This is a genomic window from Microbacterium stercoris (assembly GCF_017592545.1).
In the GTDB taxonomy this organism is placed as follows: domain Bacteria; phylum Actinomycetota; class Actinomycetes; order Actinomycetales; family Microbacteriaceae; genus Microbacterium; species Microbacterium stercoris.
The window spans coordinates 224,990-271,162 of the sequence record NZ_JAGFOA010000005.1 but is presented as its reverse complement, the minus strand read 5'-3'; the positions used below and the strand labels follow the sequence as shown (position 1 = coordinate 271,162).

General features: G+C 69.1%; 43 protein-coding genes, 6 tRNA genes and 1 pseudogene (1 of these 50 running past the window's edge). 19 read left to right on the top strand and 31 right to left on the bottom strand.

Going from position 1 to position 46,173, the window contains the following annotated elements; translation table 11 throughout:
* Positions 1-102: 102 nt before the first annotated feature.
* Positions 103-663 (top strand): type IV toxin-antitoxin system AbiEi family antitoxin, encoded by a 561-nt coding sequence (locus J5V96_RS13690; protein ID WP_208504146.1) that lies wholly within the window; start codon positions 103-105, stop codon positions 661-663.
* Here the strand turns inward: J5V96_RS13690 and J5V96_RS13685 are convergent.
* The 9 genes from J5V96_RS13685 to J5V96_RS13645 all read right to left on the bottom strand — a co-directional run bounded on the left by J5V96_RS13685 (position 642) and on the right by J5V96_RS13645 (position 10,167).
* Positions 642-2,891 (bottom strand): RelA/SpoT family protein, encoded by a 2,250-nt coding sequence (locus tag J5V96_RS13685; RefSeq protein WP_208504148.1) that lies wholly within the window; start codon positions 2,889-2,891, stop codon positions 642-644. The two genes, J5V96_RS13690 and J5V96_RS13685, sit on opposite strands and share 22 nt — an antisense overlap.
* Positions 2,892-3,006: 115 nt before the next feature.
* Entirely contained in the window at positions 3,007-3,984 is a 978-nt protein-coding gene (gene secF / locus J5V96_RS13680; protein WP_208504150.1) for a protein translocase subunit SecF, read from the bottom strand.
* Positions 3,984-5,702: a protein translocase subunit SecD gene (gene secD / locus J5V96_RS13675; RefSeq protein ID WP_208504153.1), complete on the bottom strand. Its 1,719-nt coding sequence runs from the start codon at positions 5,700-5,702 to the stop codon at positions 3,984-3,986. Before secD ends, secF begins: the two co-directional genes overlap by 1 nt.
* 44 nt (positions 5,703-5,746) lie before the next feature.
* Positions 5,747-6,220 carry a preprotein translocase subunit YajC gene (locus J5V96_RS13670; protein ID WP_208504155.1) on the bottom strand — a complete coding sequence of 158 codons (474 nt, stop codon included), beginning with the start codon at positions 6,218-6,220 and terminating at the stop codon, positions 5,747-5,749.
* Between the two features lie 89 nt (positions 6,221-6,309).
* Positions 6,310-7,335: a Holliday junction branch migration DNA helicase RuvB gene (ruvB, locus tag J5V96_RS13665; RefSeq protein WP_208504156.1), complete on the bottom strand. Its 1,026-nt coding sequence runs from the start codon at positions 7,333-7,335 to the stop codon at positions 6,310-6,312.
* Complete coding sequence (gene ruvA, locus J5V96_RS13660) at positions 7,328-7,939, bottom strand: Holliday junction branch migration protein RuvA (protein WP_208504158.1); 612 nt, start codon at positions 7,937-7,939, stop codon at positions 7,328-7,330. Before ruvA ends, ruvB begins: the two co-directional genes overlap by 8 nt.
* 27 nt (positions 7,940-7,966) lie before the next feature.
* Positions 7,967-8,551, bottom strand: coding sequence for a crossover junction endodeoxyribonuclease RuvC (gene ruvC, locus J5V96_RS13655; protein ID WP_307793625.1), 585 nt, complete (start codon positions 8,549-8,551; stop codon positions 7,967-7,969).
* A 49-nt stretch (positions 8,552-8,600) separates the two neighbouring features.
* Positions 8,601-9,332, bottom strand: a complete 732-nt coding sequence (locus J5V96_RS13650; protein WP_208504161.1) for a phosphotransferase — start codon at positions 9,330-9,332, stop codon at positions 8,601-8,603.
* 73 nt (positions 9,333-9,405) lie between these two features.
* Positions 9,406-10,167, bottom strand: a complete 762-nt coding sequence (locus tag J5V96_RS13645) for a YebC/PmpR family DNA-binding transcriptional regulator (protein ID WP_208504163.1) — start codon at positions 10,165-10,167, stop codon at positions 9,406-9,408.
* A gap of 180 nt (positions 10,168-10,347) precedes the next feature.
* Here J5V96_RS13645 and pdxY point away from each other — a divergent pair, with 180 nt between their 5' ends.
* A complete protein-coding gene (pdxY, locus tag J5V96_RS13640) occupies positions 10,348-11,199 on the top strand; it encodes a pyridoxal kinase PdxY (RefSeq protein WP_208504164.1) in 852 nt (283 codons plus the stop codon).
* Between the two features lie 74 nt (positions 11,200-11,273).
* Here pdxY and pdxT read toward each other — a convergent pair whose 3' ends face one another.
* Entirely contained in the window at positions 11,274-11,879 is a 606-nt protein-coding gene (pdxT, locus tag J5V96_RS13635) for a pyridoxal 5'-phosphate synthase glutaminase subunit PdxT (RefSeq protein WP_208504167.1), read from the bottom strand.
* Positions 11,879-12,790 (bottom strand): pyridoxal 5'-phosphate synthase lyase subunit PdxS, encoded by a 912-nt coding sequence (gene pdxS, locus J5V96_RS13630; RefSeq protein ID WP_208504169.1) that lies wholly within the window; start codon positions 12,788-12,790, stop codon positions 11,879-11,881. The genes pdxT and pdxS overlap by 1 nt, the downstream gene beginning before the upstream one ends.
* Positions 12,791-12,891: 101 nt before the next feature.
* On the opposite strand from pdxS, the gene J5V96_RS13625 reads away from it, so the two are divergent.
* A complete protein-coding gene (locus J5V96_RS13625) occupies positions 12,892-14,226 on the top strand; it encodes an aminotransferase class I/II-fold pyridoxal phosphate-dependent enzyme (protein WP_208504171.1) in 1,335 nt (444 codons plus the stop codon).
* A gap of 49 nt (positions 14,227-14,275) precedes the next feature.
* On the opposite strand, the gene J5V96_RS13620 is transcribed toward J5V96_RS13625, so the two are convergent.
* The 12 genes from J5V96_RS13620 to zapE all read right to left on the bottom strand — a co-directional run bounded on the left by J5V96_RS13620 (position 14,276) and on the right by zapE (position 21,215).
* Positions 14,276-14,815, bottom strand: coding sequence for an HIT family protein (locus J5V96_RS13620; protein WP_208504173.1), 540 nt, complete (start codon positions 14,813-14,815; stop codon positions 14,276-14,278).
* Positions 14,815-16,764: a threonine--tRNA ligase gene (gene thrS, locus J5V96_RS13615; RefSeq protein WP_236014819.1), complete on the bottom strand. Its 1,950-nt coding sequence runs from the start codon at positions 16,762-16,764 to the stop codon at positions 14,815-14,817. The genes J5V96_RS13620 and thrS overlap by 1 nt, the downstream gene beginning before the upstream one ends.
* 86 nt (positions 16,765-16,850) lie before the next feature.
* Positions 16,851-17,207: an ankyrin repeat domain-containing protein gene (locus J5V96_RS13610; RefSeq protein ID WP_208504177.1), complete on the bottom strand. Its 357-nt coding sequence runs from the start codon at positions 17,205-17,207 to the stop codon at positions 16,851-16,853.
* A 78-nt stretch (positions 17,208-17,285) separates the two neighbouring features.
* Positions 17,286-17,357, bottom strand: a tRNA-Val gene (locus J5V96_RS13605).
* 58 nt (positions 17,358-17,415) lie between these two features.
* Positions 17,416-17,488, bottom strand: a tRNA-Gly gene (locus tag J5V96_RS13600).
* 29 nt (positions 17,489-17,517) lie between these two features.
* Positions 17,518-17,589 (bottom strand) — tRNA-Val (locus tag J5V96_RS13595).
* Between the two features lie 28 nt (positions 17,590-17,617).
* Positions 17,618-17,688: transfer RNA gene (locus J5V96_RS13590), tRNA-Cys, on the bottom strand.
* A gap of 49 nt (positions 17,689-17,737) precedes the next feature.
* Positions 17,738-17,810, bottom strand: a tRNA-Gly gene (locus J5V96_RS13585).
* A 101-nt stretch (positions 17,811-17,911) separates the two neighbouring features.
* Positions 17,912-17,984: transfer RNA gene (locus J5V96_RS13580), tRNA-Val, on the bottom strand.
* A gap of 96 nt (positions 17,985-18,080) precedes the next feature.
* Positions 18,081-18,689, bottom strand: a complete 609-nt coding sequence (locus J5V96_RS13575; RefSeq protein WP_208504179.1) for a type II toxin-antitoxin system PemK/MazF family toxin — start codon at positions 18,687-18,689, stop codon at positions 18,081-18,083.
* Positions 18,690-18,776: 87 nt separating this feature from the next.
* Positions 18,777-20,036 carry an ammonium transporter gene (locus J5V96_RS13570; RefSeq protein WP_208504181.1) on the bottom strand — a complete coding sequence of 420 codons (1,260 nt, stop codon included), beginning with the start codon at positions 20,034-20,036 and terminating at the stop codon, positions 18,777-18,779.
* A gap of 159 nt (positions 20,037-20,195) precedes the next feature.
* Positions 20,196-21,215: a cell division protein ZapE gene (gene zapE / locus J5V96_RS13565; protein WP_208504183.1), complete on the bottom strand. Its 1,020-nt coding sequence runs from the start codon at positions 21,213-21,215 to the stop codon at positions 20,196-20,198.
* A gap of 144 nt (positions 21,216-21,359) precedes the next feature.
* Between zapE and J5V96_RS13560 the strand changes: the two are divergent.
* Both J5V96_RS13560 and J5V96_RS13555 read left to right on the top strand, forming a co-directional pair.
* A pseudogene (locus J5V96_RS13560) lies at positions 21,360-22,236 on the top strand (sulfurtransferase).
* A 34-nt stretch (positions 22,237-22,270) separates the two neighbouring features.
* A complete protein-coding gene (locus J5V96_RS13555) occupies positions 22,271-22,723 on the top strand; it encodes a SufE family protein (protein ID WP_208500199.1) in 453 nt (150 codons plus the stop codon).
* Between the two features lie 38 nt (positions 22,724-22,761).
* Here the strand turns inward: J5V96_RS13555 and J5V96_RS13550 are convergent, their stop codons facing one another.
* Entirely contained in the window at positions 22,762-23,982 is a 1,221-nt protein-coding gene (locus tag J5V96_RS13550; RefSeq protein WP_208500198.1) for an alpha/beta hydrolase, read from the bottom strand.
* Positions 23,983-24,007: 25 nt separating this feature from the next.
* Here J5V96_RS13550 and J5V96_RS13545 point away from each other — a divergent pair, with 25 nt between their 5' ends.
* The 12 genes from J5V96_RS13545 (at position 24,008) to fdxA (ending at position 37,084) form a co-directional block, all read left to right on the top strand.
* Entirely contained in the window at positions 24,008-24,589 is a 582-nt protein-coding gene (locus J5V96_RS13545) for a DUF3000 domain-containing protein (protein WP_208500197.1), read from the top strand.
* Positions 24,582-25,784, top strand: a complete 1,203-nt coding sequence (locus J5V96_RS13540) for an HRDC domain-containing protein (RefSeq protein WP_208500196.1) — start codon at positions 24,582-24,584, stop codon at positions 25,782-25,784. Before J5V96_RS13545 ends, J5V96_RS13540 begins: the two co-directional genes overlap by 8 nt.
* A gap of 74 nt (positions 25,785-25,858) precedes the next feature.
* Positions 25,859-27,064: a thiolase family protein gene (locus tag J5V96_RS13535; RefSeq protein ID WP_208500195.1), complete on the top strand. Its 1,206-nt coding sequence runs from the start codon at positions 25,859-25,861 to the stop codon at positions 27,062-27,064.
* Positions 27,065-27,072: 8 nt separating this feature from the next.
* A complete protein-coding gene (locus tag J5V96_RS13530) occupies positions 27,073-29,214 on the top strand; it encodes a 3-hydroxyacyl-CoA dehydrogenase NAD-binding domain-containing protein (RefSeq protein WP_208500677.1) in 2,142 nt (713 codons plus the stop codon).
* Between the two features lie 76 nt (positions 29,215-29,290).
* Entirely contained in the window at positions 29,291-29,773 is a 483-nt protein-coding gene (locus J5V96_RS13525) for an RrF2 family transcriptional regulator (RefSeq protein WP_208500194.1), read from the top strand.
* A gap of 142 nt (positions 29,774-29,915) precedes the next feature.
* Positions 29,916-31,625: a nitrite/sulfite reductase gene (locus tag J5V96_RS13520; RefSeq protein WP_208500193.1), complete on the top strand. Its 1,710-nt coding sequence runs from the start codon at positions 29,916-29,918 to the stop codon at positions 31,623-31,625.
* A complete protein-coding gene (locus J5V96_RS13515; RefSeq protein ID WP_208500192.1) occupies positions 31,622-32,365 on the top strand; it encodes a phosphoadenylyl-sulfate reductase in 744 nt (247 codons plus the stop codon). The genes J5V96_RS13520 and J5V96_RS13515 overlap by 4 nt, the downstream gene beginning before the upstream one ends.
* A complete protein-coding gene (gene cysD, locus J5V96_RS13510) occupies positions 32,362-33,294 on the top strand; it encodes a sulfate adenylyltransferase subunit CysD (protein WP_208500191.1) in 933 nt (310 codons plus the stop codon). Before J5V96_RS13515 ends, cysD begins: the two co-directional genes overlap by 4 nt.
* The gene (locus J5V96_RS13505; RefSeq protein ID WP_208500190.1) at positions 33,294-34,610 is read left to right on the top strand and encodes a sulfate adenylyltransferase subunit 1; all 1,317 of its coding nucleotides are present in this window, start codon (positions 33,294-33,296) and stop codon (positions 34,608-34,610) included. The genes cysD and J5V96_RS13505 overlap by 1 nt, the downstream gene beginning before the upstream one ends.
* Complete coding sequence (gene cobA, locus J5V96_RS13500; RefSeq protein ID WP_208500189.1) at positions 34,603-35,376, top strand: uroporphyrinogen-III C-methyltransferase; 774 nt, start codon at positions 34,603-34,605, stop codon at positions 35,374-35,376. The genes J5V96_RS13505 and cobA overlap by 8 nt, the downstream gene beginning before the upstream one ends.
* 23 nt (positions 35,377-35,399) lie before the next feature.
* Positions 35,400-36,761 (top strand): FAD-dependent oxidoreductase, encoded by a 1,362-nt coding sequence (locus J5V96_RS13495; protein WP_208500188.1) that lies wholly within the window; start codon positions 35,400-35,402, stop codon positions 36,759-36,761.
* Positions 36,758-37,084, top strand: a complete 327-nt coding sequence (fdxA, locus tag J5V96_RS13490) for a ferredoxin (protein ID WP_208500187.1) — start codon at positions 36,758-36,760, stop codon at positions 37,082-37,084. Before J5V96_RS13495 ends, fdxA begins: the two co-directional genes overlap by 4 nt.
* A 64-nt stretch (positions 37,085-37,148) precedes the next feature.
* On the opposite strand, the gene J5V96_RS13485 is transcribed toward fdxA, so the two are convergent.
* The 6 genes from J5V96_RS13485 to dut form a co-directional block, all read right to left on the bottom strand.
* Positions 37,149-38,081, bottom strand: a complete 933-nt coding sequence (locus J5V96_RS13485; RefSeq protein WP_208500186.1) for a sulfite exporter TauE/SafE family protein — start codon at positions 38,079-38,081, stop codon at positions 37,149-37,151.
* 104 nt (positions 38,082-38,185) lie between these two features.
* Positions 38,186-40,144 carry a 1-deoxy-D-xylulose-5-phosphate synthase gene (gene dxs / locus J5V96_RS13480; protein WP_208500185.1) on the bottom strand — a complete coding sequence of 653 codons (1,959 nt, stop codon included), beginning with the start codon at positions 40,142-40,144 and terminating at the stop codon, positions 38,186-38,188.
* A 97-nt stretch (positions 40,145-40,241) separates the two neighbouring features.
* Positions 40,242-43,079, bottom strand: coding sequence for an aconitate hydratase (locus J5V96_RS13475; RefSeq protein ID WP_208500184.1), 2,838 nt, complete (start codon positions 43,077-43,079; stop codon positions 40,242-40,244).
* Positions 43,080-43,243: 164 nt separating this feature from the next.
* Positions 43,244-43,990, bottom strand: coding sequence for a DUF3159 domain-containing protein (locus J5V96_RS13470; RefSeq protein ID WP_208500183.1), 747 nt, complete (start codon positions 43,988-43,990; stop codon positions 43,244-43,246).
* A gap of 8 nt (positions 43,991-43,998) precedes the next feature.
* Positions 43,999-44,583, bottom strand: a complete 585-nt coding sequence (locus tag J5V96_RS13465; protein ID WP_208500182.1) for a DUF3710 domain-containing protein — start codon at positions 44,581-44,583, stop codon at positions 43,999-44,001.
* Entirely contained in the window at positions 44,580-45,032 is a 453-nt protein-coding gene (gene dut / locus J5V96_RS13460; protein WP_208500181.1) for a dUTP diphosphatase, read from the bottom strand. The genes J5V96_RS13465 and dut overlap by 4 nt, the downstream gene beginning before the upstream one ends.
* Positions 45,033-45,044: 12 nt before the next feature.
* On the opposite strand from dut, the gene J5V96_RS13455 reads away from it, so the two are divergent.
* The gene (locus J5V96_RS13455) at positions 45,045-45,548 is read left to right on the top strand and encodes a DUF3093 domain-containing protein (protein WP_208500180.1); all 504 of its coding nucleotides are present in this window, start codon (positions 45,045-45,047) and stop codon (positions 45,546-45,548) included.
* Between the two features lie 23 nt (positions 45,549-45,571).
* Here J5V96_RS13455 and J5V96_RS13450 read toward each other — a convergent pair whose 3' ends face one another.
* The gene (locus J5V96_RS13450; RefSeq protein WP_208500179.1) at positions 45,572-45,868 is read right to left on the bottom strand and encodes a DUF4193 domain-containing protein; all 297 of its coding nucleotides are present in this window, start codon (positions 45,866-45,868) and stop codon (positions 45,572-45,574) included.
* A 255-nt stretch (positions 45,869-46,123) separates the two neighbouring features.
* On the opposite strand from J5V96_RS13450, the gene sepH reads away from it, so the two are divergent.
* Positions 46,124-46,173: the start of a septation protein SepH gene (gene sepH / locus J5V96_RS13445; RefSeq protein ID WP_208500178.1), read on the top strand. It continues 1,018 nt past the right edge of the window; 50 of the gene's 1,068 nt are visible here — the first part of the coding sequence; it begins with the start codon at positions 46,124-46,126; its stop codon lies beyond the right edge, outside the window.

Below are 46,173 nucleotides of genomic sequence, written 5' to 3'. Positions count from 1 at the left end.
CTGAAGGCCATCGGCGGCTGACGCGCCGAGCCCGAGGGGCGCGCGGATCCGGTTATCCACACCGGACCGCGCGCCCCTCTTCTTTGCGTGCACGCTGGAGTCATGCCCCTTGTGCACTTCCCGCATGAGCTCTTCTCCCCCGCCGAGCTCTCTGCCGCGCGCCTCGACGGCGAGCTGACGCTCGTGGGCGAGGCCTATGCCTCCACCGCCGGCCTCGAGACGTCGGAGATCCGCGCGGCGAGCATGCGTCTCATCCTCGGCGAACGACTCGCCGCGATCGGGATGAGTGCGGCGTGGGTGCACGGCGCCGTCGGTCTTCCGCCTGCCGTCCACCACGTGCAGCGCGGCCGTGCGGGAGTCGCGCGTCCCGTCCGACACGACGTGCGTTTCCGAGACACCCCGCTCGCCGATGAGGACACGGTGGTGATCGGCGGTGTGCGCGTGGCGTCGCCAGCGCGGACGCTCGTGGAGCTCGCGAGGGAGGCCTCCGATCCGGAGATCGCGACGGTGGCGGCGCGCCTGGCGACTTCCGGTCTGATCGATGATGCGCTGCGCTGGCTGCGCGCGCACCGGCGGTTCCCGGGCCGCCAGCCCGCCATGGCCTATCTCGCCGGCTTGCGGTCAGCGGCGCGCGCGCCGGGTCAGGACGAGGTCACACGATAGACGTCGTAGACCCCGTCGATGCGGCGCACGGCGTTCAGCACACGATCGAGATGCACGGCGTCGCCCATCTCGAACACGAAACGACTGAGCGCCAGGCGCTCCTTGGTGGTCGAGACCGTGGCGGAGAGGATGTTCACGTGATGCTCGCTGAGCACGCGCGTCACATCGGAGAGCAGACCGGATCGATCCAGCGCCTCGACCTGGATCTGCACCAGGAAGACGCTCTTCGCCGTGGGCGCCCACGACACCTCGATCATGCGCTCCGGATCGTTCTTGAGCTGCGCGACATTGGTGCAGTCGGAGCGATGGACGGACACGCCGCTGCCGCGCGTGATGAAGCCGACGATGGTGTCGCCCGGCACCGGGGTGCAGCACTTCGCGAGCTTCACGAGGATGTCGTCGGCGCCGCGCACGAGCACCCCCGCATCGCCGCTGCGCGGAGCACGCTGGCTCACGGTCGGAGGAAGCTCCACCTGAGCGGTCGTGGGCTCCTCGGTGGCGTGAATGACCGCCGTGACCTTCTCGAGCACGTGCTGCGACGAGATGTGTCCCTCGCCCACCGCGGCGTACAGCGCCGACACGTCCTCGTAGTGCATGAGGTCGGCGACCTCCTGCAGGTTGTCCTTCAGACGCTGGATCGGAAGGTGGTGCCGGCGCATGGCGCGGACAATGGCGTCCTTGCCCTGCTCGATCGCCTCCTCGCGCCGCTCCTTCGTGAACCAGCCGCGGATCTTGTTTCGGGCGCGCGTGCTCTTGACGAAGGTCAGCCAATCCTGACTGGGGCTCGCGTCGGGGTTCTTCGATGTGAAGACCTCGACGACATCGCCCGAGTTCAGACGCGTCTCCAGGGGCACGAGGCGACCATTGACCTTGGCACCCATCGTGCGGTGACCGATCTCCGTGTGCACCGCGTAGGCGAAGTCGACGGGGGTCGCCCCCGAGGGCAGCCCGATGACGCGCCCCTTGGGAGTGAAGACGTACACGTCCTTCGCGCCGATCTCGAAACGCAGCGAGTCGAGGAACTCGCCCGGATCCTTCGTCTCCGACTCCCAGTCGGAGATGCGCGCCAGCCACGCCATGTCGGTGTCGATGGACTTCGGGTCATCGACCGGCTTCCCGCCGGCCATGCGCTCCTTGTACTTCCAGTGCGCCGCGACACCGAACTCCGCCTGCTGGTGCATCTCCTGCGTGCGGATCTGGATCTCGACGGTGCGCCCGCCGGGGCCGATCACGGTCGTGTGCAGCGAGCGGTAGAGATTGAACTTCGGCGTGGCGATGTAGTCCTTGAACCGGCCCGGCAGCGGACGCCAGCGAGCGTGGATCGAACCGAGCACCGCGTAGCAGTCGCGCACGGTGCCGACGATCACGCGGATGCCGATCAGATCGTAGATGTCGTCGAACTCCTTACCGCGGACGATCATCTTCTGGTACACGGAGTACAGCTGCTTCGGGCGACCGGCCACCGAGCCGCGGATGCGCAGTTCGTGGAGGTCGCGATTCACGTCGTCGATGACGGAGTGCACGTACTGCTCACGCTGGGGCGTGCGCTGCTTCACGAGGCTGTCGATCTCGTTGTAGATCTTCGGATGCAGCACGGCGAACGACAGATCCTCGAGCTCGGACTTGATCGCCTGGATACCGAGGCGGTGCGCGAGCGGCGCGTAGATCTCGAGGGTCTCGGTCGCCTTCTTCGCCGCCTTCTCGCTCGGCACGAAGCCCCACGTACGGGCGTTGTGCAGGCGGTCGGCGAGCTTGATGACGAGGACACGGACGTCCTTCGACATCGCGACGATCATCTTGCGGACCGTCTCGGCCTGCGCACTCTCGCCGTACTTGACCTTGTCGAGCTTCGTGACGCCGTCCACGAGCAGCGCTACCTCATCGCCGAACTCGGCACGCAGCTCGTCGAGCGGATAGCCGGTGTCCTCGACCGTGTCGTGCAGCAGCGCCGCCGCGATGGCGCGAGGGCCGAGGCCGAGATCCGCGAGGATCTGCGCCACGGCCAGCGGGTGCGTGATGTACGGCTCGCCGCTCTGGCGCTTCTGACCGCGGTGCTTTTCATCGGCGACCGCGTAGGCCTTCTCGATGATGGCCATGTCGCCGCGCGGGTGATTGGCGCGCACCGTGTTGATCAGGCGCGTGAGGTCGGCGTGGCGGGAGGCGCGCGAGAAGATGCGAGGCACCAGCCGGCGAAGGCTGGGTGCCTGGGACGTCACCGAATCGGCCATGTCCTGACCCCTCCCACGATCTCGCCCCCGTGAGGAGGGCAATGCGATTCTACGCCGCGGCGCGGGACCCCCAGGTCAGCGGCCGCCGCGCCGCGACTGCTCATCAGGTAGCCGTTCAGGCGGCTGCACGCGCGGAGAGCACACGCTCGTCCGCCAGCCGGATGGCCGGCTCGTTCTCGCGGAAGAGCGAGTAGAGCGGTGCCGCCACGAACAGCGTGGAATACGTCGCCACGATGATGCCGACGAAGATCGACAGCGAGATGTCCGACAGCGTCTCGGCGCCCAGCACGAAGGATCCGATGAAGAGGATCGCCGCGACCGGAAGGGCGGCCACGATCGACGTGTTGATGGAGCGCACAAGCGTCTGGTTCACCGCGAGGTTGACCGACTCGCCGAACGTGCGACTCGTCACCTCGGCATCCTCGGAGGTGTTCTCCCGGATCTTGTCGAACACGACGGTCGTGTCGTAGAGCGAGTAGGCGAGGATCGTGAGGAATCCGATCACCGCCGCCGGCGAGATCTCGAAGCCGCAGAGGGCGTAGATGCCCACCGTCACCACCAGCACGTCCAGCAGGCCGATGATGGCAGCGGCCGACATCTTCCACGTGCGGAAGTAGATCGCGAGGATCAGGAATGTCAGCGCCAGGAAGATCGCAAGACCCCACAGCGACTGGCGCGTGACGTCCTGACCCCAGGTGGGTCCGATGAACGAGGCGGTGATCTCCTCGTCCGCGACGTCGTAGGCCTCGGCCAGCGCCCGCGTGACGTCGTGCGTCTGCGCGTCATCCAGCTGCGACGTCTGAACGCGAATGTCGCGCTCGCTGATGGTCGTCACCTTGGCGGTCGTGCCCGGCACGGCCTCCTCGACGGCCCGCGTCGCAAGCGCCTGGTCGGTCGACGCCGGTGCGGAGACCAGGAACTGCGAGCCTCCGGTGAACTCGATCGAGAACTCGACGCCGCGCAGCAGCGGCGCGATCGCCGAGAGCACCACGAGCACGATCGCGACGATGAACCAGCTGCGACGCCGGCCGACGAACGGGAAGGAGGCCTTGCCCGTGTAGAGGTCGTTGCCGAACTCGGTCATGGAGCGCATCAGGCGTTCTCCTCCTCGGCGCGCGAGGCGCCCTTGTCCGACGCGTTCTGCGCGGCCGCCTCGGCGGCCTTCCGCTCGGCGATGGTCTGTCGGCGCTCGGCCTCGCCACGCGAACGCTGAGCGCGGCCGCCCGAAGCGACGGGCGTGCGGAACGACGAGCGAGCCGTGTACACCGAGCCCAGCGCCTTCGGGTCGAGGCCCGACAGCGGGTGGCCGTTGCCGAAGAACGGAGTGCGCACCAGCAGCTGCATTACGGGGTGGGTGAAGATCACGAAGATCAGCACGTCCAGCACGGTCGTGAGCCCCAGCGTGAACGCGAAGCCCTTCACGGTGGCGTCGGCGAGGATGTACAGCACGACGGCGGCCAGGATGTTGATCGACTTCGAGATGTAGATCGTGCGCTTCGCGCGACTCCAGCCGTCCTCAACGGCGGCGATGATGCCCTTGCCGTCGCGCAGCTCATCTCGGATGCGTTCGAAGTACACGATGAACGAATCCGCAGTGAAGCCGATCGTGACGATCAGGCCCGCGACGCCAGCCAGCGACAGGCGGTAGCCGAGTCGCCAGGACAGCAGGCAGAGCAGGATGTAGGTCAGCACGCCCATCACGACGAGCGACGCGATGATCACGAAGCCGAGCGCTCGGTACGAGATGAGGACGACGTAGAGCGCGACCAGTGCGAGGCCGATGAGACCGGCGATCAGACCGCTCTGCAGCTGCTGCGAGCCGAGCGTGGCCGAGATGGTGTCGGACGAGACGACCTCGAAGCTGAGGGGAAGGGCGCCGAACTTGAGCTGATCGGCGAGCAGCTTCGACGTCTCCTGGTCGATGCCCTGGCCGGAGATCGAGGGACGACCGTCGGTGATGATCGCGTCCATCGACGGGGCCGAGATGATCTTGCCGTCCAGGACGAACGCGAACTGGTTCATCGGCGACTGCGCGCCGTAGAGCCGCTGCGAGATCTCGCCGAACGTCTTCGTGCCCTCCGCGTCGAAGCGGAGGTTGACGCTCCAGGTGCCGCGCTGGGGGTCCATGCCGTTGGTGGCGTCGTCGACCGAGGAGCCGTCCATCTCCACGGGGCCCAGGATGTACTTCGCGCTGTTGTCGACGTCGCACGTGATCAGCGGCTGATCGGCCGGCGCCGACGAGGGGTCATTCGCCTCGTCGTCGCAGTTATAGGCGTTGAACTGCGCCCAGAGCTTGTCGGTCACCCACGCCGGGTCGGAGCCGTTGGAGGGCTCGGCCGTCGGCACGGCGTTCAGCGACTCCTCCGGCGTCGGGTACGGCGTCTCCTCGCCGTCCTCGCCGACGAACGTGTTGGTCGGCGCCGAGGCGTAGATCACCGCTCGGAGCTCGAGCTGCGCGCTGCGCTGGATGCGCTCGCGAGTGGCCTCGTCGGCGTTTCCGGGGATCTGGACGACGATGTTCTTGCCGCCCTGCGTCGAGATCTCCGACTCGCCGACGCCGGAGGCGTCGACGCGCTGCCGGATGATCGCCACGGCCTGAGTCATCTGCTCCGCTGACGGCTCGCCGTTGTCGGTCTGCGCCTCGAGGATGATCTGGGTGCCGCCCTGAAGGTCGAGCGCGAGCTCGGGAACCCAGGTGCCGCCCTTGACGACGTGCACGCCGAGCGCGTTCACGCCGAACAGCACAGCGGTGAGGACCAGCAGGCCGGTCAGAACGCGCCAGGCACGGCGCGCAGGAGTCGATGTCGCCACGGGCGGCTCAGCTTTCTGCTGCGGGAGACGGAGGGACGGAAGGCTCAGGCCTTCTTGTCGTCGCCCTTGTCGTCGCCGAGGTCGATCTCGGGAAGCTTGTACTCGGGGACGCCGTACGCCTCGGGCTTGCCGTCGGCGGCGACGGCGGGAGCCTCCGCAGCCTCCTCGGAGGCCTTGGCGGCCTCGACCTCGGTGACGGGCTCCTCATCGACGTCGTCCGCTTCGGCAGCGTCATCCTCGACCACGGTGTCCGGCGCGATGTCGACGACCTGCGAGTGCAGCTCGATGACGACGCCCGGAGCGATCTCGACCTTGGCCGGCTTCGAGAGGTCGTCCTTGTCGAACTCGACGAGCGTGCCGAACAGACCGCTGCGCGTCATCACGCGGGCGCCGGGCACCATCTGCTGGGCCTTCAGCTCCGCGGCCTCCTTCTGCTTCGCACGCGTGCGGCGGGAGTTGAAGAACATCCAGCCGATGAGCACGACGAAGACGACGAGAAGAAGGAGATTCGGATCCATGGGGCTGTGAGCCTTTCGAGGGCGCGCGCCGGCGTCGGCGCGAAGCGGGGTTTTTCGGCGGATACCGCCAGACCTTCAGTGAGTATAGGTCATCGGAAATCGAGCGCCCCGTCAGCCAGCGGCACGCCGAGGTGGGCGTACGCCTCCGGCGTGGCGACACGTCCACGCGGCGTCCTTGCCATGAATCCGATGCGCACCAGGTAGGGCTCCACAACGCTCTCGACGGTGTCGGGCTCCTCACCCACCGTCACCGCGAGGGTGGACAGGCCGACCGGGCCGCCGCGGAAGCGCTTGACCAGAGCGTCGAGCACGGCGCGGTCGAGCCGATCGAGGCCGATGCCGTCGACGTCGTACAGCTCCAGTGCCGCCCGCACCTCGGCGATGTCGGCGGCGGCACCGCCCGCATGGACGAGCGCGTAGTCACGCACCCGTCGCAGCAGCCGGTTGGCGATGCGGGGTGTGCCACGCGAGCGACGCGCGATCTCCGCTTTCTGCTGATCCCCCAGCGCGACTCCGAGCACCGACGCCGAGCGCCCGACAACGCGTTCGAGCTCCGCGGGCTCGTAGTACTCGAGATGCGCCGTGAATCCGAAGCGATCCCGCAGCGGGTTCGGCAGCATGCCGGATCGCGTCGTGGCTCCCACGAGCGTGAAGGGCGCGAGATCGAGAGGGATACTGGTCGCCCCGGCGCCCTTGCCGACCATGATGTCGATGCGGAAGTCCTCCATCGCGAGATAGAGCATCTCCTCGGCGGAGCGCGCCATCCGATGGATCTCGTCGATGAACAGCACCTCGCCCGGCGTCAGGCTCGATAGGAGCGCCGCGAGATCACCCGCATGCTGAATCGCGGGACCGCTCGACATACGCAGGGGGCGCTCGCTCTCGTGCGCCACGATCATCGCGAGTGTCGTCTTGCCCAGACCAGGAGGGCCCGCGAGCAGGATGTGGTCGGCCGGACGCTGCTGGATGCGCGCCGCGTCGAGCAGCAGCTGCAACTGGCCGCGCACCTTCTGCTGACCGACGAACTCCGCAAGCGACACGGGGCGCAGGGCGCCCTCGATCGCGAGCTCGGCATCATCCACCGGCCGCGGCGTGGTGATCTCGTCCTCAGCCACGCGCTGCCTGCTTCGCGGGGCCGAGCAGCGCGAGCGTCAGACGCAGCAGGGCCTGGACCGACGCGCGGTCGGCGTCGGAAGCCGCCTCCGCGGCCTGTGCGACCGCCTCGCCGGCGACGCGCTCGGGCCAGCCGAGACCGGCCACCGCCTGCACCACACTCGCCGCCACATCGGGCGCCGCCTTCGTGGCGACCGCCGGGGCGGGCGGGGCGAGCTTGCCCTGCAGCTGCAGCACGATGAGCTTGGCCGTCTTGGGTCCGATGCCCGACACCTTGCGGAAGGGCGCGTCGTCCTCTTCGGCGACCGCGGCGGCGATCTGATCGACCGTCAGGCCCGACAGCACGCCGAGCGCCGACTTGGGTCCCACCCCTGAGACCCCAAGAAGCACGATGAACACCTCGAGTTCCTCGCGCTCGAGGAAACCGAACAGCGACAGCGCGTCCTCGCGGACGATGAGATTCGTGTGCAGCGCGAGGGTCTCGCCGGGCCGCGCGGTGCGCGCGACGTCGGGGGGCACCGCCACGGAGAAGCCGACTCCCCCGACCTCGACGACGACGCTGTCAGCTGCGGCATGCAGCACGGTGCCGCGCAGGGAGGAGATCATGCCCACAGCCTACGCGGCGGTTCGCACCTATGTTCGAGCGACACGCTTCGTCCGCGAGCGCTTCTCCGCCTCGGCCCACGCGCGCTGAGCGGGGGTGAGCGAGGTGTCCGCCACGTGCGCCTGGGCGGAGACTCCCCCGCCCCAGGCGTGGCACAGCGCCAACGCGAGTGCGTCCGCGGCGTCGGCGGGCTGAGGGAGAGCATCGAGGCGCAGCACGCGCTGGATCATGGTCTGCACCTGCAGCTTGTCGGCCGCGCCATAGCCGGTGACCGCGGCTTTGACCTCGCTCGGCGTGTGGGTCGCCGCCGGGATCCCACGCTCTGCCGCGAGCATCAGCGCGACGCCGCTGGCCTGCGCCGTGCCGGTGACCGAATGCAGGTTGTGCTGAGCGAACACCCGCTCGACCGCCACGACGTGCGGCTGCGTGAGGTCGAGCACCTCCCGGATCCCACGTGCGATCGTGGCGAGTCGCTCGGCGATCGGCGAGTCCGCCGCCGAGCGCACCACGCCCACATGCACCAGGGTCGCCGTGCGGTTGCGCGCGACATCGACCACCCCGACGCCGCACCGGGTCAGACCGGGGTCGATGCCGAGGACGCGCAGAGTGCTCACTTCGCCAGCGTAGGCGCACCTCACGCGAGCGGGCGGCAGCCCCGCCGGCTCATGCGATCGCCTGGCGCATCCGGGCGGCATCACGCCGGTACATCGCCGCGTGCGCGGTGAAGTCGGCGCGTCCCGTGGCCGCAGCACGGTCCTCCGTGAAGGCGGCCAGCTCCTCCACCCGGTCGGCCGCGGCGGTCCGCACCTCGTCGACCGACCACTCGGCCCCGTACGCCGCGATCAACGCGCGCACCCGCTCTTCCGGCGAGCCGTGGCGATCCGGATCCGCGCCCGTGGCGTCGCCCACCCAGGGGGCGATCCGGTACGCCAGATAGGCGAGGTCGCGGATCCGCGGCCCCGGTGAGGCGAAGTCGAAGTCGATCGCAGCGACGGATCCGTCCGGGGCGAGCACGAGGTTGTACGTCGCGAAGTCGTTGTGGCAGATCACCTCAGCGGGCTCGCTCCGCGGCGCTCGCCACTCGAGCTCGAGGTCGACGAGGGTGACGCTCGCGTCGTGGATCCGCCGCAGCAGGGCGGCGGCATCGCGCATCACCCGCCGATCCCACAGCGCATCCGTGCCGACGAGCACCTCCCCGGGTAGGAAGCTCAGGATCTCGCGCCCGATCGAGTCGAGGCCGAGCACACGAGGCACGCCATCGACGCCCGCGGCCTCACACGCGCGCAGCAGTTCATGCACCGCCGGCGTCCATCGCCCGCTCTCACGACGGACGGTGTCTCCGATCCGGACCACCGGCGTCACGTTGCCGCCCGCAAGCACCTCTTCGTCCTGCACGCGACCACGGTACCGGGAATGCGACGGCGCCCCACCCGGAGACCGGATGGGGCGCCGCGAGGCGTGAGTCGACTTACTCGTCGTCGGCCTCGAGCTCGGCCCGCACCTCGGGCGTCAGGTCGATGTTCGTGAAGACGTTCTGCACGTCATCGCTGTCCTCGAGGGCATCGATCAGCTTGAATACCTTGCGCGCGGTGTCGGCGTCGGCGGGGACCTTCACATTCGCGACGAACTCGGCATCGGCGGACTCGTACTCGATGCCGGCGTCCTTGAGAGCGGAACGCACCGCGACCAGGTCGCTCGCCGGGGTGACGATCTCGAAGCCCTGCGGGTGCGGCTCCACCTCGTCGGCTCCGGCCTCGAGGGCGGCCATCATCACGTCGTCTTCGTCGACGCCCTCGCCCGACACGACGATGACGCCCTTGCGCTCGAAGTTGAACGAGACCGACCCCGGGTCTGCCATGTTGCCGCCGTTGCGGGTGACCGCCGTGCGCACTTCGGCGGCCGCACGGTTCTTGTTGTCGGTCAGACACTCGATGAGCATGGCGACGCCGCCGGGCGCGTAGCACTCGTACATGATCGTCGTGTAATCGACGGCCTCGCCGCCGATGCCGGCGCCGCGCTTGATGGCGCGGTCGATGTTGTCCTTGGGAACCGAGGTCTTCTTCGCCTTGAGAACGGCGTCGAACAGTGTCGGGTTGCCCGCCTCATCCGGACCGCCGATGCGCGCCGCAACCTCGATGTTCTTGATCAGCTTCGCCCACGACTTGGCACGACGGGCGTCGATGACCGCCTTCTTGTGCTTGGTCGTCGCCCACTTGGAATGACCTGACATGACTCTCCCGCTCCGATATCCGTGGTCCCTGCGCGCTTCCGCACGGTCGAGGACCTCGAACCAGTCTAAGAGGATCACCGCGATCCGCGCCGCAGGGCCCGTGGCGCATCGCGGCGCCCGGTTGCGTCGAGGAGACGATCCCTGCGGGAGCACGGCCCCCGGGAGTGGGAGGATCAGAGCATGAAGATCCTCTCGATCCAGTCGGCGGTCGCGTACGGACACGTCGGCAACTCGGCGGCGGTGTTCCCGCTGCAGCGCATCGGCGTCGAGGTGCTGCCCGTGTACACGGTCAACTTCTCGAACCACACGGGCTACGGCGCCTGGCGCGGCCCCCTCATCGCCCCCGACGATGTGCGCGAGGTCCTCACCGGCATCGAGGAGCGGGGCGCGTTCCCGCAGATCGATGCAGTGCTCTCCGGTTATCAGGGCGGCGTCGGCATCGCGGACGTCATCGTCGATGCCGTCGCGCGGGTGAAGGCCGCGAACCCCAACGCGCTGTACGCGTGCGATCCGGTGATGGGCAACGCCAAGTCGGGCTGCTTCGTCGCCCCGGAGATCCCCGTGCTGCTGCGAGACAAGGTCGTGCCGGTGGCGGACATCATCACTCCCAACCAGTTCGAGCTCGGCTACCTGACGGACACCGAGCCCGGCGACCTCCCCTCGACGCTGGCGTCGGTGGACCGCGCGCACGAGATGGGTCCGCGCACGGTGCTCGTCACGAGCGTCGAGCGTCCGGACAACGCCGACGGCACGCTCGAGATGCTCGCCGCGGACGACAAAGGCGCCTGGCTCATCGCCACACCCCGTCTGCCCTTCAAGGCCAACGGTTCGGGCGACGTCACCGCCGCGCTGTTCACCGCGCACTACACCGCGACGGGCTCGGCCGCCGAGGCCCTCGCGCGCACGGCGTCGAGCGTCTTCGGTCTGCTCGAGCAGACTCTCGCCTCGGGTGAGCGCGAGCTGCAGCTGGTCGAGTCGCAGCAGCACTACGCACACCCGCGGATGGAGTTCGAGGTGCGCCAGGTTCGCTGACCGGATCCTCCAGAAGGTATGAGAAACGGCGACTCTGAGTGATCAGAGCCGCCGTTTCTCATACCTCTGCGCGTCTATGCCGCCCGCGTCGTGGCGCGGGCGGAGATCCGGTCCAGCAGCATCCGGTGGAAGCGCAGCTCCCCCGTGACCTCCGGATGGAACGCGGTGCCGATCAGATTGCCCTGTGCGACCGCGACCACCCGGCCGTCGGGCAGCGCCGCGAGCACCCGGGCCAGCGGGCCGACCTCCTCGACGAGCGGTGCCCGGATGAACGCGGCGTGCACCGGCGCGCCCTCGAGCTCCGCAGAGACGAGGTCGGTCTCGAAGGACTCCACCTGACCGCCGAACGCGTTGCGGCGCACGGTGACGTCAAGTCCCCCGAACGTCTCCTGGCCGTCGATCGCGCCGATGATCCGATCCGCGAGCAGGATCAGTCCCGCGCACGTTCCATAGACCGGAAGCCCGGCGGCGATCGCCTCACGGATCGGAACCTGCATCCCGAAGGCGCGAGAGAGCTTGTCGATCACGCTGGACTCGCCGCCCGGGATCACGAGACCGTCGACGGACGAGAGCTCTTCCGGGCGACGGACAAGCACCGCCTCGGCACCGAGCTCCCGGAGCGCGTTCACGTGCTCGCGCACGTCACCTTGCAGCGCGAGAACGCCGACGCGGGGGCTCATCACCAGCCGCGCTCCGCGAGACGGTGCGGCGCCGGGAGGTCGGAGACGTTGATGCCGACCATCGCCTCGCCGAGCCCGCGCGACACCTCGGCGATGACCTTCGCGTCGTCGTGGAAGGTGGTGGCCTTCACGATGGCGGCCGCCCGCTTGGCCGGGTCGCCCGACTTGAAGATGCCCGAGCCGACGAACACACCATCGGCCCCCAGCTGCATCATCATCGCCGCATCGGCAGGTGTGGCCACGCCGCCCGCGGTGAAAAGCACCACCGGCAGCTTGCCCGTCTCGGCGATCTCCGCGACGAGGTCGTACGGCGCCTGCAGCTCCTTGGCCGCCACGTAGAGCTCGTCTCGGGTCATCGAGCGCAGCAGGTTGATCTCCGAGGTGATCTTGCGGATGTGCTTCGTGGCCTCCGAGACGTCACCTGTGCCCGCCTCGCCCTTCGAGCGGATCATCGCGGCCCCCTCGTTGATGCGGCGCAGGGCCTCACCGAGGTTCGTGGCGCCGCAGACGAAGGGCACGGTGAACTTCTGCTTGTCGATGTGGTTGACGTAGTCGGCGGGCGAGAGCACCTCGGACTCGTCGATGTAGTCGACGCCGAGCTCCTGCAGAACCTGCGCCTCGACGAAGTGGCCAATGCGCGCCTTCGCCATGACGGGGATGGAGACGGCCTGGATGATGCCGTCGATCATGTCAGGGTCGCTCATCCGCGAGACGCCACCCTCGGCGCGGATGTCGGCGGGCACACGCTCGAGGGCCATGACCGCGACGGCGCCGGCGTCTTCGGCGATCCGCGCCTGCTCGGGAGTGACGACGTCCATGATCACCCCGCCCTTCATCATGTCGGCGAGTCCGCGCTTGATGCGGCTCCCCCCGAAGGCGGCGTCGGTCGTCGAGGTGGTGGCGTCGGTCACGCGATGCTCCTGAGGTCTGGCCCGTCTGGGCGGGCTTTTGGCATAGGTCGAAGTTCGACCTATGCCAAAAAGTATCACGGTGCGCCAGTAGGCTCGACACGATGGACGACGTCGTGAGCAGCATCGAAGGTCGCACCGCCGCCGAGATCGCCGGCAGCGTGCGCGCGCTGCTCGAGCGCGGCGCGCTGCAGCCCGGCGACTCCCTTCCGCCCGTGCGCGCGCTCGCCGAGCGCCTCGGCGTCAACCGCAACACCGCCGTCGCGGCGTACGGTCTCCTCAGTCGCTCCGGCCTCGTCGTCGCGGGAGGCCGGGCGGGCACCCGCATCGCGCATCCCGAGCCGGTCGCGCAGGAGGGCTTCAGTCACGCGGATCCGGATCCGTCGCGCCGGCTGCGAGATGTCGGCGCGGGCAATCCGGATCCCGCCTGGATCCCGGATCCTTCTGCCTACCTCGGTGCGCTCGCAGGTCGTCCGGTGCTCTACGGGGAGCCCGTGATCGATCCGGATCTCGAGGCCGACGCCCTCGCGTGGATGCGCGCAGATGCCGCGCCTGCCGAACTGCGCCTCACGCTCACCAGCGGCGCCGTCGACGCCGTCGAGCGCCTTCTCGCCCAGGCGCTGACCCGCGACGACGCCATCGCTCTCGAAGACCCCTGCTGGCTGGCCAACATCCACACCGTCCGGCTCGCCGGCTACCGCGCCGTTCCGGTGCCCGTCGACGCCGAGGGCATGACCGTGGACGGCCTGCGAGCGGCCCTCGCGCAGGGCGTGCGCGCCGTGATCTGCACACCCCGCGCACAGAACCCCACCGGCCATGGCCTGTCGGATACCCGTGCCGCCCAGCTGCGCGCCGTGCTCGCCGATCATCCGTACGTGCTCGTCATCGAGGACGACCACTTCTCGCTGCTCTCTCAGCAGCCGTTCCGCTCGATCGTCGGGCCGGACCACCGACGCTGGGCGCTCGTGCGGTCGGTGTCGAAGTTCCTCGGTCCCGACATGTGCCTCGCCGTCACCGCATCGGATCCGCACACCGCCGAGCGTCTCGCACTTCGCCTGAGCTCGGGCACCACCTGGGTCAGCCACCTGCTGCAGCGCCTCGCGCACGCGATCCTCGCGGATCCGAACGCGCAGGACCTCATCAGCCGCGCCGGCGCGCACTACGCCGCCCGCAACGCGGCCTTCGCCGAGCTGCTCTCGGCGCACGACATCTCCACGCGAGTGGCCGATGGGCTCAGCGTGTGGGTTCCCGTCGAGGCGCCCGCCCCCCTCGTCGCGGCCGAGCTGCGCCGACGCGGGTGGCTCGTGCGCACGGGCGACGAGTTCTATCTCGACTCCCCCGCCGAACCGCACCTGCGGCTCACGGTCCACGACCTCACGGACGCGGAGTCCGTGACCCTCGTCACCGACCTCGCCGCATCGATCGCCGCGGCTCGCTGACGCGAGCGGATTCGTCGTGCGTCGGGTCCGCCCCGTCAAGCCCGTGTGATCAGGCGGGCCAGGCGTCCGCGATCGCCCGGCGCACATCACCGAGCAGCTGAGGCAGCGCCTTCGTCTTCGCGATGATCGGGAAGAAGTTCGCATCGCTCGCCCAGCGCGGCACGATGTGCTGGTGCAGGTGCTCTTCGACGCCGGCCCCGGCCACGTGGCCCTGGTTCATGCCGATATTGAAGCCGTCGCAGCGTGAGACCTCACGCAGCACGCGCATCGCGGTCTGCGTGAGCGCGGTGATCTCCCCGGCCTCCTCCGCCGTCGCCTCGTCGTACATGCCGACGTGGCGGTAAGGGCACACCAGCAGGTGTCCGGAGTTGTATGGGAAGAGGTTGAGCAGCACAAACGCGGTCTTGCCGCGATGCACGATCAGCGCCGACTCGTCATCCCGGCCCGGCGCGGCGCAGAAGGGACAGCCTGCCCCCCGGTTCACGTCGGCGCCGGCGGTGATGTACGCCATGCGGTGCGGCGTCCACAGTCGCTGGAACTCGTCGGGGACGGCGGCGAACTCCGCCGCCCCTTCGAGTTCGGCGGACATCAGGCGAGGTCCTCGGAGGTCTGGATCAGGGCCTTCGACGACACCGCGCCGGTCAGCAGCTCGATCGCCTCGGCGATGGGCACGCCGTTGCGCTGCGAGCCGTCGCGGAAGCGGAACGACACGGTTCCCGCGGATCGATCCTGGTCACCGGCGATGAGGATGACAGGCACCTTCGACGTGGTGTGCGTGCGGATCTTCTTCTGCATGCGGTCGTCGGAGCGATCGAGCTCGGCGCGCACGTCGGCCTGACGCAGCTGCTCGATGACGCCGTCGAGGTAGTCGGCGAACTCATCGGCCACGGGCACGCCGACGACCTGCACGGGCGCGAGCCACAGCGGGAAGTCACCCGCGTAGTGCTCGAGCAGGATCGCGAAGAAGCGCTCGATGGATCCGAACAGCGCGCGGTGGATCATGATCGGACGCTGCTTCGAGCCGTCGCGGTCGGTGAACTCAAGTTCGAAGCGCTCGGGCAGGTTGAAGTCGAGCTGCACCGTCGAGAGCTGCCACGAGCGGCCGATCGCATCGGTGACCTTGAGGTCGATCTTCGGACCGTAGAACGCGGCCTCTCCGGGCTCCTCGATCAGCTCGAGGCCCGTCGCGAGCGCCACACGACGCAGCGCATCGGTCGCCGTCGCCCAGACCTCCTCCTCGCCGATCCACTTCGACTTCTCGTCGTCGCGCATCGAGAGCTCGAGACGGAAGTCGGTGAGGCCGAAGTCCTTCAGCAGCGACAGCACGAACTCGAGCACCTTGGTCGTCTCGGCCTCGAGCTGGTCGGGCGTGACGAACAGGTGGGCGTCGTCCTGCGTGAAGCCGCGCACACGGGTGAGGCCATGCAGCGCACCCGAGAGCTCGTTGCGATAGACGGTGCCGTTCTCCGCGAGGCGCAGCGGTAGGTCTCGGTAGCTGCGGGCGCGCTCCTTGTAGATCAGGATGTGCATCGGGCAGTTCATCGGCTTCAGGTAGTAGTCGACACCCTGCTTGGTGACGTTGCCCTCGTCGTCGCGCTCCTCGTCCATGCGGATCGGCGGCCAGATGCCGTCGGCGTAGGTGACGAGGTGGTTCGAGGTCACGAAGAGATCCTTCTTCGTGATGTGCGGCGTGTAGACGTAGCTGTACCCGGCCTGGATGTGGCGCTTGCGGTGGTGCTGCTCCATCTCACCACGGACGATGCCGCCCTTGGGGTGCCATACCGAGAGACCGGATCCTATCTCCTCGGGGAACGAGAACAGGTCGAGCTCGCGGCCGAGCTTGCGGTGATCGCGGCGCGCGGCCTCGGCGAGGCGCTCCTGGTAGGCGCGCAGCTCGTCCTTGGTCGGCCAGGCGGTGCCGTAGATGCGCTGCAGCTGCGGATTCTTCTCGCTGCCGCGCCAGTAGGCGCCGGCGACGCGGACGATGTCCCAGCCGTTGCCGACCATGCGCGTCGAGGGCACGTGGGGGCCGCGGCAGAGGTCCTTCCACGCGGTCTCACCGGTGCGGCCATCGATGTTGTCGTAGATCGTCAGCTCGCCCTCGCCGACCTCGACGCCGGCACCCTCGGCGGCTTCCTTCTTGCCGCCCTTGAGGCCGATGAGCTCGAGCTTGAACGGCTCGTCCGCGAGCTCGACGCGCGCCTCGTCGTCGGTGACGACACGGCGACGGAAGCGCTGCGCGTCCTTGACGATGCGCTGCATCTCCTTCTTGATCGCCTTCAGGTCATCCGGCGTGAAGGGATCGTCGACGCCGAAGTCGTAATAGAAGCCGTCGGTGATGAAGGGACCGATGCCGAGCTTCGCCGAGGGACGCAGCTTCTGCACGGCCTGCGCCAGCACGTGCGCCGTGGAGTGGCGCAGGATGTTGAGGCCGTCCTGGCTGTCGATGGTGACCGGCTCCGTCGTCTGCACCGGGGTCCCGTTCGAATCCGTCGTGACCTCCGCTGCGAGGTCCTTCAGCTCACCGTCGACGCGCATGGCGACGACGTTCTTCTCGGGGTACAGGTCAAAACCGGTGGTCACCCGATCAGTCTAGTTCGGCGGATCGGGCGTCGCCGTCCGCGTCAGGCCTCCGGCAGCGGGCGACCGAACATCTCGGCGGTGGCGCGTGCAGAGGGGTTGCCGGCCTCGGCATCCGCGCCGGCGGCGAGAAGAGCGCTGATCACCGCGTCATGCTGCTTGAAGACGGCACCCGCGAGCGGCGACTGACCGCGCCCGCTCAGGCGGTTCACGTCGGCTCCGCGCTCGGCCAGCCCGGCCACCAGCTCGGCGTGCCCGTGGTACGCGGCGAGCATCAGGAGGGTGCTCCCCTGCTGGTCGGCGAGATCCGGATCCGTCCCCGCGTCGACGGCCTCGAGAAGTGCGGCGGTCTCACCCAGGCGGGCGAAGTCGAACAGCTGGTCTGCGGTGGGCTCGATCATGGGACCAGTCAAGCATCATCGGGGCTCGCGGGCGCAGACGACGAAGGCCCGGCAACCGCCGGGGCCTTCGTGATCCTGTGCGCGATACTGGGATCGAACCAGTGACCTCTTCCGTGTCAGGGAAGCGCGCTACCGCTGCGCCAATCGCGCTCATGTCGAGCAGGGGGTGAACGACGAAGCCCGGCCGGAGCCGGGCTTCGATCTTCGGAGCGGATGACGAGACTCGAACTCGCGACCCTAACCTTGGCAAGGTTATGCGCTACCAACTGCGCTACATCCGCATGAGACGTCTCCCGGAGGATCCATCTCGTGCGCGATACTGGGATCGAACCAGTGACCTCTTCCGTGTCAGGGAAGCGCGCTACCGCTGCGCCAATCGCGCTCATCTCGAGCTGTGTTCAGTTTTCGCGAGGTGGCGACGGGATTCGAACCCGTGTAAACGGCTTTGCAGGCCGGTGCCTAGCCACTCGGCCACGCCACCACGGGGTTGGGACCCGCATGCCGAGAGCCTGACGGCTGCTCAACACTCGAGCGGATGACGAGACTCGAACTCGCGACCCTAACCTTGGCAAGGTTATGCGCTACCAACTGCGCTACATCCGCGTGTCCTGGATCGCTCCAGGCACTTGTTACACATTAGCCGACTTCGTCGACCCTTCCAAACCCCCACGCCCATTCGGGCGTGTCCGATCTGGACTGTGCAGTGGGCGATGCCGGACTCGAACCGACGACCTCTTCCGTGTGAAGGAAGCGCGCTACCAACTGCGCCAATCGCCCAAGCTGTTCACTTTTCAGACCCTTGCGGGCCGAGATACAACACTACCCGACTCGGCACGGCACGGCGAACCGGACGACCACACCGGGCGTGGCGCGTCACCGGCCCGCGGTCCACCCGTAGCGGCGCTGCAGGGCGGAGGCCACGCGGGCGAAGCGATCGAGATCCAGCGAGGCTGCCTCGCGGCGCATCCCGTCGGCATGCACGCTGTACAGCTGGTCGAGGTCGACCCACGACTCGCGGCCCGCGCTGTCCCAGTCCCCGCGGCCGATCGACAGGTACTCGCGGTCGCCGTCATGCGACCTGCTGGTCAGCTTGACGGCATAGAGGCGTCGCCCGCTCTGCCTCGCCACGATCAGCACAGGACGGTCCTTGCCCCGCCCGTCGTTCTCGGCGTAGGGCACCCACGTCCAGACGATCTCGCCGGCATCGGGATCGCCGTCCATCGACGGGGCGTACTCGAGGCGCAGATCACGGACGTCATCCGGCCGCACCTCCACGGTCAGGATGCTCTCCGGAACCGGGGCACGCGAAGCATCGTCATCGCGGTTCGCCGGACGAGGCGACGGCGTCGATCCCCTACCGCCGCGCGAGCCGCTCGATCCGGTGCCGCCGGGCCTCGCCTGCCCCGAAGGACGGCGCGTGGCGGTCTCCACCGCACCGAGCACGAGCTTCGCGAACGCGCCGAGGATTCCCTTCCCTGCCATGCCCCCGAGCCTAGGGGAACGCGCCAGAGGGCACCCCGGGCGGGATGCGCGGGGTGCCCTCTGAGCTGTCTGCGGTGCGCGACGGCGTCAGTCGGCCAGGGTGTAGCCGACCTCGCCGTGCAGCACGGTGTCGATTCCGGCGAGCTCGTCCTCGTTCTTCACGCGGAAGCCGATGGTCTTCTCGACCGCGAATCCGATCACGAGCGCCAGGACGAAGGAGTACACCAGCACCGAGACCGCGGCGATCGCCTGCACGATCAGCTGTGCGAAGCCGCCGCCCATGAACAGGCCCGTGCCGTTGGCGAAGAAGCCGAGGTACAGCGTTCCGATCAGACCGCCGACGAGGTGGATGCCGACCACGTCGAGCGAGTCGTCGAAGCCGAGCTTCCACTTCAGTTCGATCGCGAAGGCGCAGACGATGCCGGCGATGAACCCGAGCAGAAGCGCCCAGACCGGGTGGAGCGAGGCGCAGGCGGGGGTGATGGCGACGAGGCCCGCGACGGCGCCCGAGGCGGCGCCCACCGAGGTCGCCTTGCCATCCTTGAACTTCTCGACGATCAGCCAGCCGAGCAGGGCCGCAGCGGGAGCGCCGATCGTGTTGACGAAGGCGAGCGCTGCCGTGTTGTCGGCGGCGAGCTCCGAGCCGGCGTTGAAGCCGAACCAGCCGAACCAGAGCAGGCCGGCGCCGAGCAGGACGAACGGCGGGTTGTGCGGGACGTGCACGCCCTTCTGGAAGCCGACGCGCTTGCCGAGCACCAGCGCGAGGGCCAGGGCGGCGGCACCGGCGTTGATGTGCACCGCCGTGCCACCGGCGAAGTCGATGGCGCCGACGCCGAAGACATCCTGCAGACCATGCGTGATCCAGCCGCCGTAGGCGAACGATCCGTCCTCGGCGAGGCCGAAGTTGAAGACCCAGCTCGCGACCGGGAAGTAGACGATCGTGGCCCACAGACCGGCGAAGACGAGCCACGCGCCGAACTTGGCGCGATCCGCGATGGCGCCCGAGATCAGGGCGACGGTGAGGATCGCGAACGTGGCCTGGAACGCGACGAAGGCCAGCGGCGGGAACGCTGCACCCTCAGGCGCCTCGAGCAGGCTGGTCAGGCCGAGCGCCGAGAAGTCGATCGCGAACGGTGCGATCGTGCCCTCGGCGGCCGGGAACGCGACGGCGTAGCCGTACAGCACCCAGAGGACGCCGATGAGGCCCATCGCGCCGAAGCTGAGCATCATCATCGAGATGACGCTCTTCGCCTTGACGAGACCGCCGTAGAAGAACGCCAGGCCAGGCGTCATGAGCAGCACGAGTGCTGCTGCGATGAGCATGAATGCTGTGTTGCCTTGATCCATGATCGCGGGAACCTCTCTGCTGGGACGCAGGTGGAGCGTCGGGTGAGCCCCAGTGTTCTCGCGATCCGTTTCACAGACGGTTCAGAGGATGTTTCCCCTCGGTTACGCATCGGCCGGTGTGTGAACATCCCGTTTCCGGATGCTCACAACCGAACCGGATCACGCGTGGGTGGATGCGACCAGGCGCGAGATCGCGCGCAGGTACTTCTTGCGATAGCCCCCCGCGAGCATCTGCTCGCTGAACACCTGGTCGAGGGCGAATCCGGTCGCTCGGATCGGCAGCTGCGCGTCGTAAACGCGGTCGACGAACGCCACGAAGCGCAGCGCCTCCGACTGGTCCGTCAGCTGGCGCACATCGCGCAGTCCGATCGCGTCGATGCCGTCGATGAGACGGATGTAGCGCGACGGGTGCACGTGCGCCAGGTGGGCGATGAGGCCGTCGAACGTGTCGTCGCTGGCGGTGCCGAGGCCCGCGAGCTCCCGCTCGTACTCGGCCGGATCCAGCACGGGAGCGTGACCGTCGAACGAGCGCTGACGGAAATCGACGCCGTCGATCCGGATCGTCTCGAACGAGTCGGCCATCGCGTGGATCTCGCGCAGGAAGTCCTGGGCCGCGAAGCGCCCCTCTCCCAGCGCGTTGGGCGGCGTGTTGCTGGTGGCGGCCAGCCGGGTGCCCGACGCGACCAGCTCGCCGAGCAGTCGCGTCATCACCATGGTGTCGCCCGGGTCGTCCAGCTCGAACTCGTCGATGCAGAGCAGCGCGGATCCGCGCAGCAGGTCGACCGTCTGCTTGTAGCCGAGCGCGCCGACCAGCGCGGTGTACTCGATGAAGGAGCCGAAGTACTTCCGGCGAGCGGGGACCGCGTGGAAGATCGCCGCGAGCAGGTGCGTCTTGCCGACGCCGAAGCCGCCGTCGAGGTACACACCCGGCTTCATCTCGGGCTCCTTCGGCCGCCGCGAGAAGAACCCGCCGCGCTTGGCCGGCGGCGCCCCGACCGCGAACGTGACGAGCTGCTGCTTGGCCTCCTCCTGCGACGGGAAGTCCGGGTCCGAGCGGTAGGACTCGAAGGTGGCCTCGTCGAACTGCGGCGGCGGCACAAGACTCGCGAGCATCTGCTCGCCGCTGAGCTGCGGCTGACGCTCGGTGAGATGGACGATGCCGGCCGGGGCGGAGGTCATGGACGCAGGTTTCCGATCGTTACGCGTGAAGCGGATCCCCGGAGCCGAGCCGCGCAGACGCGCCTACGCTCGATCCGGGAGGCATCAAGCCTAATTGCGCCCAGCTGGGCGTGCCCGCCATCACCCGATCGCCAGGAGGAACCCGTGAGCGTCGATCTCGATCCGTCTCCCGAATTCGCCGACTTCGCTGAACCCGGCCGTCTTGTCTCGACCGCCTGGGTGGAGCAGCACCTCGGTGCCCCGGGCCTCGTGATCGTCGAGTCCGACGAGGACGTGCTGCTCTACGAGACCGGCCACATCCCCGGCGCCGTGAAGGTCGACTGGCACACCGAGCTCAACGACCCGGTCGTGCGCGACTACGTCGACGGCGAGGGCTTTGCGAAGCTCATGAGCGCCAAGGGCATCTCGCGCGACGACACGGTCGTGATCTACGGCGACAAGAACAACTGGTGGGCCGCCTATGCGCTGTGGGTGTTCTCGCTGTTCGGCCACGAGGACGTGCGTCTGATCGACGGCGGGCGCGATCGGTGGATCTCGGAGGGACGAGCGCTCACGACCGACCCCGCCGGGGGGGGGGCCCGCCCCGAACCCCCCGGCGGGGGCCCCGGGAGGGGGGTGGGCCCCCCCCCCCACCCCGCTCAGGGCGGGGCGCGGGCGGGTGTCGTCCGCGGCCCCCCCCACCTCCGCCCCCGCGTACCCCGAGGAGGGCGCCCTGCGGGCCGGGCACATCCCCACCGCCCACAGCGTTCCGTGGGCCCGCGCCGTCGGCGAGAACGGCGGGTTCAAGTCGCGCGCCGAGCTCGAGACGATCTACCGCGACGAGGTCGGGCTGCAGGATGGCGACGACATCGTGGCCTACTGCCGCATCGGCGAGCGCTCGGCGCACACGTGGTTCGTGCTGAAGCACCTGCTCGGCTTCGAGAACGTGCGCAACTACGACGGGTCCTGGACCGAGTGGGGCTCTGCCGTGCGCGTGCCGATCGTCACCGGCGCCGAGCCGGGTGAGGTCCCCGCCCGCTGACCCGCCGTTCGCAGCGTGGTGGGAGGATGGACAGATGACCGCTGACGTCCTCCCCGCCGCGCTCGCGGAGATCCGCGAGGAGTTCCTCGAGCTCGACGAACCCGAGCGCCTGCAGCTGCTGCTCGAGTTCTCGCGCGAGCTGCCGGAGATCCCGTCCGCGTACGCCGATCACCCCGAACTGACCGAGCGCGTCGCCGAGTGCCAGTCGCCCGTCTTCATCGTGCTCGAGGTGGACGGCGCATCCGCCGACAGCATCGTCACGATGCACGCCACGGCCCCGGCCGAGGCACCCACCACCCGCGGCTTCGCCAGCATCCTCGCTCAGGGGATCTCCGGCCTCACGGCGCGGGAGGTCCTCGCGATCCCCGCGGACTTCCCGCAGTCGCTGGGACTCACGCGTGCGGTGTCGCCTCTGCGCATCGCCGGCATGACCGGCATGCTCATGCGCGCGAAGCGCCAGGTGCAGGCGCGCATCGACGCGCGCTGATCGACGCGCGTTGATCAACGCGGATCGGCGAAGCCGCCTCAGCGGCCGAAGCCGTGCGAGATGAGCCAGTCCCGGATCGCCGTCGTCCAGCGCGTCTCGTCGTAGTTCCACAGCTTCGTGTGGCGCGCCACGGCGAACGTCTCCAGCTGCACGATGTCGGGACGCGCCGATGCGAGCGCGTGCGAGGCGTCGGAGGGCACGAACCCGTCGTCGTCGCTGTGCAGGATCAGGATGGGCGCCGTCAGCTCGTCGGCACGCGCCACCATGTCCAGCTCGTCGAATGGGATGCGCACTCCCCCGCGCACCACCCGAGCTGTCCACTCTCTCTCGAGCATGCCGATCGCCGCGTGCGATGCGAAAGCGGGGACGCCGAGCCCGCGCCGGTGGAAATCGAGGACGAGCCGCCAGTCGACCACCGGGGATTCGAGCAGGATGCCGGCGATGCGCTCGCGCTGCTCGGAGCGCACGGCCGTCTGCAGCGCGACGGCACCGCCCATCGACCAGCCCATGAGGAGCACGCGCTCTGCGCCACGCGCGCGCGTCCACGAGATCGCCGCGTCGACATCGCGCCACTCCGTCACGCCCAGCCCGTAGCGACCAGTGCGGCTGTCGGGCGCCTCGCCGTCGTTGCGGTACGAGACCACGAGCGAAGAGATCCCGAGCGCGTGCAGCACGGGGACGGCGCGAAGCGTCTCGGAGCGAGTGGTTCCGCGCCCGTGCACGAGCACCGCCCAGGTGTCGCCGCGTCCGGCATCGAACGCCCACGCCGGTGCGAGGCCGACCGGCGTGTCGATGAGCTCCTCGTGGAAGGGCAGGTGGAGCTGATCCGGCTCGTCGAAGTACCAGCCGCTGAACGATGCGTGCGGCCCGACACGCGTCGGCTCGTCGATGTGGCTGAGCAGCTTGCGCGTCACGGTCGCGTCATCCTGCGCGAGCACGGCACCGAGCTTCACGTAGCCCGCGCCGTTGGTGAAGATGCCGTAGCGCCCGGGCAGCGACGTGTCGAGCGTGCGGCTGAGCGTGATGGTCTGCGCGGCGCGATCGATGCCGAGGATCTCGGTGTCGGCGCTGCGCGGAGCCGGGGTCACGATGCTGCGCGCCACGCCCGCGATGCGCACTGCCAGGGTCGCAGCGGCGCCCGCGAACAGCACGCTCAGGCCGATGGTGGACGCGAGAGCGGCGCCCCGGGTGCCGCGAGGCCCACCCACATCCGATCGTGATGCGACGGCAGGGGAAGCGGCGCGCCTGAGGTGCTTCATGACCCCTCCACTCTAATCTGACACCGTGAGTGCAGGAGGAGGCGCGGCAGACGCGTTCGCCGCCGCTGCGGAGCAGCTTCGAGCAGCGACCTTCCGCAGCGATTTCGTCGTGCGCGAGATCCCGTCCCCCGCGGGGGTGGCGCCGTTCAGTCTCGCCTTGGCGGGCGATGTGCGCCCGACGGAGCATGGCGACTCGCCCTACGGGACGGGCCGGTTCATCCTGCTGCACGATCCGACCGAACCCGACGCCTGGGGCGGCGCATGGCGCGTGATCGCGTTCGCGCAGGCTCCTCTCGAACCGGAGATCGGCACGGATCCGCTGCTCGCCGACGTCACGTGGTCGTGGCTCACCGACGCGCTCGACTCGCGAGGCGCCGCGTACCACTCGGCGTCCGGCACGGCCACGAAGATCCTGTCCAAGGGGTTCGGCGCGCTCGCCGACGAGGGTGACGGCGCCCAGATCGAGCTGCGGGCATCCTGGACACCCGACGGCCCGTTCGACGCGCACCTGGATGCGTGGGCCGAACTCGTATGCATGCTGGCGGGGCTCCCGCCGGGGTCCGAGGGCATCGCCGTCCTCGGAGAGCGGAGGAACGCGAATGGCTGAGGCCGCCCAGTACACCGTCATCGACACCGCCGAGGGGCTGGCTGCCGCCTGCGCGGCCCTGGCCGCCGGCTCGGGGCCCGTGGCCGTCGACGTGGAGCGCGCCTCCGGCTTCCGCTACTCGCAGCGGGCATACCTCGTGCAGGTGAACCGGCGTGACGCCGGCGTCTTCCTCTTCGACCCGCCGGCGCTGAAGGACCTCTCCCCTCTCCAGGCCGCCATCGGAGACGTCGAATGGGTGCTGCACGCGGCAAGCCAGGACCTCCCGTCGCTGCGCGAGCTCGATCTGCTGCCGCCGGAGATCTTTGACACGGAGCTCGCCGCACGGCTGCTCGGCTGGGAGCGTGTGGGCCTTGCCGCGGTCGTCGAGGCGACGATCGGCGTCGTCCTCAAAAAGGAGCACTCCGCGGCCGACTGGTCCACGCGCCCGCTGCCGCAGGCCTGGCTGGAGTATGCCGCTCTGGATGTCGAACACCTCATCGATGTGCGGGACGAACTCGTGCTCGCGCTCGAAGAGGCGGGTAAGTCCGAGTTCGCCGCGCAGGAGTTCGAGGCCACGCGCATCCGGGAGCAGAAGCCGCCGCGCACCGACCCGTGGCGCCGGCTCAGCGGCCTGCACACCCTGCGCGGTCGTCGCAACCTCGCCATCGCGCGCCAGCTCTGGCTGGCCCGCGAGGAGTACGCGATGCAGCAGGATGTCTCGCCCGGACGCCTGGTGCCGGATCGCGCGCTCGTCGCCGCGATCGCCGCGGCCCCCGCTTCGAAGAGCGAGCTCGCATCGCTCAAGGACTTCAACGGCCGCGCCAGCCGCTCTCAGCTCGACCGGTGGTGGAACGCGATCGTCGCGGGTCGCGAGAGCGCCGATCTGCCGCAGGAGCGCGTGCCCAGCGACACGCTTCCCCCGCCGCGCGCCTGGGTCGACCGCAACCCCGAGGCCGACGCGCGCCTGAAGCAGGCGCGCCCGGCGGTCGAGGAGCGTGCCGAGCAGCTGCACATGCCCACCGAGAACCTGCTCACACCGGAGATGCTGCGCCGCGTGGCGTGGGCGCCTCCGGCTCCCGCCGACGCGCTCTCCATCGGCGAGGCCCTCCGCGGGCTCGGCGCCCGCGAATGGCAGATCGAGCAGACCGCACAACTTATCGCCGATGCGTTTGTACGTTCCGTGCAGGCGGGTGACGAGGGCCCCGAACCCGCTTAGTCGATCCCGGCCAACCGGTTCCTCGGGTCACAGGCCCCTCCATAGGCTGAAGACAACCGAACCTGGGAGGCAGAGTGGCCGAGCTGGCTGATGTCTATTTCGTCGATGGAATGCGCACCCCCTTCGGGCGCGCGGGCGAGAAGGGCATGTATTGGAACACGCGAGCGGATGACCTCGCCGTCAAGGCGCTGAAGGGCCTGCTGGAGCGCAACCCGGAGGTGCCGAAGGACCGGATCGACGATGTGGCCATCGCCGCCACCTCGCAGACGGGCGACCAGGGGCTGACCCTCGGACGCACCGTCGGGATCCTTGCCGGGCTGCCGATGACGGTGCCCGGTCTCGCGGTCGAGCGCATGTGTGCCGGGGCCATGACGAGCGTCACGACGATGGCGGCGTCGATCGGCGTCGGCATGTACGACTTCGCGATCGCGGGCGGCGTCGAGCACATGGGTCACCACCCCATCGGCGGCAATGCCGACCCGAACCCGCGCTTCGTCGCGGAGCGCCTGGTGGACCCGGGCGCGCTCAACATGGGCGTCACCGCGGAGCGCATCCACGACCGCTTCCCGCAGCTCACCAAGGAGCGTGCGGACCGCTTCGGCATGCTGAGCCAGCACAAGGCTCAGGCAGCCTACGAGTCCGGGAAGATCCAGCCGGATCTCGTGCCGGTCGCGATCACGGGCGCGGATGGCCAGTGGGGCCTCGCGACCGAGGACGAGGGCCGTCGTCCCGAGACGACGATGGAGGGCCTCGCCGCCCTCAAGACCCCGTTCCGCCCGCACGGCCGCGTGACCGCGGGAACGTCCTCGCCGCTCACGGACGGCGCCACCGTCAGTCTTCTGGCGAGCGGCGCGGCCGTGAAGGAGTTCGGCCTGACGCCGAAGATGCGCCTGGTCTCGTTCGCGTTCGCCGGCGTCGAGCCCGAGATCATGGGCATCGGTCCGATCCCCTCGACCGAGAAGGCCCTCGCCAAGGCGGGACTGACGATCGACGACATCGGCCTGTTCGAGCTCAACGAGGCCTTCGGCATCCAGGTGCTCTCGCTGCTGGATCACTTCGGCATCGCCGATGACGATCCGCGCGTGAACCCGTGGGGCGGCGCGATCGCCCTCGGCCACCCGCTCGCCGCATCCGGCGTGCGGCTCATGATCCAGCTGGCGGCACACTTCGCCGAGCACCCCGAGGTGCGCTACGGCATGACCGCGATGTGCGTCGGTCTCGGCCAGGGCGGCACCGTCATCTGGGAGAACCCCCACTACACCGGCAAGAAGAAGAAGTGAGCGCCGCAGTGACCGACTACAGCACCATCGACTTCTCCCCGCTGCTCGCAATGGCGGACGCGGAGGTCGTCACGCACTCGCTCGTGAGCGACGTCCGGCTGCCCAGTGGCCGCACCATCGCGCTGATCACGCTGCACAACGGCAAGGACCACACCCGCCCGAACACCCTCGGCCCCGCCACGCTGACCGAGCTCGACGAGCGCCTCGACGAGCTCAAGAAGCGCGCCGAGGCCGGCGAGATCGACGCGGTCGCCGTCACGGGCAAGCAGTACATCTTCGCGGCAGGGGCCGATCTGTCCGGCGTGGGCGCCCTGCCCTCGAAGGACTTCGCGCGCCTGATCGCCCAGCTCGGACACCACGTGCTCGGCAAGCTGTCGAAGCTCGGGGTGCCCTCGTTCTCGTTCGTGAACGGTCTGGCTCTCGGCGGCGCCGTCGAGATCGCCCTGCACTCGACCTATCGCACGGTCGATTCCTCGGCCGCGGCGATCGCTCTGCCCGAGGTGTTCCTCGGCATCGTGCCCGGCTGGGGTGGCGCGACCCTGCTGCCGAACCTGATCGGAATCGAGAACGCCCTCGAGGTGGTCATCTCGAACCCTCTCAAGCAGAACCGCACGCTCAAGCCGCGCCAGGCGTACGAGCTCGGGATGTTCGACGCGATCTTCGGCCCGGCCTCCTACCTCGAGGATTCGCTCGCCTGGGCCGACGGCGTGCTGGGCGGAACGGTCAAGGTCGAGCGCAAGAACGCACCCGGCAAGATCGAGCGCCTGACGAAATGGCCGATCGCGATCAAGGTCGCGCGCGGCATGCTGGAGAGCCGCATCGGCACGGAGCCGAAGTCGCCGTACCTTGCGCTCGAACTGCTGGACAAGGCGAAGTCCGGATCCATCGAAGAGGGTTTCGCGCGCGAGGACGAAGCGCTCGCCGAGCTCATCTCCGGCGACCAGTTCGTCGCTTCCATGTACGCGTTCGATCTCGTGCAGAAGCGCGCCAAGCGCCCGGTCGGTGCTCCGGACAAGGCCCTCGCCAAGAAGGTCGCCAAGGTGGGCGTCATCGGCGCGGGCCTGATGGCGAGCCAGTTCGCGCTGCTGTTCGTGCGGCGTCTGGAGGTGCCCGTGCTCATCACGGACATCGACCAGGCGCGCGTCGACAAGGGGCTCGCGTACATCCGTGACGAGATCGCCCAGCTGCGCACGAAGGGCCGCATCGACGCGGACACCGCCAACCGACTGAACGCGCTGGTGCACGGCACGGTCGACAAGAGCGAGTACGCCGACTGCGATTTCGTGATCGAGGCGGTCTTCGAGGAGACCGGCGTCAAGCAGCAGGTCTTCCGCGAGATCGAGAAGATCATCGCTCCCGACGCGATCCTGGCCACCAACACGTCGTCGCTCTCCGTCGAGGAGATCGGATCGGTGCTCGAACACCCCGAGCGTCTTGTGGGCTTCCACTTCTTCAACCCCGTCGCGGTGATGCCGCTGATCGAGATCGTGAAGACGCCTCAGTCCAGTGACGAGGCGCTCGCGACCGCGTTCGTCGTGGCTCGCAACCTGAAGAAGAACGCCGTGCTGACCGCCGATGCCCCCGGCTTCGTCGTCAACCGTCTGCTGGCCAAGGTCATGGGAGAGGCAGCCCGGGCCGTCGACGAGGGCACGCCGCTGCTCACGGTCGAGAAGGCGTTCGCGCCTCTCGGTCTCCCGATGACGCCGTTCCAGCTGATCGATCTGGTGGGATGGAAGGTCGCCGCGCACGTTCAGGACACGATGGTGCGCCACTTCCCCGACCGCTTCTTCGCCTCGCAGAACCTCCATCGCCTCTCCGAGGTGGGCGCTGTGGTCGAGAAGGACAAGAACGGACGCGTCACCGGCTGGACGAAGGAGGCGCAGAAGGTCATCGAGTCCGGCAAGTCGCCCGCGTCCGAAGCGGAGATCCTCCGCCGCGTGGAGGACGGGCTCGCCAGCGAGATCAAGCTGATGCTGGACGAGGGTGTGGTGCCCGAGGTCGAGGACATCGACCTCTGCCTCATCCTCGGCGCGGGCTGGCCGTTCATCGACGGAGGCGCCTCGGCCTACCTGGACCGCTCCGGCGCGTCCGAGCGCGCCGCGGGCGGGACGTTCCACACGCCGCCGCTGCGGGGCGCCGCGCACCGCTGAGCGCACGCGACGCGGCAGCACTGAGGGCCGGATCCGCACGGATCCGGCCCTCAGTTCGTCATGACAGGATCAGGACATGCGCATCTCCGCCCGAGCCGAATACGCCGTGCGCGCCTCGGTGCTCCTCGTGAGCGCCACGCGCGTGCTCACCAGCGCCGAGATCGCCACAGCCGAAGGTATTCCGCCGAAGTTCCTCGAGGCGATCCTGACCTCGCTCACCCGCGCGGGCGTGGTCTCGAGCCGACGCGGCGCGTCCGGAGGGTACGAGCTGGCGCGCCCGGCACACCTCATCACCGTCGCCGACGTGATCCGCGCCGTCGACGGACCGCTCGTCTTCGTGCGCGATCAGCGCCCGAGCGAGATGCAGTCGAGCGGCATCCTGCTGGAGCTGTGGGTCGCACTGCGGGCGAGCGTGCGCGACGTGCTCGAGCGCACGTCGCTGCAGGATCTCTCCAACGGCCGCCTGCCGGCCCACGTCGACGCCCTCGTCAAGTCGCCCGGGGCATGGGTGAGCCCTGACACCGATCGGCGTCTCGACACGCCTGACTACTTCATCTGAGGGACGCGCCGCCCTATAGCGCACCGCTCGACGGTATTCCTACCGTCGCGGTGGGCATTCGTCACACAACGTCTCTTCCCGAGGGCGCGATGGCGGTCGTCTTTAGTCTTTCCCTGACGACGAGTCAAGAGGAGACCCCGAGATGACATCCACGGAGATCGCGCCCCCGGTGCGCGGCGCACGGCTCCGTCCGTCGGGCAAGCCGAACGGGCAATGGCTGGTCGACGGCAAGGAACCGCTCAACGGCAACGAGGAGTGGAAGCAGGCCGACGGCGGCCTGAGCGTCCGCGAGCGCATCGAGAGCACGTACGCGCAGGGCGGCTTCGCCTCGATCGACCCGACGGATCTGCACGGCCGCTTCCGCTGGTGGGGCCTCTACACCCAGCGCAAGCCCGGCATCGACGGCGGCCGGACCGCGACGCTCGAGCCTCACGAGCTCGAGGACGAGTACTTCATGATGCGGATCCGCCTGGACGGTGGGCAGCTGAGCACCGAGCAGCTGCGCGTCATCGCGGATGTCTCCGTCGAGTTCGGTCGCGGCACCGCCGACATCACCGATCGTCAGAACATCCAGCTGCACTGGGTGCGGGTCGAGGACGTCCCCGAGATCTGGCGCCGCCTCGAGGCGGTCGGCCTGTCGACCACCGAGGCGTGCGGCGATGTGCCGCGTGTGGTGCTCGGATCGCCCGTCGCCGGCATTGCCGTCGATGAGCTGATCGATCCGACCGCCCAGATCGAGGAGATCACCAGCCGCTTCATCGGCGACGAGTCGCTCGCGAACCTGCCCCGCAAGTTCAAGTCGGCCATCACCGGTCATCCGAGCCACGATGTCGTCCACGAGATCAACGACGTGGCATTTGTGGCCGTCGAGCACCCCGAGCTCGGCATCGGCTACGACGTCTGGGTGGGCGGCGCGCTGTCCACCGTCCCGCGTCTCGGAGAGCGCCTCGGCGCTTGGGCTGCCCCCGACCAGGTGGCGGAGGTGTGGCACGGCGTCGCGCAGATCTTCCGCGACTACGGATATCGCCGCCTGCGCAACAAGGCCCGCCTGAAGTTCCTGCTCGCCGACTGGGGCGTCGAGAGGTTCCGCGACGTGCTGGAGACCGAGTACCTCGGTTACCGCCTCGCCGACGGCCCCGCGGCCCCCAAGCCGCTCACCCCGGGTGACCACGTGGGCGTGCACGCGCAGAAGGACGGCCTGTTCTACGTCGGTGCGACGCCGATCGTCGGGCGCACCTCTGGCGAGAACCTCGGCAAGCTCGCCGACCTGATCGAGGCACAGGGCTCTTCCCGCCTGCGCCTGACTCCGCATCAGAAGATCGTGGTGCTCGACATCCCGAAGGAGAACGTCGAGCCGCTCATCCAGGGACTCGACGAGCTCGAGTTCAGCGCGCGGCCCAGCCTGATCCGCCGCGGCACCATCGCATGCACCGGCATCGAGTTCTGCAAGCTCGCGATCGTGAACACGAAGGACAACGCCCGCGAGGCGATCTTCGAGCTCGAGAAGCGCCTCGACGGCATGGACCTGCGCGCCCCGCTCAGCCTCAACGTGAACGGCTGCCCGAACTCCTGCGCCCGCATCCAGACGGCCGACATCGGCCTCAAGGGCCAGATCATCACCGACGACGAGGGCAACCAGGTGCCGGGCTTCCAGGTGCACCTCGGCGGTGGTCTCGCCTCGTCCGAGCGCGAGGAGGCCGGCCTCGGGCGCACCGTTCGCGGGCTGAAGGTCGCAGCGGACGGCATCGCCGATTACGTCGAGAAGGTCGCCACCCGCTACGTGGCCGGGCGCGTCGATGACGAGACCTTCGCCCAGTGGGCGCACCGAGCCGCCGAGGAGGAGCTGCGATGACCGTCTCACTCGCCCCGCGCGTCACCGTGCGCCGCTCCGCCGAGGAGCTCGAGGCCCTCGCTCTCCGCGGCAACGAGGAGCTCGGTTCGCTCACCGACCACGAGGCGACTCCCGCTCAGGTCATCGACTGGGTCGCCCGCAACTTCGACGTCGGCGCCCTGGCCGTCGCCTGCTCGATGGCGGACGCGGCCCTGCCGCATCTCGTCGCCGACCGGCTGCCGGGAGTGGACGTCCTCTTCCTCGACACGGGCTACCACTTCACCGAGACCGTCGCCACGCGCGACGAGGTGTCCCGCACCCTCGATGTGCGCGTGGTGGATGTGCTTCCCGAGCAGACCGTCGCAGAGCAGGACGCGGCGTGGGGCAAGGACCTACACGGGCGCGACGCGGCGAGATGCTGCGACCTGCGGAAGGTTGCTCCGCTCCACGAGGCCCTCCAGGGCTACGAGCTCTGGTTCACCGGCGTCCGACGCGACGAGGCTCCCACCCGCACGAACACCCCGCTCGTCACGTGGGACGCGAAGAACGGTCTCGTGAAGGTGAATCCCGTCGCCGCATGGTCCTGGGACGACCTCTCGACCTACGCGGCCCTCCACAAGGTGCCGATGAACCTGCTGCTGAACTTCGGTTTCCCGTCGATCGGCTGCAAGCCCTGCACCCGCCCCGTCGCCCCCGGCGAAGACCCCCGCTCCGGCCGCTGGGCCGGGCTCGACAAGACCGAATGCGGACTCCACACATGAGCGACACCCTCACCGTCCCGCGAGCGGGCACCGGCCAGCGCCTTTCGACCCTCGATCTTCTCGAGGCCGAGGCCATCCATGTCATCCGCGAGGTCGTCGCCGAATTCGACCGCCCCGTTCTGCTGTTCTCGGGCGGCAAGGACTCGGTGGTCGTTCTCCACCTCGCTGCGAAGGCCTTCCTGCCGGGTCGTGTGCCGTTTCCGGTGCTGCACGTCGACACCGGGCACAACTTCCCCGAAGTGATCCGCTTCCGGGACGAGACCGTCGAGCGGCTCGGTCTCACGCTGGAGGTCGCGCGCGTGCAGGACTACATCGACGACGGTCGCCTTCACGAGCGCGCCGACGGCACGCGCAATCCGCTGCAGACCCTGCCGCTGCTGGATGGCATCGCCGCGGGGAGGCACGACGCCGTCTTCGGCGGCGCCCGCCGAGACGAGGACAAGGCGCGCGCCAAGGAGCGCATCTTCTCCCTGCGCGACGAGTTCGGGCAGTGGGATCCCCGCAACCAGCGGCCCGAGCTGTGGAGCCTTTACAACGGCCGCCATACCCCCGGCCAGCACGTGCGCGTGTTCCCCATCTCGAACTGGACCGAGCTCGACATCTGGCGCTACATCGAGCGGGAGAACATCCCGCTGCCTCCGCTCTACTTCGCGCACGAGCGCGAGGTCTACCGCCGCGACGGCATGTGGCGCGCGGTCAGCCCCGTCTCGGAGCCCCGCGCGGACGAGACGGTCGAGAAGCGCGTGGTGCGCTACCGCACGGTCGGCGACATGAGCTGCACGGGCGCCGTCGAGTCGACCTCGGCGCACGTGTCGGACATCGTCGCGGAGGTCGCGGTGTCCACCCTCACCGAGCGCGGCGCCACCCGTGCGGACGACCGGATCAGCGAAGCGGCCATGGAAGACCGCAAGAAGGACGGATACTTCTGATGACCACGCTCGCCCCCTCGACGCTCTTCCGCTTCGCGACCGCCGGCTCGGTCGACGACGGCAAGTCGACCCTCGTCGGCCGTCTGCTGCACGATTCCAAGGCGATCCTCGCCGACCAGCTCGAGCAGGTCGCCCGCACCTCGAAGGAACGCGGCTTCGCCGGCGCGGACGGCATCGACTTCGCGCTGCTCACCGACGGCCTCCGGGCCGAGCGCGAGCAGGGCATCACGATCGACGTCGCCTACCGCTATTTCGCAACCGCAGAGCGCTCGTTCATCCTGGCCGACTGCCCGGGACACGTGCAGTACACGCGCAACATGGTCACCGGCGCCACGACGGCCGACGCCGTGGTCGTGCTCATCGACGGCCGCAAGGGCGTGCTCGAGCAGACCCGACGCCACCTCGCGGTGACGGCGCTGCTGCGCGTGCCGCACGTCATCGTCGCGGTGAACAAGATCGACCTGCTCGACTACGCCGAGGATGCCTTCACCCCGGTCGCCGCGCAGGTGCGCGAGGTCACGGCCGAGCTCGGCCTCACCGACGTGCGCGTGCTGCCGGTGTCCGCCCTGGCCGGCGACAACATCGTCGAGCGGTCTGAGCGCACGCCGTGGTACGACGGGCCGTCGCTGCTCGAGCTGCTCGAGACGCTGCCCGCGATCGACGCCGAGCAGCGCGAGGCAGAACCCTTCCGCCTTCCCGTTCAGCTCGTGCTCCGCCCGCAGGGCGGGCTCTCCCCCGTGCTCACCGCCTCCGATCCGGATGCGACCGAGCGCCTCCGCGACTACCGCGCTGCCGCCGGCCGCATCTCATCCGGATCGGTCCGCGTGGGAGACCGCGTGAAGGTGCTGCCCGCCGGCATCGTCACAACCGTCGCGGCCGTCGAGCTCGCCGGTGTGCCGGTGGTCGAGGCCGCCGCGCCGCAGTCGGTCGCGATCCAGCTCGCGGATGACATCGATGCCGCGCGGGGAAGCGTGCTCGTCGCCGAGGGATCCGAGCCGGCGGTCGCCAAGGAACTCGACGCGAACCTGTTCCTGCTCGATGAGCAGACGCTGGTCCGAGGAACGCGCGTCCTTGTCAAGCACGGCACCAAGACGGTGCAGGGCATCGTCGACGAGATCGTCGACCGCCGCGACCTCGACTCGCTCGCGCACGTCCCCGCCGACCGCCTCGAAGTGAACGAGATCGGCCGCGCGCGCATCCGCCTCGCCGAGGCGCTGCCCCTCGAGCCGTACGAGACCTCGCGCACCTCGGGATCGTTCCTGGTCATCCGCCCGGCCGACGGTCACACGATCGCCGCCGGTACCGTCCGTGGCTGACAGGGTCGCCGCGGGCCGCGTCACGCTGGTTGGCGCGGGTCCCGGTGACGCGGGCCTCCTGACGGTACGCGGCCTGCGCGCCCTCGAGAGCGCCGACGTGATCGTCGCCGACCGGTTGGGGGCCCGCAGCGTGCTGGAGGGCCTGGAGGCCGATGGCGTCGTGCTGTCGGCCGAGGTCATCGACGTCGGCAAGCACCCGGGCCACCATCCCGTCACCCAGGAGGAGATCTCGCAGCTGCTCGTCGATCATGCGCGGGCCGGACGGGACGTCGTGCGGCTCAAGGGCGGCGACCCCTACGTGTTCGGCCGCGGGAGCGAGGAAATCCAGCGCTGCGTCGAGGCCGGCATCGCCATCGACGTCGTGCCGGGCATCACGAGCGCGATCTCGGTGCCCGCCGTCGCGGGTATCCCCGTGACCGCCCGGGACGTCGCCGCAGGGTTCACCGTGCTGTCCGGACACGTCCTCATCGAGGATCTCCCGGGTGGGCGCGACCACACGGTCGTCCTGCTGATGGGAGTGGGCACGCTCGCCCATTCGGCGCAGGTGCTCAGCCGCAGCCGTGGTGGCGGATGCCCCGTCGCGATCGTCGAGGACGGCTACGGGGCCGGCCAGCGCGTCACCTTCGGAACCCTGGACACCATCGCGCACATCGCCGCCCTGGCGAAGGTGCGCAACCCGGCCGTCGTCGTCATCGGCGATGTCGTCACCCTCAGCCCTTCTGCTCCCGCCGACCTCCGCGGCGCTGTGCGCCCGAGCGTCGGCTGATCCACGAACGACAAGGAAGCCCCATGAGCTCGGACTCCCCTCTCGACCTGCGCGTCGCCATTGTCGGCGCCGGCCCGGCGGGCATCTACGCCGGAAACCTCCTCGCGAACGCCGTCGAGGAGGCCGGCGGCACAGTGGCGATCGACCTGCTCGAATCGCTGCCGGCCCCGTACGGCCTGATCCGCTACGGCGTCTCGCCCGATCACCCGCGCATCAAGGGCATCATCAACTCCCTCGAGGAGATGCTCGACTCCGGCCGCATCCGCTTCCTCGGAAACATCGAAGTGGGCAAGGACGTCTCCCTTGACGAGCTGCGTGAGCGCTACCACGCGGTGATCCTGGCGACCGGTGCGATCCGCGACGCCGCGCTCGACATCCCCGGCGTCGACAAGGACGGCTCGTACGGCGCCGCCGATTTCGTCTCCTGGTTCGACGGTCATCCGGATGTGCCGCGCACCTGGCCGCTCGAGGCGGAGCAGATCGCGGTCATCGGCAACGGCAACGTCGCCCTCGACGTCGCACGGATGCTCGCCAAGCACCCGGTCGATCTGCGCTCGACGGAGATCCCCGACAACGTGCTCGAGGGGCTCGAGTCCTCACCGGTCACCGACGTCCACGTCTTCGGGCGCCGCGGGCCCGCCGATATCAAGTTCACCCCCATCGAGCTTCGTGAGCTCGGCGAGCTGAACGATGTCGACATCGTCCTCGATGAGGCGGATTTCGAGGGGGTGGACCTGGCGTCCGCGTCGACGAACCAGATGAAGATCATGCTGCGCACCCTCAATGCCTGGCGGGGTGAGCAGCTCACGGGGGCGAGCCGCCGTGTGCACCTGCACTTCTGGCACGCGCCGGCCGAGATCCTCGGCGACGAGAAGGTGGAGGCGATGCGGTTCGAGCGCACGCGCATCGAAGATGGTCGCCTCGTCGGCACCGGCGAGTTCGCCGAGTATCCGCTTCAGGCCGTGTACCGTGCGGTCGGCTACTTCGGCTCGCCGATCGACGGCGCCCCGTTCGACCCCATCAAGGGCGTCATCTCGAACATCGAGGGCCGGGTCGCGGGCATCCAGGGGCTTTACGCGACGGGATGGATCAAGCGCGGTCCGGTGGGTCTCATCGGCCACACGAAGTCGGACGCCATGGAGACCGTCGACCATCTCGTCACCGACGCGCAGGCCGGCATCCTGACGACCCCGCTCGAGACGGGACTGCTCGAGCTTCTCGACGAGCGCGAGGTCGAGTACACGACGTGGGCCGGATGGCTCGCGCTGGACGCCCATGAGCGCGCGCTCGGCGAGACGCATCTCTACACGCGGGAGCGTGTGAAGGTCGTTCCGCGCGACGAGCAGGTCGAGATCTCGCGCTCCGGCGCGCTCGCGGGCGCATGACGTACGTCATCGCCCTGCCGTGTGTGGACGTCAAGGATCGCGCGTGCATCGACGAGTGCCCCGTGGACTGCATCTACGAGGGTGAGCGCAGCCTCTACATTCACCCCGATGAGTGCGTCGACTGCGGTGCGTGCGAGCCGGTGTGCCCCGTCGAGGCCATCTACTACGAGGACGACCTGCCCGACGAGTGGCAGGACTACTACAAGGCCAACGTCGAGTTCTTCGACGAGATCGGCTCCCCGGGCGGCGCCGCCAAGACCGGCGTGACCCCCAAGGACCACCCGATCATCGCGGCCCTGCCCCCTCAGAGCGAGGGCCACTGACGCAGCGCAATACCGAAGCCCCCGCGATCCGTGAATCGCGGGGGCTTCGTCGTTCCCAGCCTGCTCAGTCCGTGACGAGGGCCGCCTCGCGGGCCTCATCGGCCTTGGTGGCGGCGTCCTTCTCGGCGAGACCGGCCGCCACGGCCTTGCGGTGCTCGCTGATCGACCACGCGACGGCCACCGCCCAGATGAAGGCGATTGCCGCGAGCGAGAGTCCCAGCACCTCATCGGAGACCTCGAGCGAGGTGAGGATCGTGCGCACGTTGGTGAGCACGATGAGACCGCCGACCGCCGATCCGAGGATGCGAGCGGGGATGAGACGCACGATCCACGCAGCGAGAGGAGCGGCGATCACACCACCGGCCAGCAGCGCGATGACCCACGTGAGGTCGACGCCCGCGCCGCTGAGACCGATGAAGAAGCCGATCGACGCGGCGATCGCGACGAGGAACTCCGACGCATCGATCGTTCCGATCACCTTCCGCGGCTCGAGGCGACCGCTCGACAGCAGCGCGGGGGTGCCGACCGGCCCCCACCCACCCCCGCCCGATGCGTCGAGGAAGCCGCCGACGAGACCGAGGGGCGCCAGGAACTTCAGCGTGAGCGGCTTGTCACTGCGCCGGCCCGGGAGCCCCTTGATGGTGAAGCGCACGAGCACGTAGATGCCGAGAGCCAGCAGGATGGCGCTGGTGTAGGGCTTGGCGATGTCGGTGGCCAGCCCCGAAAGGAACGTCGCCCCCGCGAACGCGCCCACAGCGCCGGGGATGCCGATCTTCAGCGCGGCGCGCCAGTCGACGTTGCCGAAGCGCCAGTGCGAGAGCCCGGAGGCGAGGGTGGTGCCGACCTCGGCCAGGTGCACGGAAGCACTGGCGGCAGCGGGCGCAAGACCCACTGCAAGGAGCAGACTCGTCGAGGTGACGCCGTAGGCCATGCCCAACGCACCGTCGACGAGCTGCGCTCCGAGTCCGACGAGAGCGAGGAGGATGATCGTCTGCATGTCCCCGAGCGTAGGGAGGATGCCCCGAGCGACGCGCGCTTCGCGACACGCGCCGTCACAAAACCCTCCGAACCGCTAGGAAAAGCCCCCCGCGGCGCTGCGCGTCAGCTCTTCGGCGCGTGCAGGCGGAACTCGCCGGTCACGGCGGGGAGCCCTTTTCCGGGCTCTTTGCGGGCCACCGGCACGCGGGTGCCGAGCACCTGGGCCACAACGTCCTGGGCGATCTTGGCGGGGGTCAGACCCGCATCCTCGAGGATCTGCTCTCGCGAGGCGTGATCCAGGAACTCATCGGGCAGGCCGAGTTCGTCCACGGCCGTGTCGATGCCCGCCTCGCGCAGCACCTGCCGCACGCGCGTGCCGACGCCACCGACGCGGATGCCGTCCTCGAGAGTGATGACAAGACGGTGGCGGGCTGCGAGCTCGACGAGCGACGAGGCCACCGGCACCACCCAGCGCGGGTCGATCACGGTCGCGCCGATGCCCTGCGCCCGAAGACGCTGCGCCACGTCGAGCGCCAGGCGCGCGAACGGCCCGATGCCCACGATCAGCACGTCTTCGGTCTCGCCCCTCTCGAGGACGTCGACACCGTCGGACAGCCGCTCGATGGCAGGGATGTCCTCCCCGACCGCGCCCTTCGGGAACCGGATCACCGTGGGCGCGTCGCGCACGTCGACCGCCTCCTGCAGCTCCTCGCGCAGACGGGCCTCATCGCGCGGCGCTGCGATGCGGATCCGCGGCACGATGTGCAGCAGGGCGAGATCCCACATGCCATGGTGGCTGGGTCCGTCCGGTCCCGTGACGCCCGAGCGATCGAGCACGAACGTGACCCCTGCACGATGCAGGGCGACATCCATCAGCACCTGATCGAAAGCGCGGTTGACGAACGTCGAGTAGAGCGCGACGACCGGGTGAAGCCCGCCGTAGGCGAGCCCCGCTGCCGAGGCGACCGCGTGCTGCTCGGCGATGCCGACGTCGTAGACGCGCTCGGGGAAGCGCTCGGCGAACGGTGCGAGCCCGGTCGGTCGCAGCATCGCGGCGGTCATCGCGATGACATCCTCTCGCCGCTCCCCCACCTTGACGAGCTCTTCCGCGAAGACGTCTGTCCAGCCGGGTGCCGAAGCCCCGCCGAGCGCCCCGCCGGTCGCGGGATCGATGCGCCCGACGGCGTGGAACTGGTCGAACTCGTCGTCGCGGGCGGGCTGATAGCCGCGGCCCTTCTCCGTGATGACGTGCACGATCACCGGAGCGCCGTACGACTTCGCCAGCGCCAGCGTCTCGAGCAGCGCGGGCAGGTCGTGCCCGTCGACGGGGCCGAGATACTTCACGTCGAGATTGGAGTAGAGCGAGGAGTTGTTCGTGAAGCGAGAAAGGAAGCCGTGGGTCCCGCCGCGGACCCCGCGGTAGATCGCGCGCCCGACCGACCCGAAGCGGCCGGCGACGTTCGACGACTTCTTCGACAGATCGCGGTAGGTCTCGGTGGTGCGCACCCGATTGAGGTGGCGGGCCATGCCCCCGATCGTCGGCGCATAGGAGCGACCGTTGTCGTTCACGACGATCACGAGGTTGCGCTCGTTGTCGTCGGTGATGTTGTTGAGCGCTTCCCAGGTCATGCCGCCTGTGAGGGCGCCGTCGCCGACGACGGCCACGACATGGCGGTCGGCACGTCCGGTCGCGGCGAAGGCGCGCGAGATGCCATCGGCCCAGCTCAGTGAGCTGGAGGCATGCGAGGACTCGACCACATCGTGAGGGCTCTCGGAGCGCTGAGGGTAGCCGGCCAGGCCGCCGCGCGCCCGCAGAGCCGAGAAGTCCTGGCGTCCGGTGAGGAGCTTGTGCACGTAGGACTGGTGCCCCGTGTCGAAGATGATGGGGTCGTCCGGCGAGGCGAAGACGCGGTGAAGCGCGATCGTGAGCTCCACGACGCCCAGGTTCGGCCCGAGGTGCCCGCCCGTACGCGCAACGTTCTCCACGAGGAACTCGCGGATCTCCGCAGCCAGGTCCGTCAGCTGCGCCGGCGAGAGCGCATCGAGATCGCGCGGACCGTGGATCCCGTCCAGAAGACTCATGCCCCGAGCCTACGCCGGGGTTCTGGGATTCCGACGAACGACGAACGACCCCCGGCGATCCCTTGCGGGATGACCGGGGGCCGTTCGACAGGATGCGTCAGACGAGGCTGCGCAGCACGTACTGCAGGATGCCGCCGTTGCGGTAGTAGTCGGCCTCACCGGGGGTGTCGATGCGGACGACCGCGTCGAACTCCACGACCTGCTTGCCCTCGGGCGAGTGCTCGCTCGGGGTGGCGGTGACCTTGACCGTCTTCGGCGTGACGCCCTCGTTCAGCTGCTCCAGGCCCTCGATCGAGACGATCTCGGTGCCGTCGAGGCCGAGCGATGCCCAGCTCTCGCCTGCCGGGAACTGCAGCGGAACAACGCCCATGCCGATGAGGTTCGAGCGGTGGATGCGCTCGAAGCTCTCGGTGATGACCGCCTTCACGCCCAGGAGGCTCGTGCCCTTGGCCGCCCAGTCACGCGACGACCCGGAGCCGTACTCCTTGCCGCCGAAGATCACCAGCGGCGTGCCCTGAGCCTGGTAGTTCTGGCACGCGTCGTAGATGAACGACTGCGGCCCCTCCGGCTGCGTGAAGTCGCGGGTGTAGCCGCCCTCGACGACCGCGCCGTCGTTGACGGCGCTGACTAGCAGGTTCTTCAGGCGGATGTTCGCGAACGTGCCGCGGATCATCACCTCGTGGTTGCCGCGGCGCGATCCGTACGAGTTGAAGTCGCGCTGGGCGACACCGTTCTCGGTCAGGTACTGCGCGGCAGGCGTGCCCGCCTTGATGTTGCCCGCGGGGCTGATGTGGTCGGTCGTGACCGAGTCGCCCAGCGTCGCCATCACGCGCGCGCCGGTGATGTCGGTGACCGGGGTCAGCTCCATCGACATGCCGTCGAAGTACGGGGCCTTGCGCACGTAGGTGGACTTCTCGTCCCACTCGAAGATCGGACCGGTCGGCGTGGGAAGCGTCTTCCAGCGCTCGTCGCCCTCGAACACCGTGGCGTACTGCGTGATGAACTGCTCACGCGAGATCGAGGAGTCGATGATCTCCTGGACCTCCTCGGGCGCGGGCCAGACGTCCTTCAGGAACACGTCGTTGCCGTCCGCGTCCTTGCCGAGCGCGTCGGTCTCGAAGTCGAAGTTCATCGAACCGGCGAGAGCGTACGCGACGACGAGCGGCGGCGAGGCCAGGTAGTTCATCTTCACGTCGGGGCTGATGCGGCCCTCGAAGTTGCGGTTGCCCGAGAGGACGGCCGTCACGGCGAGGTCGTGCTCGTTGATCGCCGCCGACACCTCTTCGATGAGCGGGCCCGAGTTGCCGATGCAGATCGTGCAGCCGTAGCCGACCGTGTAGAAGCCGAGCGCCTCGAGGTCCTTGTCGAGACCGGACTTCTCGTAGTAGTCGGTGACGACCTTCGAGCCCGGGCCGAGCGTCGTCTTGACCCAGGGCTTGCGCTTGAGGCCCTTCTCGGCCGCCTTGCGGGCGAGAAGACCCGCCGCGATCATGACCGACGGGTTCGACGTGTTCGTGCACGACGTGATGGCGGCGAGGGTGACGGCGCCGTTGTCGAGCAGGTACTCCTGGCCCTCGGGCGTCGTGACCTTCACGGGGTTCGACGCGGCGTGCGCGTCGCCCGAGACGAGCACGGACGGACCGTGCTCGTGGTGCGGCTCCACGACCTCGCGCTCGACGCCCGGGGTGTTGCCCGGGTCGGACGCGGGGAACGTGCCGTCGACCTCCTGGGCCTCGTCCGCCTCGACGTAGTTGAGGATGTCCTTGCCGAACTGGGCCTTGGCCTCCGAGAGGAGGATGCGGTCCTGCGGACGCTTCGGGCCGGCGATCGAGGGCACGACCGTGGCCAGGTCGAGCTCCATGTACTCGGAGAAGACGAGCTCGCGCGACGGGTCGTGCCAGAGGTGCTGCTCCTTGGCGTAGGCCTCCACGAGCGACACGGTCTGCTCGTCGCGGCCGGTGAGGCGCAGGTAGTCGAGCGTGACGTCGTCGATCGGGAACATCGCCGCGGTCGAGCCGAACTCGGGCGACATGTTGCCGATGGTGGCGCGGTTCGCGAGGGGCACCGAGGCGACGCCCTCACCGTAGAACTCGACGAACTTGCCGACGACTCCGTGCTGGCGGAGCATGTCGGTGATCGTGAGGACGACGTCCGTGGCGGTGACGCCGGCGGGGATCTCGCCGGTGAGCTTGAAGCCCACCACGCGCGGGATGAGCATCGACACCGGCTGGCCGAGCATCGCGGCCTCGGCCTCGATGCCGCCGACGCCCCAGCCGAGCACGCCGAGGCCGTTGACCATCGTCGTGTGCGAGTCGGTGCCGACGCAGGTGTCGGGGTAGGCGCGAAGGACGCCGTCGACCGTGCGGTCGTAGATGACCTTGGCCAGGTGCTCGATGTTCACCTGGTGGACGATGCCGGTGCCCGGGGGCACCACCTTGAAGTCCTGGAACGCCGTCTGGCCCCAGCGCAGGAACTGGTAACGCTCGCCGTTGCGCTCGTACTCGATCTCGACGTTGCGCTCGAGAGCGTTCTCGGAGCCGAAGAGGTCGGCGATCACCGAGTGGTCGATGACCATCTCGGCGGGCGAGAGGGGGTTGATCTTGTCGGGGTCGCCGCCGAGGGCCGTGACCGCCTCGCGCATGGTGGCGAGGTCGACGATGCAGGGCACGCCGGTGAAGTCCTGCATGACCACGCGCGCGGGCGTGAACTGGATCTCGGTGTTCGGCTGAGCCGAGGGATCCCACGAACCGAGGGCAGAGATCTGCTCCTTCGTGATGTTCGCGCCGTCCTCGGTGCGGAGGAGGTTCTCGAGCAGCACCTTCAGGCTGAAGGGGAGCTTCTCGAAGCCGTCGACCGCGTCGATGCGGAAGATCTCGTAGTCGGTGCTGCCGACCGTCAGGGTGCTCTTGGCACCGAAGCTGTTCACCGTTGACACGGGCTGTCTCCTCCTGGTCGACCGCGCTTTGCGCTCCCCATCCTGCCTCCTGTGCGAGTGCACGGCCAGCAAGGCGGACCTAACAGGCGGAGGGCGCGGGACGCCACCGCGGGATGAGGGATTTATCTTGACGTCGAGATAAATCTACCACGCCGTACGCATCGTCAGGAGTCGCGACCCGCCAGGCGGTGTCCCGGGTAGAGGGATCGCGCGGCGAGCCAGGTCACCGCCACCAGCGGGGCGAACAGCGGCAGCCCCATCACCAGCTTGAGTGTGCCCAGCAGCGCCGTCTCGTGGGCCAGGTAGAGAGGCAGCTGCACCGCGAGACGCGCGAAGAACAACGCCGACCACGCGATCGCCAACCAGAAGAACACGCGCCTCTTGCGGCGATCCTTGCGCCACTCGACACCCTCGCCGACGAGGAAGCCGACGAGAAGTCCGATCAGCGACCAGCCGATCACCGCCGACACCAGGTAGGCGGTGCCGTATGCGGCGTTGGTGATCAGCCCGAAGACGAAGTTGTCGCGCCCGTCGCCGGTCCACAGTGCGAGTGCGGCCGCAGCGCCGGCAGCCACAAGACCGCCGAGAGCCGCCGCGGGCGTCGACCGCTGCGCGAACCGCAGCACGGTGAACACCGCTGCCATGCCGACAGACAGAGCGAGGGACAGATAGAGGGGCTCGGGCCAGAACGTGTAGACGAGCACGAAGGTGAGGCTCGGCAGGATCGACTCCAGCACCCCGCGGAAGCCGCCCATGGCCTTCCAGACGACGCCACCGGCCGTCGTCTCCTCGGCCGAGTCGCCCCCGATCCGACGGGCGGCATCGCCGAACGCGCCGCCCAGCACGTCGGAGGCCGACATCCGCGCCTCAGCGCGGTCGTCGCGGTCGCCGGCGGAAGGCTCGGTGGTCATCGCGCGTCTCAGGCCGTGGCGGGCGTCGACGGCATCTTCAGCGGGATGAGGTCGCGCGGAGGCATCGGGGCCCCGCCGCGCACGACGACGATCGAGCGGAAGAGCGACTCGACCTGCTCGGCCGCGACCGGATCCGACGCGCCGGCACCGCCGATGACACCGCGCAGGAACCACCGCGGACCGTCCACCCCGACGAAGCGTGCGAGGCGCATCTGGGCGTCTGAACCCGCGACGACCGGCACCTCGGCGAGAAGCTCGGCACCCAGAGGGCCCTCGCGCTCCTCGACGCGGCCGCCCTGCTGACGCACCTGGTCGCGGATCTGCGCGCGCGTCTCCTCCCAGAGACCCGAGGTGCGGGGCGCCGCGAACGGCTGCACCTGCAGGGTGGAGTCGGCATAGTCCAGACCCACCGCCACGATGCGCTTGGTCTGCTCCTCCACCTCGAGGCGCAGGTTCAGTCCCTCGCGCGGAAGCACCTTGATGCCGCCGAGGTCGATGTAGGGGCGGACCGGATTGGCCTCGGTCTCATCCAGCGGACCTGCCGTGGCGCGGTCGCCGGGGGCGGACTTTCCGTTCTCGAGCTCGTCGCTCATGCGTTCCCTCCCTGGGAAAGAATTCCGGTGGATCCGAACCCGCCGCCACCGCGGACGCTGTCGGGGAGCTCGTCCACCGGGATGAATCGCGCCCGAGGCACCGGCATGAGGATCAGCTGCGCGATCCGGTCTCCCACCGCGATGTCGAACGCCTCGCGAGGGTCGGTGTTCAGGAGCGCCACCTTGATCTCGCCGCGGTAGCCCGCGTCGATGGTGCCGGGCGCGTTGACGATGGTGATGCCGTGCTTGGCGGCCAGGCCGGAGCGCGGAACCACGAAAGCGGCATACCCCTCGGGAAGAGCGATGCGGACGCCCGTGCCGACGAGCGCGCGCTCACCCGGCGCGAGATGCACGGCCTCAGACGCCATCAGATCCGCGCCGGCGTCGCCGGGGTGCGCGTACACCGGCAGGGCCGATGCGATGATGGGAACGTCCACGGTTTCGGTCACTCCACGAGGGTAATGCAGAACACAACGCCGCCCGCCCGGCCTTCCCAGCCCCCGCGCGCAGAGTCCGCCCGTCCGCTCTACAGGGAGCGCCTCACGCCGTCCCTGTGGATCCTCGGCTCCGCCGCCGTCGTGGCGCCGATGGCCTCGCTCGTCTTCGTCCGCATGGACGGCGCGCTCTCCCTGGCGATCGGCTTCGCCGTCGGCGTCGCGGTCATCACCGCGCTCATCCTGGGATCCCCGGTGATCGAGGTCGTCGGGCGGGAGCTGCGCGCGGGCCGCGCGCACATCGACGTCGCCCTTCTCGGGGAGCCTGTCCCACTCACAGACGAGGCGGCCCGCGCGGCGCGCTCGACCGGCCTCGACGCACGAGGGTGGCACCTCATACGAGGAGGGGTCGCCGGGATCGTCGTCCTTCCGGACATCGATCCCGACGACCCCGTGTCGTCGTGGACGCTCTCATCGCGCACTCCCGACCGCCTGGCGGCGGCCGTTCGTCACGCTCAGAGCGCCGGCTGAGCCCTCCCGGGCCCGCCGCGGCGTCAGGCCGCGCAGTCCTTGCAGATCGGGCCGTTGGCGCCCTCGTGGTCGATCTGCGAGCGGTGCTTCACCAGGAAGCAGTTCATGCAGGTGAACTCGTCGTCCTGCGCCGGAAGCACCACGACATCCAGCTCGACGTTCGAGAGGTCCGCGCCCGGAAGGTCGAAGCTCGACGGGTTGTCCGCGTCCTCCACGTCCACCGAACCCGACATGGTGTCGGGCACGCGCGCCTTGAGGGCCTCGATCGACTCGTTTCCGTCGTCCTCGGTCTTGCGGGGGGCGTCGTAATCGGTTGCCATGTGAGTGGGTCACACTTCTTTCATCAGCTGTGGTGCACACCCCGCCAGATGCGGCGGAGCGGCGATAGTCTGCACGCCCTTTGCTGTGAACGCAAATACGCGTGCACGACGGGCGCGTGCAGCTGACGGAACTCGCGGCACGCCCACGGTATTCCCGGCGTTCGCGCCGGCGCGTGAAACCATGGCCGAGTCGTGAACGCACGCGGCGCGTCGTGATCTGCCGCGGCGTCAGAGGCGAGCCAGAGGAGGCTGAGCATGGAATCGCTCACCATCATCGGAACCGAGGACGGACAGCTGGTCTTGGC

What these genes read in the sequence shown, in the direction of transcription:
- J5V96_RS13690 (WP_208504146.1), top strand. Translation starts at nt 103, where the DNA reads ATGCCCCTTGTGCACTTCCCGCATGAGCTCTTCTCCCCCGCCGAGCTC.
- J5V96_RS13685 (WP_208504148.1), bottom strand. Translation starts at nt 2,891, where the DNA reads ATGGCCGATTCGGTGACGTCCCAGGCACCCAGCCTTCGCCGGCTGGTG.
- secF (WP_208504150.1), bottom strand. Translation starts at nt 3,984, where the DNA reads ATGCGCTCCATGACCGAGTTCGGCAACGACCTCTACACGGGCAAGGCC.
- J5V96_RS13670 (WP_208504155.1), bottom strand. Translation starts at nt 6,220, where the DNA reads ATGGATCCGAATCTCCTTCTTCTCGTCGTCTTCGTCGTGCTCATCGGC.
- ruvA (WP_208504158.1), bottom strand. Translation starts at nt 7,939, where the DNA reads ATGATCTCCTCCCTGCGCGGCACCGTGCTGCATGCCGCAGCTGACAGC.
- J5V96_RS13645 (WP_208504163.1), bottom strand. Translation starts at nt 10,167, where the DNA reads ATGTCAGGTCATTCCAAGTGGGCGACGACCAAGCACAAGAAGGCGGTC.
- pdxY (WP_208504164.1), top strand. Translation starts at nt 10,348, where the DNA reads ATGAAGATCCTCTCGATCCAGTCGGCGGTCGCGTACGGACACGTCGGC.
- pdxT (WP_208504167.1), bottom strand. Translation starts at nt 11,879, where the DNA reads ATGAGCCCCCGCGTCGGCGTTCTCGCGCTGCAAGGTGACGTGCGCGAG.
- J5V96_RS13625 (WP_208504171.1), top strand. Translation starts at nt 12,892, where the DNA reads ATGGACGACGTCGTGAGCAGCATCGAAGGTCGCACCGCCGCCGAGATC.
- J5V96_RS13620 (WP_208504173.1), bottom strand. Translation starts at nt 14,815, where the DNA reads ATGTCCGCCGAACTCGAAGGGGCGGCGGAGTTCGCCGCCGTCCCCGAC.
- thrS (WP_236014819.1), bottom strand. Translation starts at nt 16,764, where the DNA reads ATGCGCGTCGACGGTGAGCTGAAGGACCTCGCAGCGGAGGTCACGACG.
- J5V96_RS13610 (WP_208504177.1), bottom strand. Translation starts at nt 17,207, where the DNA reads ATGATCGAGCCCACCGCAGACCAGCTGTTCGACTTCGCCCGCCTGGGT.
- J5V96_RS13575 (WP_208504179.1), bottom strand. Translation starts at nt 18,689, where the DNA reads ATGGCAGGGAAGGGAATCCTCGGCGCGTTCGCGAAGCTCGTGCTCGGT.
- J5V96_RS13570 (WP_208504181.1), bottom strand. Translation starts at nt 20,036, where the DNA reads ATGGATCAAGGCAACACAGCATTCATGCTCATCGCAGCAGCACTCGTG.
- zapE (WP_208504183.1), bottom strand. Translation starts at nt 21,215, where the DNA reads ATGACCTCCGCCCCGGCCGGCATCGTCCATCTCACCGAGCGTCAGCCG.
- J5V96_RS13555 (WP_208500199.1), top strand. Translation starts at nt 22,271, where the DNA reads ATGACCGCTGACGTCCTCCCCGCCGCGCTCGCGGAGATCCGCGAGGAG.
- J5V96_RS13550 (WP_208500198.1), bottom strand. Translation starts at nt 23,982, where the DNA reads ATGAAGCACCTCAGGCGCGCCGCTTCCCCTGCCGTCGCATCACGATCG.
- J5V96_RS13540 (WP_208500196.1), top strand. Translation starts at nt 24,582, where the DNA reads ATGGCTGAGGCCGCCCAGTACACCGTCATCGACACCGCCGAGGGGCTG.
- J5V96_RS13525 (WP_208500194.1), top strand. Translation starts at nt 29,291, where the DNA reads ATGCGCATCTCCGCCCGAGCCGAATACGCCGTGCGCGCCTCGGTGCTC.
- J5V96_RS13520 (WP_208500193.1), top strand. Translation starts at nt 29,916, where the DNA reads ATGACATCCACGGAGATCGCGCCCCCGGTGCGCGGCGCACGGCTCCGT.
- J5V96_RS13515 (WP_208500192.1), top strand. Translation starts at nt 31,622, where the DNA reads ATGACCGTCTCACTCGCCCCGCGCGTCACCGTGCGCCGCTCCGCCGAG.
- cysD (WP_208500191.1), top strand. Translation starts at nt 32,362, where the DNA reads ATGAGCGACACCCTCACCGTCCCGCGAGCGGGCACCGGCCAGCGCCTT.
- J5V96_RS13505 (WP_208500190.1), top strand. Translation starts at nt 33,294, where the DNA reads ATGACCACGCTCGCCCCCTCGACGCTCTTCCGCTTCGCGACCGCCGGC.
- J5V96_RS13495 (WP_208500188.1), top strand. Translation starts at nt 35,400, where the DNA reads ATGAGCTCGGACTCCCCTCTCGACCTGCGCGTCGCCATTGTCGGCGCC.
- fdxA (WP_208500187.1), top strand. Translation starts at nt 36,758, where the DNA reads ATGACGTACGTCATCGCCCTGCCGTGTGTGGACGTCAAGGATCGCGCG.
- J5V96_RS13485 (WP_208500186.1), bottom strand. Translation starts at nt 38,081, where the DNA reads ATGCAGACGATCATCCTCCTCGCTCTCGTCGGACTCGGAGCGCAGCTC.
- dxs (WP_208500185.1), bottom strand. Translation starts at nt 40,144, where the DNA reads ATGAGTCTTCTGGACGGGATCCACGGTCCGCGCGATCTCGATGCGCTC.
- J5V96_RS13470 (WP_208500183.1), bottom strand. Translation starts at nt 43,990, where the DNA reads ATGACCACCGAGCCTTCCGCCGGCGACCGCGACGACCGCGCTGAGGCG.
- J5V96_RS13465 (WP_208500182.1), bottom strand. Translation starts at nt 44,583, where the DNA reads ATGAGCGACGAGCTCGAGAACGGAAAGTCCGCCCCCGGCGACCGCGCC.
- J5V96_RS13455 (WP_208500180.1), top strand. Translation starts at nt 45,045, where the DNA reads ATGCAGAACACAACGCCGCCCGCCCGGCCTTCCCAGCCCCCGCGCGCA.
- J5V96_RS13450 (WP_208500179.1), bottom strand. Translation starts at nt 45,868, where the DNA reads ATGGCAACCGATTACGACGCCCCCCGCAAGACCGAGGACGACGGAAAC.